This is a genomic window from Deinococcus sonorensis KR-87, assembly GCF_040256395.1.
Lineage (GTDB): Bacteria > Deinococcota > Deinococci > Deinococcales > Deinococcaceae > Deinococcus > Deinococcus sonorensis.
This window is the reverse complement of the sequence record NZ_CP158299.1, coordinates 2759308-2813442: the sequence shown is the minus strand read 5'-3', so window position 1 is coordinate 2813442 and position 54135 is coordinate 2759308. Positions and strand designations below refer to the sequence as shown.

Below are 54135 nucleotides of genomic sequence, written 5' to 3'. Positions count from 1 at the left end.
AGGAGGGTGATGGTGCTCAGGTCGTCGAGGAACTGCTCTTTGTTGAAAGCCATGATGGTACTCCTTAGTCAGGTGAATTGAGGGGTGAGGGAGGGGCGCGCAACGGCTCAGGCCGCAGCGTCGCCGCCTTCCATCTTGGTGCGCAGCGCTTCGAGGAGGCCCACGAAGTTGCTCTGGTGGGCGCCCAGCACGCCGACGAGCTCGGCGTACAGCTGGTCGCGGCTGCCCAGGTTGGCGATGCGGGCCACGGTGGCGAGGTCCACGCGCTTGCCTTCCAGGTACCCGGCCTTCATGGTCGGGATGCCCTTGTCGTTGCCCTTGGCGGCGTCAGAGAGCGCCTTGGCCACGCCGGCCGGGTCGTCCTGCGCCACCACGATGGCGCTGGGACCCTTCAGGGCGTCACCGAAGTCGCGGCTCTCGCCGAGCGCAAGGTTGATCAGGGTGTTCTTGGCGACGATCAGTCGCCCACCCTTGTCCACCACCTGCTGACGCAGGGCGCTCAGCTGACCCGCGGTCAGACCCTGGTAGTCGACGACGTAGAACGTCTCGATGTTTTCCAGGCTCTTCTGCAGGGCCGCGAGGGTGTTTTGGTTCCGCTGGTTCGCCATGCGAACCTCCTTTGTGCTGCTCTGTCCAGAATCACGTCGATGCGCATTTTGCTGGATAACTCGGCGGGATGGGGGGGTTTAAACCCGCTTGGGTTCCCGCTGTCTCGGATGCCGGATACTGCTCGCCAGTTGGTGAGGTGCAAAAGCGCACCGGGGTGCCGATGGGAAGGCCGGGAACTCAGGTTCCCGGCCAGGAACTTACTGGGCGGCGCTGGCCAGGGTCAGCGGAATGCTGGGCCCCATGGTGCTGCTCAGGAAGGCGCTGCGCAGGTAGATGCCCTTGGCACTGCCCGGCTTGGCGGCTTCCAGCGCCGACACCAGCGCGCGGTAGTTCTCGGAGAGGTTGGCCGGGTCGAAGCTGGCCTTGCCGATGGGCGCGTGCACCACACCGGTCTTGTCGTTGCGGAACTCGATGCGGCCGGCCTTCAGCCCGCGCACCATGCCGGTCACGTCCGGGCCCACCGTCCCGCTCTTGGGGTTGGGCAGCAGGCCGCGCGGCCCGAGCAGACGCGCCAGACGCTGACCCACCTGGGCCATCATGTCGGGGGTCGCCACCACGGCGTCGAAGTCCATGAAGCCGCCGGCGATGCGCTCGATCAGCTCCTCGGCGCCCACCACGTCGGCGCCGGCGTCCTGCGCGTCCTGCAGCTTCTCACCCTTGGTGATGACGGCCACGCGCACGGTGCGGCCGGTGCCGTGCGGCAGCGCCACGGTGCCGCGCACGTTCTGGTCGCTCTTGCGCGGGTCAATGCCCAGGCGGAAGTGCACTTCCACCGTCTCGTCGAACTTGGCGGTGGCGATGTCGCGCACCAGCGCGGCGGCCTCGTCGATGGTGTACTGCTTGTCGCGGTCCACCCGGCCGATCAGCGCCTTGTACCGCTTACCGTGCTTAGGCATGGGGAGCTCCTTCGACGGTCACGCCCATGCTGCGGGCGGTGCCGGCCACGGTGTTGGCGGCGGCCTCAAGGCTGCCGGCGTTCAGGTCGGGCATCTTGGTCTTGGCGATTTCCAGCACCTGATCCCAGTTCAGCTTGCCGACCTTGCTCTTGTTGGGGGTCGGGCTGCCCTTGGCGATGCCGCTGGCCTTGCGGATCAGGTAGCTCATCGGGGGGGTCTTGGTGATGAAGGTGAAGCTGCGGTCGGCGTAGATGGTGATCTCCACAGGGATGATCGCGTCACCCTTGTCGGCGGTCTGGGCGTTGAACGCCTTGGTGAACTCCATGATGTTGGCGCCGTACTGACCGAGCGCCGGGCCGACCGGCGGGGCCGGGGTGGCCTTGCCTGCCGGTAGCTGCAGCTTGACGATTCCGTTGACCTTCTTCATTTGTCCTCCTTAGCTCCCCCACGCAGTCTGGCTGGTGGGGTGCTCGCGCTAAGCGGCTGTCCTGAGACAGCAACTTTTTCATTTTAGGGCCTGCGGCTCCGTTTGCCTAGAGCCGCGAAACTCAGCCCTTCTGGACCTGCGAGAAGTCCAGCTCCACTGGCGTCTCACGGCCGAAGATGCTGACTAGCACCTTGACCTTGGACTGCGGAATGTTCACTTCGCTGACCACGCCGCTGAAATCGGCGAAGGGACCGGCGGTGACGCGCACCATGTCGCCTTCCTTGAAGTTGATCTTGGTGCGGGGGGCCGGAGCCTCCTCCTGCACCTGCATCACGCCCACTGACCTCAGCAGGCGGTCCACTTCTTCAAATGACAGCGGCACCGGGCGGGTGGAGGTGCCCACGAAGCCGGTCACGCCGGGCGTGCCGCGCACCGCTTCCCACGACTCGCCAAGTTCGCCGGGCGCGTCGTCGTCCTCCACGTCCATCTGCACGAAGACGTAGCCGGGAAACAGCAGACGCTCGACCGTTTCCTTCTTGCCGCCCTCACGCAGTTCCACGGCTGTCTCGCTGGGCTGCAGCACCTGGAAGATCTTGGTGTACCACATGCCCATCTTGGAGGCGCGCTCCTTGAGGTTCTTCTCGACCATCTTTTCCTGGCCGACGTAGGTGTGCACGGCGTACCACTCGATGCTCATGGCAACACCAGCCGGATCAGCGCCTGAAAGGCCAGGTCCAGCAGATACACGGTCAGGGTCAGCGCGATCACGAACACCAGCACCGCCTGGGTGCCCTCGAGCACCTGCGGACGCGTGGGCCAGCTGACCCGGCCCAGTTCGGCGCGTGCGTCTCTAAAATATTGAATCAGGGCGTTCATGGCTGCCTTTCGGTGAGAGGAAGGCTGAGCGCGGGTGCAGGCCACAAAGGCCGCCCCGCGCTGGCGGGCCGGGCGCCCGAATGGCGCCCCGGCCGCAATCAGACCTTCTTCTCCTTGAAGGCCACGTGCTTCTTGGCCACCGGGTCGTACTTGCGCAGCTCCAGCTTGGCCTGGGTGTTGCGGCGGTTCTTGGTGGTGGTGTAGTAGAAGCCCGTGCCGGCGGTGCTTTCCATCTTCACAATGATGCGAGGTCCGTCTTTCGCCATGGTCCTGTCTCCTTTCGTCCAGACCCTGTGCGGGCCCGAACTCCCAGCCCGGCCTCTGATGGCGCCGGAACAGCTGGTGAAAAGCCCACCTTGCGGCGGGCAACCTCGTTATTATGTCAGCGCAGCTGCCCCGGGTCAACCTCCGGAGGTGTGGGAACAAAAAAAGGGGAGGCCACTGGCCTCCCCTTCGTGCGGTGCAGTGGAGTTACTGGTTCACCTTGGTGACGACGCCGGCGCCGACGGTGCGGCCACCTTCGCGGATGGCGAAGCGCAGGCCCTCTTCCATGGCGATCGGCTTGATCAGCTCCACGGTGAAGCTGATGTTGTCACCGGGCATCACCATTTCGACGCCTTCGGGCAGTTCCACCACACCGGTCACGTCGGTGGTGCGGAAGTAGAACTGCGGGCGGTAGCCACCGAAGAACGCGCTGTGGCGGCCCCCCTCGTCCTTGCTGAGGATGTACACGCTCGCTTCGAACTTGGTGTGCGGCTTGATGCTGCCCGGCTTGGCCAGCACCTGACCGCGCTCCACGTCGTCACGCGCCACGCCACGCAGCAGCACGCCCACGTTGTCGCCGGCCATGCCCTGATCCAGCAGCTTGCGGTGCATTTCGATGCCGGTGACGGTGGTCTTGCGGGTGTCGCGCAGGCCCACGATCTCCACTTCGTCCTGCACCTTGACGATGCCGCGCTCCACACGACCGGTGGCCACGGTGCCACGGCCGGTGATGGTGAACACGTCTTCGACCGGCATCAGGAAGGTCTTGTCGGTGTCGCGCTCGGGGGTGGGGATGTAGCTGTCCACCGCGTCGAGCAGTTCCCAGATGTTGTCGACCCACTTGTTGGTGCCGCGCGCCATCTTGGGATCGGCGACCAGCGCCTCGAGCGCCTGCAGGGCGCTGCCCTTGACCACCGGCAGGTCATCGCCGGGGAACTCGTAGCGGCTGAGCAGCTCGCGCACTTCCATCTCCACGAGCTCCAGCAACTCTTCGTCGTCGACCATGTCGACCTTGTTCATGAACACCACGATGTACGGCACGCCCACCTGACGGGCGAGCAGGATGTGCTCGCGGGTCTGCGGCATCGGGCCGTCGGCGCTGCTGACCACCAGGATCGCGCCGTCCATCTGCGCGGCGCCGGTGATCATGTTCTTGACGTAGTCGGCGTGGCCCGGGCAGTCCACGTGGCTGTAGTGGCGCGAGGTGGTGTTGTATTCCACGTGCGCGGTGTTGATGGTGATGCCGCGCGCCTTCTCTTCCGGCGCCTTGTCGATCTGGTCGTAGCGCTGCGTCTCGATGCTCGGGTCCGCGCTCGCCGCCGTGAAGGTGATCGCTGCCGTCAGCGTCGTCTTCCCGTGGTCCACGTGCCCGATCGTCCCCACGTTCACGTGGGGCTTCGTCCGCTCAAACGTCCCTTTCGCCATGTTCGTTCCTCCTTGGTGGCCCCGCCATCCGGCGAAGACCAGTGCCTGTAGAGCTTAGCGCCTGTGGACAGGTCCTGCGGCGCCTGAGAGGTATATGTGCCGTCTGACAGGACAGACAGGGCCGGCACATAGGAATGTGGCCCGCTGAAGGGCGGGCCAACATTCCTTTCGTTGGAGCTTGTGGTCAGGATTGAACTGACGACCTCTCCCTTACCAAGGGAGTGCTCTACCACTGAGCTACACAAGCGTAAGCGTGGAGCGGGAAACGAGACTCGAACTCGCGACATTCAGCTTGGGAAGCTGACGCTCTACCAACTGAGCTATTCCCGCGGTGGTGGGCAGGGGCGGATTCGAACCGCCGTACTCGAAAGAGAACAGATTTACAGTCTGTCGCCTTTAACCACTCGGCCACCTACCCGTCCAGCTTCGGCCCACTACAGTTGTTTCTGGAGCCACCCAGGAGAATCGAACTCCCAACCTTCCGATTACAAGTCGGGTGCTCTACCAGTTGAGCTAGGGTGGCGGCCTTTCCCGAAATCAGATGTGGTGTGCTCGTCCTGAGCGCGGATTTGGCGCGGCCCAGAGGGCTTAACCGCTTCCGAAGAAGGATAGTAGCACCCACCCTGAAAGCAGTCAAGCAACCACAACGTGACGGGACAGAGCGGCCCGGAACCGCCGGATCAATCTGGCCTTGAGCGTGTCTGCATGCGGCGCGGCGAATGCGTCAAATGGCGTATCTGCCGGCTGACCAGGAGGCGTATGCTGGCCGGGCATTGTCCGGCCGCCACCGGTGGATTCCGGGCTGAGTCGCAGGCTGTCCGTCTCTCTTCTGCCGTTCCAGAGGTTACTTTGAACAATTTCAGAACCCTGCTGCCTTACCTGAGGCTGCATCGGAACCAGTACATCGTCGGCACGCTGGCGGTGTTCGCCTCAAACGCGGCCGTGCTGCTGCCGGCCTACTTCCTGGGCCGGATCATTGACGGTCTGAGCCGGTACGTGCGGGGTGCTGGCACCTTCACCCTGACGCAGCTGCTGCTGCTCGTGGGCGGCATGGTGCTGGCCACCCTGCTGTCCGGCGCCCTGATGATGGTGGTGCGCCGCAGCATCGTGTACGCCAGCCGCCAGACCGAGTACGAGATCCGCCGCGACCTGTTCGCACACCTCGCCACGCTGGACAAGCACTACTTCGACCGCGCCCGCACCGGGGACCTGATGAACCGCCTGACCGGTGACCTCTCGGCCGTGCGCGAGATGATCGGCTTCGGGAGCTGGCAGGTGGGCACGGTGGTGGCGGCCTTCGTGGTGAGCTTCGCGTGGTTCTTCAGCATCAGCTGGCGGCTGACCCTGACGGTGCTGGTGGTGTTTCCGGTGATCGTGCTGATCCTGAGCTACCTGTCGCGCCAGATCGCCAAACGCTACGTGCCGCTGCAGGAGCAGAACAGCGCCATTGCCGCCAAGGCTCAGGAGAACTTCAGTGGGGCGCGGGTGGTCAAGGGGTACGCCATCGAGGATCAGGAAATCAACGAGTACAAGCGCATGAACGACGAGCTGATCCGCCGGGCGCTGCGGCTCACGCGGGTTGAGGGGCCGCTGCAGGCGTCCATGAGCCTGTTGATGGGCGTCGCGTTCGTGATCGTGCTGGTGTACGGCGGCCGGATGATCCTGGGGCTGGTGCCGGGCAGCCCGCTGACGCTGGGGCAGTTCACCCAGTTCGCCCAGACGCTGGAGCGGCTGGCTTGGCCGATGCTCAGCATCGGCATGATCGCCAATATGCTGCAGCGCGGCATGGCCAGCTGGGGCCGCCTGCAGGAGATCTTCGAGGCGCGGCCCCGGGTCCACGACGACAAACGCACCGACACCAGCATCCGCCGGCTGAACGGCGACATTCGGTTCGAACACGTCAGCCTGACCTTCGACGGTCGCCGGGTGCTGTCGGACATCACGCTGCACATTCCCGAAGGGCAGACGCTCGGCATCACTGGCCCCACCGGCAGCGGCAAGACGGTGCTCTCCCAGCTGATCACCCGCCTGACCGACGTGACCGAGGGACAGGTGCTGGTGGACGGCCACGACGTGCGCCGCGTGCCGCTCAAGGTGCTGCGTGAGCACATTGCGGTGGTGCCGCAGGAACCGTTCCTGTTCAGCGAGAGCATCGCCAGCAACGTGGCGTTCGGGCTGAACGGGGCGCAGGGCCAGTATCCGCCGATTCCGGTGCGTCAGTCGGTGCGCCACACCAAAGTGCCGGCGGCCGAGGACGTGGCCCCGGACATGGATCGGGTGCGCCGGGCCGCCGAGATCGCCGGGCTGGCCAGCGAGATCGACCGCTTCCCGGCCGGGTACGACACCATGCTGGGCGAGCGCGGGGTGACCCTTTCGGGCGGTCAGCGGCAGCGCACCGCGCTGGCCCGCGCCATCGCGCGGGAGCCGCGCATCCTGGTGCTGGACGACAGCATGAGCGCCGTGGACACCGAGACCGAGAGCCGCATCCTGCAGGGCCTGCGGCAGGTGCAGGAAGGGCGAACGGTGCTGCTGATCGGCCACCGGGTAAGCACCCTGCGCCACGCCGACCACATCATCGTGATGGAAGAGGGCCGCATCGTGGAGCAGGGGAGCCACGAGGCGCTGCTGGCGATGGACGGCCACTACGCCGACCTGGAGCGCAAGCAGCGGCTGGAGGGCGACCTGAGCGAGCTGGACGAGGTGCGGCTGGCCGCCGACGCGACGGCAGGAGTGCGCCGATGATCCCCGAAGCCGATTCAAATTTGAGGGCCGGGCTGGCCCGATGCTGGAGTGAGCTGTGACTCAACCGGACGAAGCATTTCAAAAGGAATTCGATCCGCAGCTGACCCGCCGGGTGCTGCGGTACCTGCGACCCTACCTGCGGCTGGTGCTTGGGGTGCTGGTCCTGAGCCTGCTGATCGCCCTGACGCAGCCGACCTTCGGCCTGATTCAGCGCTACGCCATTGACCATTCGTTCGGCCCCAACGCGCTCTCGGGCACGGTGGACCTGGCCGGGCGGCAGCGGCTGTTTCAGATCCTGCTGACCGCCGCCATCGTGTACCTGTGCCTGAAGGGGGTGGAGTTCGTGCTGCGGTATGCCGCCACGCTCACCATCAACATCGTGGGCCAGCGGGTGCTGTACGACATCCGCTCCGACATCTTCACCAAGCTGCAGCGGCTGCAACTGAGCTTCTTCGACAAGACCCCGGTGGGCCGGCTGATCACCCGCGTCACCAGCGACGTGGACGCGATCAACCAGTTCATCACCGCCGGGCTGGTGTCGCTGCTGCAGTCCACCTTCCTGATCCTGGCCTACGTGATCATCATGCTGGTGGTCAGCTGGCGGCTGGCGCTGATCAGCTTCATCGTGATGCCGGTGCTGTACTGGGCCACCAACTACTTCCGGGCCCGGCTGCGCGACGCGTTTCGCAACAACAGCATCCAGCAGTCCATCGTGAACAGCAAGCTGAACGAGAACATCACCGGCATGCTGACCATTCAGCTGTTCGGGCGCGAGAACCGCAACGCCGTGGAGTTCGACCGTGCCAACCGCCGGCTGCTGAATGCCCGCCTGGAGAGCGTGCGCTGGTTCGCGCTGTTCCAGCCGACCGTGAGCATTCTGGGGTCGGTGGCGAGCGGGCTGGTGCTGTGGTACGCCGGCGACGCCATCCTGGGCGCGGACCGGCTGGCCGGGGCCGGCATCACCCTCGGCACCCTGATCGCCTTCAACCAGTGGGTGGGCCAGCTGTTCCAGCCGATTCAGGACCTTTCGGACGTGTTCAACAACCTGCAGGCGGCGATGGCCAGCAGCGAGCGCATCTTCGGGGTGCTGGACACGCCGGTCACCATTCAAGACAAACCGGACGCCCGGCGGCTGAATCAGTTCGAGGGCGACGTGCATCTGGACCACGTCTGGTTTGCCTACGACGAATCGGTGGATGCCCACACCCCCGACGACGATCCGCGCTGGACGCTGCGCGGCATCGACCTGCACATCCGCCCCGGCGAGAGCGTGGCGCTGGTGGGCGCGACCGGGGCGGGCAAGACCAGCATCACCAGTCTGGTGAGCCGCTTCTACGACGTGCAGCGCGGTGCGGTGCGGGTGGACGGTGTGGACGTGCGCGATCTGGAGCAGTACGACCTGCGCCGCCACATCGGCGTGGTGCTGCAGGACGTGTTCCTCTTCGCCGGCACCATCGAGAGCAACCTGACGCTCAGCAACCCCGACATTCCGCACGAGCGGGTAGTGCAGGCCTGCAAGTACGTGGGGGTGCACGAGTTCATCATGGCCCTGGAGGACGGCTACGACACCGAGGTGCGCGAGCGCGGCGCCACGCTCAGCACCGGCCAGAAGCAGCTGCTGGCGTTCGCCCGCGCGCTGATCCAGAACCCGGACATCCTGCTGGTGCTGGACGAGGCCACCGCCAGCGTGGACACCGAGACTGAGCTGCGGATTCAGGAGGCGCTGGAGAAGGTGATGCAGGGCCGCACCAGCATCATCATCGCGCACCGCCTGAGCACCATCGAGCACTGCAACCGCATCGTGGTGATGCGCCGGGGTGTGGTGGTGGAGGAGGGCAGCCACCGCGAGCTGCTGGCCCAGAACGGCTATTACGCTCAGCTGCACCGCCTGCAGTACGCCCAGGGCGACGCCGCCGACTGAGGCCACAGGCAGCGGGGCCGCCAGATGCTCTGGCGGCCCCGCGTTCATTCCTCAGTCAATCTGAGGCCTGCTCCGAAGCCCCCATGCCCGGCCTGGACAGCAGGTAGGCCTCCACCCGCTCGGCCACGTTGACGAGGTGGTCGCCCAGCCGCTCCAGGCTGCGGGCCATCCGGTTGGCCTTCAGGGCCGAGTGCAGGTCGCGGGGGTTTTCCAGGATGCGGGTCAGCGAGGCGCGCTGCATCTGCTCGTACAGCGCGTCCACCTCCTCGTAGTCCATCCGCATCACCTCGTGGGCCGCCGCGATGTCACGCTCGGCAAAGGCGTAGGCGAGGCGCTCGATCATGGTGCTCAGCAGGGTGGTCAGCGGCAGCACGTCGTGGATCGGGCCGCTGTGCAGGGTGGCCCCGATGTCCTCCAGGTCGCGGCCCACGTGGCGGCCATAGTCGCCGGCCCGCTCCATGTCGGTGAGGCACTTGAACACCATCAGAAAAAAGCGCAGGTCGGTGGCCAGCGGCTGATAACGGGCCAGGGCGTTCAGGCAGGCATCCTCCACCTCGCGCTCCAGCTCGTCCAGTTCGTGTTCCAGCTCATGGGTGCGCGCCGACAGGCCGGCGTACTGCTGGCCCTGGATGGCGCTGCGGATCAGGCCCACCTGTTCCAGCGAGATGCTGAGCATCCGCAGGAAGCGGGCCGTCACGTCCTGCTGACTGGCATCTATGGCTTCTCGCATACGTTATTGTGGCCGCTTCGTGTTCCCGACGTGTCAGATGAACAGTGAGTGGAGGGCGGCCCCGCTCAGCCGAAGCGGCCGGTGACGTACGCCTCGGTGCGTTCGTCCCGGGGGCTGGTGAAGATCTGGTCGGTGACGCCGTGCTCCACCAGGTCACCGTTCAGGAAGAAGCTGGTGGTGTCCGAAACGCGGGCCGCCTGGTGCATGTTGTGCGTCACGATCACGATGGTCGCCACCTGCTTGAGGTCGCTCATCAGGTCCTCGATGCGGGCGGTGCTGGCCGGGTCCAGGGCGCTGGTCGGCTCGTCCATCAGCAGGATCTCCGGCTCCACCGCCAGCGCGCGCGCGATGCACAGCCGCTGCTGCTGCCCGCCCGACAGGCCGGTGGCCGGGGTACGCAGCCGGTCCTTGACCTCGTCCCACAGCGCCGCCTGACGCAGCGAGCGCTCAGTGACCTCGTTCAGGGTGGCGGCGTCCCGGATGCCGGCCAGCTTCAACCCGCTCACCACGTTGTCGAAGATGCTCATGGTGGGGAACGGATTGGGCTTCTGGAACACCATGCCCACCCGGCGGCGCACCTGCACCGGGTCCACGCCGCTGGCATAGATGTCCTCGCCGTCCAGCAGGATCTGGCCCTCCACCCGCGCGCCGGGCGTCAGGTCGTGCATGCGGTTCAGGGCGCGCAGGAAGGTGGTCTTGCCGCAGCCGCTCGGCCCGATCAGGGCGTTGACGCTGCCGCGTTCCACCTGCAGGTTCACCTGCCGGACCGCCTGCTTGCTGCCGTAGTAGATGTTGACGTCCTGGGTGGTGAGCAACTGGGTCATGGAACAGTCCTTTGAAGACAGGCTCAGCGGCGCCGCGAGGCGGCCCGGGCCAGCAGGGAGGCGATCAGGATCAGCAGGATCAGCAGCAGCGACCCGGCCTTGGCGAGCCGCTGGTTCTCGTCGTAGCTGCTGGTGGCGCCGATGTAGATCTGCAGCGGCAGGGCGCTCATGGCCTTGCCAGGATTGAAGTTCAGCAGGTTGTTGCCGAAGGCCGTGAACAGCAGCGGCGCGGCCTCGCCGGCCACGCGGGCCAGCGCCAGCATCACGCCGGTGATGATGCCGCTGGTGGCGGCCGGCAGCACGATGCTGACGATCACGCGCCACTGCGGCAAGCCCAGCGCCATGCCGGCCTCGCGCACCGCCAGCGGCACCAGCTTCAGCACCTCCTCGGTGGTGCGCACCACGATGGGAATCATCAGCAGGCCCAGCGCCAGTCCACCGGCAAAGCCGCTGAAGCCGGTGTGCAGCACCACCAGGCTGTAGATCACCAGGCCCACCACGATGGCCGGGATGCCCGCCAGCACGTCGCTGACCATCCGCACGGTCGGCATCAGGCGGTGGCGCGGAAACTCGGCCAGAAACACGCCGCCCGCCACGCCCACCGTGACGCCCACCGCCGCCGCGATCGCCAGCATGATCAGGCTGCCCACGATGGCGTTGAGCCAGCCGCCGCCCGTCTCGCCTTCCGGGGCGGGCGTCCGGGTAAAGAAGTCCAGGTTCAGCGAGCTGATGCCCTGCGTGACGAGATAGATGATGATCCACAGCAGCGGTGCGATCACCAGCAGGGTGCCGAGCGTGATGATCACCGCCATGCCGGCGTTGACGCCCCGGCGCCCGGCGCTCAGGCTGCGCTCACCGCTGCGGGTGGCCTGCATCGGCCGGGCGGTCACTGGATGCCCTTGGGGGTCAGCCGGGCGATCAGCAGCCGGGCCCCGTAGTTCACGATGACGCTCACCACGAACAGCAGCAGGCCCAGCGTGATGATGCTGCTGCGGTGCAGGGTGGCCTGCGCGTCCCCGAACTGCAGCGCGATCATGCTGGACATGGTGGCGGTGTTGCCCCAGATGGTCTTGGCAAACTCCGGCACGTTGCCGATCACCATCGCCACGGCCAGCGTCTCGCCCAGCGCCCGGCCCAGCGCCAGGATCACGCCGCCGGTGATGCCCGCCCGCGCGTACGGCAGGATGGCCAGCCGGATCACTTCCCACTTGGTGGCGCCCAGCGCGTACATCGCCTCGCGCTGGTCGCCCGGCACCAGCCGGATCACGTCTCTCGCCACGCTGGCGGTGTACGGCAGGATCATGATGGTCAGGATGATGATGGCCAGCGCCAGCCCCAGACCGACCGGTGCTTCCGGGAAGAAGAAGCAGGAGAAGCTGTTCTGGTTGTTGGCATGCAGCTCACTGCAGCGGGTGGCCAGATCCGGAAAGCGGGTGTACAGGCTCAGCTGAAACGCCTGGATGAGCGGCTTCAGGGCAAACAGCGCCCACAGGCCGTATACCACGCTCGGCACGGCGGCCAGCAACTCCACGAGGTAGCTGACCGGGCCGGCGAGCCACTTCGGGGCGTACTCGGCCACGAAGATTGCGCTGGCCAGCGCCAGCGGCACGCTGATGATCAGAGCGGCAAAGCTGGTCACCAGCGTCCCGGCGATCATCGGGGCCGCTCCGAAGTTGCCGGTCACCGGGTTCCAGGCGGTGCGGGTCAGGAAGCCCAGCCCGAAGTGCTGCAGGGCCGGAACGCTGTCGCGGGCCAGGAGCAGCACGCTCAGCACGAACACCAAAATGATGACGACCGACAGCCCGATCACGATGGCGCGGAAAGTTCCGTCGCCGCGCGAGGAGGGAAGCCGGCGGGGGGAGGACAGGGGTTTGGTCATGACACACTCCGCTTCAGCATGAAGCTCATACCCACAGTTCACCCGAGTCGTGTCAGGGCTTGGTCAGGTGGCGGTGGACGGCAGGTGCGGTCAACGAGCAGGGGTGACCGGATTCAGCCCGGTCACCCCTGCAGGTCAGAACGTTCAGGTCAGAACTTGGCGCCGCCGTACGTCATGGTGCTGATGATGGCGCGGGCGCGGGTCTGCGCCGAGGCGGGCAGCGGCGCGTAATACAGGCCCTCGTTGTAGGTCTGGCCGGTGGTCACGACCCAGTTCAGCATCTTCTTCAGGGCGGCGGCCTGCGCCTGGGTGCGGTTGCCGTACTTCTGGTCCTGGTAGAAGATGGCGTAGGTGTAGGTGCTGATCGGGTAGCTGTTGGCGCCCGTGGCGTTGGTGATGCTCACGATGCCGCTGGTGGGCATCACGACGCTGGCGGCGGCCGCCTGCACGCCGGCGATGGTGGCCTTCACGAAGTTGCCGGCGCGGTTCTGCACGGTGCCGTAATCGATCTTGTTGTTCAGCGCGTAGGTCAGCTCGATGTAGCCGATAGCGCCAGGGGTGCTCTTGACCACGCCCGACACGCCGTCGGTGCCCTTCGCGCCGATGCCGGTGGGCCACTCTACGCTGGTGGCGCTGCCGACCTTGCTCTTCCACTCGCTGCTGACCTTGCTCAGGTACTCGGTGAACACGCCGGTGGTGCCGCTGCCGTCGCTGCGGTGCGCCACGGTGATCGGCAGGGCCGGCAGCTTGACGCCCGGGTTCAGCTTGGCGATGGCCGGGTCGTTCCACAGCCGGGTCTTGCCCAGGTAGATGTTGGCCAGCACCGGACCGCTGAACTTCAGGGTGGTGTCCACGCCCGGCACGTTGTAGCTGATCACCACGGCGCCCAGCGCGTCCGGAATGGTCAGCACCTTGCCGGGGTAGCTGGCGATGTCCGCGTCCGGCACCGGCACGTCGGTGCCGGCGAAGTCCACGATGCGGTCCTTGAGCTGCTTCTGGCCCGCGCCGGAGCCGACCGACTGATAGTTGACGGTGTCATTGGTGGCCTTGGCGTACTCGCTGAACATCTTGGTGAACAGCGGATACACAAAGGAGGAACCAGAACCAGTCAGGCTGGCGGCGGAGGCGGCGGAGATCACGAGGGCAGCGCCCAGCGAGAAGAGCTTCTTCATGAGCTGCATCTTGTCGCCCGCGTGTCAGGCGGGCGTCACCCGAATGTCAGCGAAGTGTCAGGGCCACCGGGCCAGGGCCAGCCTGACCGGCTCTATCCTGCGGCCATGTGCGCCGCCCCTCTCCATCACCTGACCGGCAGCCTCTACACCGTGCAGGTGCCGATTCCCTACCCGATGCGGACCGTCACGGTGCTGATTGACGCCGCCTCGCCCGTCACGCTGGTGGACACGTCATTGAATACGCCGGAGGCCATCGCCACCCTGGAAGACGCGCTGGCACAGCTGGGCCTGCACTGGGAGAGCATCGAGCGGGTGGTCCTGACCCACCAGCACCCGGACCACGCCGGGCTGAGCGGCCTGATCGAGGAGCGCAGCGGGGCCTCAGTACACCTGCTGGACGAGAACCTGCAGGGCGGGGGCCTGCCCTGGCAGCACTTCGAAGCTTGGCAGGGGCAGGAACGCCAGCATCTGCTGGCCCACGGCCTGCCGCCCGCGCTGCTGGAGGGCGTGGAGGCCGAGGCGCGCCGGACCCGGGACCGGGTGACGCTGGCCACCCGCCTGACCCCATTGACAGCGGGCGATCAGCTGACACTCGGCGGACACCGCTGGACCGTGTTGTGGCTGCCGGGTCATGCCGATGGGCACCTGGGCCTGTGGCAGCCGCAGCTGGACCTGCTGATCGCCGGAGACGCCATCCTGCCGCGCATCAGCCCCAATGTGGGCCTGGGCGCGCAGGGCCGTTCCGACCCACTGGGCGACTACCTGCAGACGCTGGAGCGGCTGCGGCAGCTGAACCCCGCTACGGCGGTGGTTGGCCACTACGGGCCGACCATGAGCGGCGTGGCGGAGCGGGCGGCCGAACTGAGCGCCCACCACCACGAGCGGCTGGCGCTGGTGGAGGAGACGCTGCGGGTCACGCCCATGCACGCCCACCAGCTCTCGGCCGTGATGTTTCCGCGGGAACTGGATGCCCGGGTGCGCCGGTTCGCGCTGACCGAAGCGCTGGCGCATGCCGAGCACCTGCGCCTGAAAGGCCTGCTGGACCGGCGCTGGACCGGCGACACCTGGCTGTACTTCGGGGAGTGAGACGCAGAGAGCGAACCTCGGTCGTGCAAGGCCCCACGGACCGGCGCGGGCCAGTTCGGCTCTGGAGATGGGCAAGCCCGTGCCCTGGCCTACCGAGGTTCAGCCGCGGGCTGGCCGTCAGCGGTATCCTGACCTGCACAAGGAGTGAACCCATGACCAACACCACAGACCGCGCCTCCGATCTGGTCGAGCAGCTCAGCCGGTGGCGCCGCCACCTGCACCAGCACCCGGAAGTCAGCTTTCAGGAGCACCAGACGGCCGCCTACATCGCCGCCGAGCTGGGCCGCATGCCGAACCTGGAGGTGAGCCACCCGACCGCCACCAGCGTGCTGGCGGTGCTGCGCGGGTCGCGGCCCGGGCGCACGGTGCTGCTGCGCGCCGACATCGACGCGCTGCCGATGCAGGAGGAGAACACCTTCGAGTTCCGATCGGCCCATGACGGGGCCATGCACGCCTGCGGTCACGATGGCCACACCGCCATCCTGCTTGGCACCGCTCAGCTGCTCAGCCAGCAGGCGGACCTGCCCGGCGAGATCCGCATGATCTTCCAGCACGCCGAGGAGCAGAGCCCCGGTGGCGCCGAGGAACTGGTGCAGGGCACCCCGCTGATGGAGGGCGTGGACGTGGCCACCGGCCTGCACCTCAACTCGCAGCTGCCGACCGGCGTGGTGGCGGTCAAGCCCGGCGCCTTCATGGCCGCGCCGGACAACATCTACATCACCATTCACGGCCGGGGCGGGCACGCCGCCCACCCGGAGGAGGCCATTGACCCGATCGCCATCGGGGCACAGGTGGTCAGCAATCTGCAGCAGGTGGTCAGCCGGGGCGTCAGCGCCCTGGACGCGCTGGTGGTGAGCGTCACCTATTTCCACGCGGGCACCACCACCAACGTGATTCCGGACCGCGCCGAGCTGAAAGGCACCGTGCGGACCTTCGACAAGGGGCTGCGGGAGCGGGCGCCGCAGCTGATCGAGCGGGTGGTGAAGGGGGTCACGGAGGCGCACGGCGCCAGCTACGACTTCCAGTACGAGCAGGGCTACCGCCCGCTGATCAACACCGACTGGGTGGCCGAGGAACTGCGGCAGGTGGCGCTGGAGGTGGTGGGGGAGGAGCGGACCCGGCTGGCGCAGCCCACCATGGGCGGCGAGGACTTCAGCGCCTACCTGGAGCGGGTGCCGGGCGCGTACTTCAATGTCGGGAGCGGCAGCCCGGAGCAGGACTCCACCTTCCCGCACCACCACCCGCGCTTCACCCTGGATGAGGAGAGCCTGCTGACCGGCGTGCAGATGATGCACCGCGCGGCGCTGCGGCTGGCCGAGGGCTGAGGCCGGGACCGTCATGACGCCGGAGCTCAGTTTCCAGACCCAACTGTGCATCTCACTGGCCGGTCGTCCCGGAAGTTTCGGCACCCGCTTCCACAACCACCTGTTTCAGGCGCTGGAGCTGGACTACCTCTACAAGGCCTTTACCACCACGGACCTGCCGGCCGCGATCGGTGGGGTCCGGGCGCTGGGCATCCGGGGCTGCGCCGTCTCGATGCCGTTCAAGGAGGCGTGCGTGCCGCTGGTGGATGAGCTGGACCCCTCGGCCGCCGCCATCGGGTCGGTCAACACCATCGTCAACACCCGGGGCCGGCTGTGCGCCTACAACACCGATTATCTGGCGGTGGCCGCGCTGATCCGTTCCCATGGTGTGCCCGCCGATGTCCCGGTGCTGCTGCGCGGCAGCGGGGGCATGGCGCGGGCGGTGGCGGCAGCGCTGAGGGACGCCGGATTCCGGGAGGGTGTGATCGTGGCCCGCAACCGGGAACGCGGCGAGGCGCTGGCGCAGGAGATCGGCTGGCGCTGGCAGCTGGAGCCGCCGTCCACCGCGGGGGCGCTGCTGGTCAACGTGACGCCCATCGGGATGGCCGACGGTCCGGAGCAGGATCGGCTGGCCTTTCAGCCCGACCTCATCGCCGGGGTCAGCACCGTGTTCGACGTGGTGGCCCGGCCGGCCGAGACGCCGCTAATCCGGGCGGCGCGGGCCGCGGGCCGCCCGGTCATTACCGGCGCAGAGGTCATCACGCTGCAGGCGCTGGAGCAGTTCGTGCTGTACACCGGGGTCCGGCCCGATCCGGGGCTGGTACAGCAGGCGGCGGCGCTGGCGTTAGCGCCCTGATTCCAGCAGCCGGGTCAGGTCGGCCGGCTGCCAGCCGGCCGGCTTGAGCTGCTTGCCGTCGGCGCGGCGCGGGCCGCTGCTCTTGAGCATGTTGGCGCGGTGCACCTCCTCGAAGGCCTGATCCGGGTCCACGCCCAGGCTCAGCAGGGCGCCGTAGGTCACGTACAGCAGGTCCACCAGCTCGTGCGCCAGGGGAGCCAGGTCGCGCACGGCCGGGCTGTTCAGGCGGGTGAGCTGCGCGGCGGCTTCCTCCACCTCCGCCATCTCCTCGCGCAGCAGGGTCAGGCGCAGCTGAAGATCTGCCGGGCCGGGCGGGGTGGGGGAGGCGGGCATCGTCTTGCCGATGGCGGTGTGAAAGTCCAGCACGCGGGTGGCGTTGCTCATGGCCGGCATTCTGGCATGGAGGAACCGGTCGGTGCGGCAGAGAAAAGCAGCCGAGCCGCATGCATGCGGCTCGGCTGCTGTGGGTGCGGGTGACTGGGCTCGAACCAGCCGGCTGCCTGCTCTTCCCGCTCGCACGCCCGTTGTTCGGAAGGTGGGCGACACCCTTCTGGCCACCGCCCGTGAGGGGGGTCCATCTGGCCGGGTCTGAGTATGCCGCAGCCGTGTCAGCCGTTGATGCGCTGTTTGGCAAAGGAGCATTAAGCCATCTGGCTCAGGAGGAGGCCGGGTCCAGCCGGGCCAGCTGCCGGTACACCTGCCCGCCCAGCAGCGCCACGATCAGCAGGCTGACCGTGACCACGCCCAGCCCCCAGCGCAGGTTCAGCTCGTGCGCCACGAAACCGATCAGCGGCGGCCCCGCCAGGAAGCCCGCATAACCGAGCGTGGCGACCCGCGCGATGCCGTGGCCGCTGAAGGCGCGCCCCGCCGCGCCGTACAGCACCGGCACAATGTTCGCCACACCCAGCCCGGTCAGCAGGAAGCCCAGGGTGCTCAGCCACAGCGACGGGCTCAGCACCGCCAGCAGCATGCCCAGGCCGCTCAGTAGCGCGCCGCTGGTCACCACCAGCTGGTCACCGAAGCGGTGCCGCCAGCGGTCGCCAAAGATGCGGCCCACCAGCATCGCGAGTGTGAAGGCCGAGTAGCCCAGCCCCAGGGCCGCGCCGGTGGCCTTCAGCACGTCCGAGAAGTACAGCCCGCTCCAGTCGCCGGTGGCGCCCTCACCCATCATGCCCAGGAAGCACAGCGCGCCCAGCAGCAGCACCATCGGGGTGCGGGGCAGCGGCCGGGCGGCATCCTCGGTCTGGGTCTGCCGGTCGCGGATGTCGAGGTTTGCGGGCAGCAGCCGCCCGGCACCCAGCGCCACCAGCAGCAGACACAGCACGCTGACTGCCAGCGCGTGCGGCCACAGGCTCACCCCCAGCCCGATCAGCAGCGACCCCAGCAGCGCCCCGCTCAGGTTCCCGAAGCTGAACCACGCGTGGAAGCTGGACATCACCGGCCGCTCCAGTCGCTGTTCCACCGCCAGCCCCTGCGCGTTCATCGCCACGTCCATCGCGCCGCTGGTCAGCCCGATCACCAGCAGGGCCACGCACAGCAGCGTCAGGTTGGAAGCCAGGAAGGGGAGCACCAGCGAGGCGCTGAACAGCAGCGCGGCGAGGCGCGTCACCGCTGCACTGCCAAACCGGGCAATCCACCCGCCGGTCAGCGGCATGCTCAGCATGCTCCCCACCGCGATGGCCAGCAGCGCCGAGCCCACCGTGGCCGACGACAGGCCCAGCCGGTCACGGACATCCGGGATGTGCAGCACCCAGGTGGCGAACACGGCGCCGTTCACCCAGAACATCGCCGAGGTGGCCACCCGGGCCTGGACGGCAGAGGCAGTACGGGGCAGCAGGGCCTGTGACATGGGCGTCCCTTCCGGCGCCGACGTCAGCAGCGCTCACGCTCTGAATCGATTCAGAGCAGACATTCCAGATGCTACCATCTGCACATGGCCAACGCCAGTCCTGCCGACGTCTCTCCCTCCCTGGCCCGGGTCCGACGTCACCCTCAAAGATATCGCCCGTCAGCTGGGCGTGTCGCCCGCCACCGTCAGCAACGCCTACAACCGGCCGGATCAGCTGTCGGCGGAGCTGAGGGCGCGCATCCTGCACACCGCCCAGCAGCTCGGCTACAGCGGCCCGGACCCCCTGGCGAGCAACCTGCGGCGTGGCCGGGCCCGCGCGATGGGCGTGCTCTACGACGCCCCGCTCAGCTACGCCTTTGCCGATCCGGCGGCCTCGCTGTTTCTTGGCGGCGTGGCGGCGGCCCTGCAGCAGGAGGGGCTGAACCTGCTGCTGATTCCCGGCACCCGGGATGTGGCGCCCTCGGTGGCCAGCGCCAGCGTGGACGGCTTCATCGTCTACTGCGCCCAGGACGGCAGCGAGCTGCTGACCTCCGCGCTGGGCCGGGGGCTGCCGCTGGTGATGGTGGATCAGGCGCAGGTGCCGGGCATTGCGCACGTGGGCATTGACGACTACGGCGGCGCACATGCGGCGGCAGCCCACCTGCTGGAACTGGGTCACCGGTCCATCGGGGTGGTGTCGCTGGGCCTGAGTGAGCGTCCCCAGCAGGGCCCGGTGTCGCTGAAGCGCGAGCGCCAGGCCGGGTATTACACCACCCGCGAGCGTCTGCGGGGCTACCGCGATGCCCTGGGCCGCCGGCGAGCGCGACTCCACGTCTACGAGGCCCTACAGAACACGCCGGCCGAAGGCGAGGCGCAGGCCCGCGCCCTGCTCAGCGCCCACCCGGAGATCACGGCGCTGCTGTGCATGAGCGACGTGCTGGCGATGGGCGCGTGGCGCGCCGCCCAGCAGCTGGGGTACGCCGTGCCGCAGCGGCTCAGCCTGCTCGGCTACGACGACCTGCCGGTGGCCGCCACCCTGGGCCTGACCAGCGTGTACCAGCCGACCGAGGACAAGGGGCGGCTGGCCGGGGAGCTGCTGCTGGAACAGCTGGCCGGGGCCCCGGAGCGGCAGGTGCGCCTGCCGACCGAGCTGCGGGTGCGGGCCAGCACCGCCGCGCCGGAGGCTCAGTCCAGTGGGTAACGCGCCGGGTCGGCCAGGCCGGTGTAGTCGGGCGCCACGAACACTCCGCCCTGCCGCTGCTCAGTCAGGGCGGCCGGATCGCCGTGCACCTGTTCCAGTTCGGCGGCGTACTGCTCGGCGTTGTCCTGCGGCCGGTAGCCCAGCCGGTCCCAGCCCTCGTCGGTCATCCAGCGCCGGGAGTTGCCGCTGATGCCCGCCACCGTCAGGTAGCCCACCTCCGGCACCGTCGCGGCCAGCCGGAACAACTGCACCGCGTCCCTGGGGCTCAGCCAGGTGCTCAGCTGCCGGGCGTCCTTCGGCACCGGCTGGAACGAGCAGATGCGCACCGCCACGAACTCCAGGCCGTACCGCTCGAAGTACATCCGGCCCAGCGCCTCTCCGAAGACCTTGCTGACCCCGTAGTAGCTGTCCGGGCGCACCGGCACGTCCGGCCCGATCGGCTCGCCGCGCGGGTAGTACCCCACCGCGTGAATGCTGGACGCGAACACCACCCGGCGCACGCCCACCTGCCGCGCGGCCTCCAGCACATGAAAGGTGCCGTCCATGTTGACGGCCCGGATGGCCGGGTAGCTCGCCTCGTTGGGAATGCCGCCCAGATGAATCACCGCGTCGGCCCCCTGCACCGCGGCCAGCACCTCGTCCAGCCGGGTCAGGTCGGCCGGGCGCAGCGTCTCGCCCGGGCCGGCCGGGTCCATCTCACGCACATCGCTGAGCAGCAGTTCGGCCTGGCCACGCAGACCATCCCTGAGGGTGCGTCCGATCTCGCCTGCGGCCCCGGTGATCAGGAGATTCATGCGGCCCAGTGTAGCCGCTGCCTGACAGCGCCGCGCCGCTATACTCGCGCTATGTCTGATGATGCCCTGACCCCCGCCGTCTCGCCGGCCGCCGCGCCGGAGCGCGAGCTGCACGAGCAGACCATCGCGCGCCTGAACAACCAGGCGGCCCAGACCGAGGCGGGTTTCGCCCCGTTTCCCTACAACTACCCGGTGACGCACCGGGCCGCCGCTGTGCTGCAGGCGCACCCCGGCGGCGAACCGGAGCAGCGCTGGGACGAGCAGACCTACGCGCTGGCCGGCCGCATCATGCAGCTGCGCCACATGGGTGGGGCCGCCTTCGCCGACCTGCAGGACAGCAGCGGCACCGTGCAGCTGTATTTCGGCAAGAAGGTCACGGAGGCGTTCGCGGCCACCAAGAAGATTGACCTGGGTGACATCATCGGGGTGCGCGGCGTGCCCTTCACCACCCGCACCGGCCAGACCACCCTGGAGGTGCAGTCGTGGCAGCCGCTGGTCAAGAGCCTGCACCCGCTGCCCAGCAAGTTCCACGGCCTGCAGGACGAGGAGCTGCGCGCCCGCCGCCGCTACGTGGACCTGATGGTCAACCCCGAAAGCCGCGAGGTGTACCGCACCCGCTCGCGCATGCTGCGGTTCATCCGGCAGTTTCTGGACAGCCGCGACTTCATGGAGGTGGAGGGCCCCACCCTGCAGGTGGTGCCGGGCGGCACCGAGGCGCGGCCCTTCCGGACCCACCACAACGCCCTGGACCACGACTTCTCGCTGCGCATCAGCCTGGAGCTGTACCTCAAGCGGCTGCTGGTGGGCGGCTTTGAGCGCGTCTACGAGATCGGGCGCAACTACCGCAATGAGGGCATCGACCGCACCCACAACCCGGAATTCACCATGCTGGAGGCCTACTTCGCCTACGGTGACTACCAGGACATGATGCGGCTGGTCGAGACGCTGCTGCACGACCTGGTGGTGGAACTCAAGGGTGAGCCGCGCCTGACCTACCAGGGCCGCGAGCTGGACTTCTCGCTGCCGTTCAAGCGGCTGGACTTCGTGACCGCCCTGAAGGAGCAGGCGGGCCTGGATTTTGACCCGCTGGACCTGACCCGCCTGCGGCAGTGGAGCGACGAGCACCACCCGGAGCACCGCAAGACCCCGGACTACAAGCTGCTGGACAAGCTGGGCGGCGAGTACGTGGAGCCGCTGCTGCAGCAGCCGACCTTCCTGACCGACATGCCGCTGGCGATCAGCCCGCTGGTCAAGGTGCACCGTGAACGGGCCGGGCTGGCCGAACGCGCCGACCTGTATGTGGCCGGCGTGGAGCTGGCCCCGATCTACTCGGAGCTGAACGACGCCCTGGATCAGCGTGCCCGCTTCGAGGCGCAGAGCGCCCGCCGCGAGGCCGGCGACGACGAGGCGCACCAGCAGGACGAGGACTTCCTGCTGGCGCTGGAGTACGGCATGCCGCCCGCCGCCGGCATGGGCATGGGCATGGACCGGCTGGCCATGCTGCTCACCGACCGCGACAGCATCCGCGACGTGTTGTTGTTCCCCCTGCTGCGTCCAGAGGCGGGCCAGGAGCGCACGACCAGCGAAACCGACCTGTCCTGAGCACCGCGTCCACGTGGCCCCCGGAGCATCCGGGGGTCCTTCTTTTGACGGACTTGACTGGCCCCCCGACGACCCCCCCCGCTTCCCGGACGCGGTTGTGAAGTAGGGCATAGGGCGGCAGAAGGCCCTGGGACACACTGAAGACGCGCTGATGCCGCCTGACTGACGGTTCCGTCAGATTGATTTGTTCATTTGACAAACAAAAATTGTGACGCTACCTTAAGGCCACCACAAGCTTTTTCGGCTAAAAGTCTAATCTTCCCCTTCTCCCCTAGGAGCCCGATGAGGTACGACATCCTCGACATGGCTGCCGTTCGCGTGCAGCACAGCCTGGTGCTGCTCCGCCTGCTCTGGCGGGAAGACGCGCCGCGCATCGACCTGTCGCGTCAGGTCGGGCTGTCGAGGAGTGCCATCAGCAGCATTGTTCAGGAGCTGATGGAGGTCGGGCTGGTCAGCGAGGGCGAGCGCCGTGTCAGTGAACGGGTGGGGCGCCGCGCCACCATGCTGTCGCTGCACAGCCGGGCCGCCCACCTGCTGGCAGTGGACCTGGGCGCCAGCCACCTGAAGGTGGCCCTGCTGGACCTGCGCTGCACGGTGCTGGCTCAGCGCGAGTGCCCGCATGACGTGCGCCAGGGGCCGCAGGCTACTTACCCGCTGATCCGGCGGCTGGCCGAGGAGGTGCTGCAGGCCTCCGGCGTTCCGGAACAGGGCGTGGCAGCCCTGGGCGTGGGCGTGCCCGGCCCGGTGGACTTCCGCAGCGGTCAGGTAATTCGCCCGCCGAACATGCCCGGCTGGGACGGCGAGCACGTGGGCGCTGAGCTGGGCCGTCTGTTTGACTGTCCGGTGCTGGTGGACAACGACGCCAACCTGGGCGCCCTGGCCGAATGGAAATTCGGCGCGCACGCCGGCACGCCGGACCTGATCTACATCAAGGCGGCCACCGGCATCGGATCCGGCGTGCTGCTGGGCGGCCGGCTGCACCGGGGCGTCAGCGGCGGCGCCGGCGAGATCGGGCACATCAGCATCAATGAGCAGGGTCCGCTGGGTCGCAGCGGTAACCCCGGTTCGCTGGAGAGCTACGCGGCGGCCGGCGTGGTGCTGGCCAAGATGCGCAGCCGGGTCGGCAGCCATCCCGGGTCCTGCCTCACCGAAACCAGCGACATGGCCGACCTGACCCGGCTCAGCCGGCAGGACCCGCTGGCCCGGGAGCTGTGGGGCGAGGTGGGCCGCCACCTGGGCGTGGCCATCACCACCGGCCTGAACCTGTTCAATCCGTCGGTGGTCGTGATCGGCGGCCAGATGGCGGCGGCCGGTGAGCCGCTGATCACGGCGGTGCGCCAGGTGGTGCAGGAGCGCGCCATGCTGGTCAACCGCGACGCCGTGAAGATCACCCAGTCGAGCCTGGGGCCCAGCGTCGGCATCCTGGGCGCGGCCGTGATGGCGCTCGAAACGTTGCTGTCGCCGGATGGCCTGCCCCGGCTGCGCGAGGTGAGCCGGCGACAGCGCGCCGCCGGCTCGGGTTCGCGCGCGCCACCGGCGGCCCGGCCGCTGTCGACCATCCATTCCGCCCTCTCATCCCCCTTGTTGGAGGAACCCCTATGAAGGCACCCAAGCTCGTTACCCTGTCTGTTGCCGTGACCGCCGCTGCCCTGCTGGCCAGCGCCCAGGCCGCCGGCAAACTCGAAATCTTCAGCTGGTGGAGCGGCGACGAAGGCCCGGCCCTGGAAGCCCTGATCAAGCTGTACGGTCAGAAGTACCCGGGCGTGAACGTGGACAACGCGACCGTCACCGGTGGCGCCGGTACCAACGCCAAGGCCGTGCTCAAGACCCGCATGCTCGGTGGCGATCCGCCGGACAGCTTCCAGGCGCACGCCGGCCAGGAGCTCACCGGCACCTGGGTGGTGGCCGACCGCATGGAGGACCTGAGCAGCCTCTACAAGAGCGAAGGCTGGGCCAGCAAGTTCCCCAAGGCCGTGATTGACCTGATCACCTACAAGGGTGGCATCTACAGCGTGCCGGTCAACGTGCACCGCAGCAACGTGATGTGGTACGTCCCGGCCAACCTGAAGAAGTGGGGCGTCACCGCTCCCACCAACTGGACCCAGTTCCTGACCACCTGCCAGAAGCTCAAGGCCCAGGGCCTCGCCGCGCCGCTGGTGGTGGGCGAGAACTGGACCCAGCAGCACCTGTGGGAGTCGGTGGCGCTCGGCACCCTGGGCGCCCAGGGCTGGCGTGACCTGTGGGCCGGCAAGATCAAGTTCACCGACCCGCGCGCCGTGGCCGTGTGGACCATGTTCGGCAAGGTCATGGACTGCGCCAACAAGGACGCCAGCAGCCTCAGCTGGCAGCAGGCCACCGACCGCCTGCTGGCCGGTCAGGCCGCCTTCAACGTGATGGGTGACTGGGCCGCCGGCTACATGACCACCACCAAGAAGCTCAAGCCCGGCACCGGCTTTGCCTGGAGCGCCAGCCCCAGCACCAGCGGCAGCTTCATGATGCTGGCCGACAGCTTCGGGCTGCCCAAGGGCGCCAAGGACCGCGCCGAGGCGCTGAACTGGCTGAAGGTGCTCGGCTCCAAGGAAGGCCAGGACACCTTCAACCCGCTCAAGGGCAGCATCGCCGCCCGCACCGACAGTGACGTGAGCAAGTACAACGTCTACAGCCAGAGCGCGGCCAAGGACTGGCACAGCAAGCAGATCGTGGGCAGCATGTTCCACGGCGCGGTGGCCCCGGAGAGCTTCACCAGCAACTTCGGCACCATCGTGGATGCGTTCGTGAGCAGCCACGACGCCAAGGCGGCCGCCAACGCCGCGCAGCAGCTGGCCACCAAGGCTCGCATCGGCATGTAAGCCCGGGCCGGGGTGGCAAGTCACCCCGGCGTGGCCGCCGACGCGCGGCCGACAATCCAGAACGGGGAGTGGGCCGCGGTCTGCTCCCCCTTCCGGGTTCAGCACGAGGTGGCCGATGTACCCAACACCAGAAGTAATAATGGAGAGACGGCAATGAAAACTTCAGATCGCACCTGGTCTTTCGTGGTGCTGTTGCCGAGCGTCATCCTGCTGGCAATCTTTGTCTACGGCTTCATCATTCAGTCCGGCTGGTTCTCGCTGACCGACTGGGGTCAGGACCCGGTGCAGGCGCTCAGCGCCCACCCGGTGCTGCACTTCCAGGGGCTGGCCAACTACCGCGACCTGTTCACCGGCTTCCTGGACGCCCGTTTCCGTCAGGACCTGGTGAGCACCATCTTTTTCACGGTGTTCTTTATCGCCGGGTGCCTGATCCTGGGCCTGGGCATGGCGCTGCTGCTGGACCGCAACCCGCGCGGCGAGGCGGTCTGGCGCACCATTTTCCTGTTCCCGATGAGCCTGTCCTTTATCGTGACCGGCACCATCTGGCGCTGGATGCTGCAGCCGTCGGGCGGCCTGAATGTGCTGCCGCAGGCGGTGGGGCTGCCGAAGGGCAACTTCGAGTGGCTATCCAGTGGCGCGGCGGTGCTGAAGTTCGACTGGAACCGCCTGCCGCTGCTCACCGCCGCCCTGGTGGGCCTGATCATGGTGTACGTGGCGGTGCGCGCCCAGCGCGACGGTGCGCGCACCCGCACCCTGGTGGCCGGCATCTGCGCGGTGCTGCTGCTCGGCTGGGCGCTGCTGATCGGGCCGCGACTGAAGCTGCTGCCGGGCGTGGAGCTGCACGGTTTCAACCTGGCGCTGGTCGGCATCATTCTGGCGGCGGTGTGGCAGATGAGCGGCTACACCATGGCGCTGTATCTGGCGGGCCTGCGCGGCGTGCCGGATGAGCTGCGCGAGGCGGCCCGGGTGGACGGCGCGTCCGAGTGGGGCATGTACCGCAGCGTGATCTTCCCGCTGCTGACCCCCATCACCCTGTCGGCCACCATCATCCTGGGGCATATCAGCCTCAAGATCTTCGATCTGGTGTTTGCGATGGCCGGCCCCGACAATAGCGCCACCGACGTGCCGGCGCTGCTGATGTACGTGACCAGCTTCCGCGGCAACGAATTTGCCAAGGGCGCGGCCATCGGCATGGTGCTGCTGATTCTGGTGGCGGCCGTGATCATCCCGTACCTGGTCTCGCAGTTCCGGAGGGCCGAAGCATGACCGCCATTCCCACTCCCGTTACCCACACTGCCGCCCCCCGGCGCGGCCTGGGCCGCCCGCTGATGTACGTGGCGCTGGTGATCATCTCGCTGTTCTTCCTGATCCCGGTGTACCTGCTGATCGTCACGGCGCTCAAGACGCCGGACGCCATCGATCTGGCCACCACCTGGGCGCTGCCCGGCACCTGGAACTGGGCCAGCTTCTCCCAGGCCTGGGACAAGATCGGGCGCAACCTGGGCAACAGCCTGTTCCTGGCGGTGGTCGCCACCCTGCTGAGCGCCATGATCGGCAGTGTCAACGGCTACGCCCTGTCCAAGTGGAAGTTCCGGGGCGCCGATACGCTGTTCGCGCTGATGCTGTTCGGGATGTTCATTCCTTACCAGTCGGTGCTGATCCCGCTGTTCCAGTTCGTCAAGAGCATCGGGCTGTACGGCAGCATCTGGGCGCTGATCCTGGCGCACGTGGTGTACGGCATTCCTATCACCACCCTGATCTTCCGCAACTTCTACGCCGACGTGCCGGGCGCCCTCATCGAGGCGGCCACCATCGACGGCGCGGGCTTCTGGAGCATCTACGGCAAGGTGATCTTCCCGATCAGCATCCCCGGCTTCGTGGTGGTGATTATCTGGCAGTTCACACAGGTCTGGAACGAGTTCCTGTTCGCCGCCACCCTCACCAATACCAGCAGCCAGCCGGTCACCTACGCGCTGTCGCAGCTGGCGGGCGGTCAGGCGGTCAGCTGGAACCTCCCGATGGCCGGCGCCATCATGGCGGCCATTCCCACCCTGCTGGTCTACATCCTGCTGGGCCGCTACTTCGTGCGCGGCCTGCTGGCGGGCAGCGTCAAGGGCTGAACCAATAGGAGGCGCGGGCCAGACACCTTCCCGGTGTCTGGCCCGTCTTCTGTTACTCCACCCGCAGTTCCGGTCCGCCGCTGCCGCTGCGGTCCTGCAGGATCGCCTGCGCCACCTGTGTGGCCGCGATGGCGCCCCTGGGAGCGCGGCCCACCTGCTGCCACAGCGGCGTTTCCACCGCGGGCGGCAGCACCAGCGTCAGGGTGAGCTGCCGATGTTCCAGCCGGGTCACGCTCAGCAGGGTGGCCACCGCCGCCTTGCTGGCCGCGTACTGCCCGAAGCCGCGCGCCAGCACCAGCTCCGGCCGCGCCCCGATCACGTACACGCGCCCGCCTGGAGCCAGATGTGGCAGGCCGTACTTCAGCGTCCACAGCACCCCGAAGTAGTTGGCGTTCCAGATGCGCCGGGTGTGTTCAGCGCTGGTGCTGGCCAGCGGCTCGGGGTACGCGGCCCCCGCCGCGTACAGAATGGTGTCCAGCGGCAGCGTCAGGCCGGCGAACAGCTGGCGCACCTGACTCTCGTAGCCGAAGTCGGCGGTGAGGGGGGTGGCCTGCAGCGGCGCGGCCAGCTGGGTGACGCGCTCCTCGTCGCGGCCGCCCAGCCACAGCGCCTCCTGCGGCCAGCTGCGGGCCAGCGCCGAGCCGATGCCGCCGGTCGCTCCAAGAATCAGGGTTGCCATGCGGCCAGCAGACCACAGCCACAGCGCCAATTCCGTAGCAATGGCGCAGGTTACAGCTCGGTGTCCACCTGTAGCGCCGCTGTCAGCTGCTCCTGATAGGCCCGGGCGCTCACCTCGTAGGTACCGAAGCGGGCCAGATGCGGGTTCTGGATCTGGGCGTCCAGCAGCAGGTAGCCCTGCCCCCGCAGGTGCCGCGACAGCCCGATCAGGGCCGCGTTGCTGCCGTGCGTGAGGTGGTGAAACATGCTCTCGCCGATGAAGGCGCCGCCCAGGCTCAGGCCCAGCACCCCGCCCGCCAGCTCCCCGTCCTGCCAGCTCTCGAAGCTGTGGACCAGCCCGGTGCCGTGCAGGTGAAGGTACAGCTCGGCCAACTCGTCGCTGATCCAGGTTTCCTCACGGTTCCGGCAGCCGGCCAGCACCGCCTCGAACGCCACGTCCACGCTCAGCTGGAAACGTGGCAGCAAGCGCTCCAGCCGGCGCGGCACGTGCAGCCGTTCATCCAACGGCACCAGGGCGCGCCGCCGCACCGAGTACCACTGCAGGCCGTCGCCGTTGTCCATCAGGAAGGCGCCCTGGGCGTACTGCCGGGCCACCTCGCGGGTCAGCGGGTCCGGGTGCTGCAGAAAGTGCTGGGCGGCCGGCAGGGGTCAGCCGCCTCCGCCGCGTCCGTACAGCACCGCCTGGGTGCAGCGGAACAGGGCCATGCGCTTTCCAGCGTCGTTCCAGACCTCAGCGTCCCAGACCTGGGTGGTGCGCCCCAGATGCACCGGGCGCGCCTCGCAGCGGATGGTGCCGGACAGGGCGGTGCCCAGGAAGTTGCTCTTGAGTTCGATGGTGGTGAAGCCGGTGGCGCCTTTGGGCAGCAGCATCCGGCAGCCGTAGCCGCAGGCGGTGTCGGCCAGGGCCACCACGGTCGCGGCGTGCAGAAAGCCGTTGGGGGCCAGCAGGTCGGGGCGCAGCGGCAGCTCGGCGCGCACCACCTCGGGGCTCATCTCGGTGAACACGATGCCGATCAGTCCGGGCAGATGGCCCTCGCTGCGGGCATTCACGGTCTCCAGGGTTTCGGTGGACAGGGTCATGACGAGCAGCTTACGGCCACAGTTTGCCGAAGTACAGGGTGGGCCGGGTGCCCTCGCCGCGCACCCGCATCTCCAGATGCAGGTGCGGACCGTTGCTCAGGCCGGTGGTGCCCACCACCCCCACCACCTGCCCGCGCGTGACGTGCTGCCCCACCTTGACCATGATCTTGCTCTGGTGGAAGTACAGGCTGACCAGCCCGGCGCCGTGGTCGATGCCCACCAGCCACCCGCGCACCGGATACTTGCCGGCAATCACCACGGTGCCGTCGTTGACCGCGTGGACCGGGGTGCCGACCTTGCTGGGAAAGTCGATGCCGTAGTGGTACGCCACCGGCCCGCCCGCCATGTAGGTGCGCGGCTGCCCAAAGCTGCTGCTGATGGCGCTGCTGCTGAGTGGCGGGCTGAAGGGCCGGGACCACGCTTGGGGGGTACGCCGGGCGTAGGCCTTCTCGACCGCCGCCTCCTCGCTCTGGCGGTACGGGTCCTTGAGCTTGTCGGTGAGGCTCGCCGGCAAATTCAGGTGCTGAATCTTCTGGTCCAGGCCCGTGACGGGAATGCTTCCGCGCATCAGCTCCGAGCCGACCTGCACCTCGTACACCAGCGGCGTGGTCTTGCCCAGCACCACCCGTCCCAGCACCAGGTACTCGCCTGCCGCGCCAATGGGGGTGAGCGTCTCGGCCGGTTTATGGACATCCTCGCCCACCTCGCTGGGAAAGCGGACCCGCGCCTGCCCCGCCCGGTTGCCCGACAGCCGCACCACGAACGCGTCGCCCATCGAGAGGCGGGCCGGCACCCGGATGCTCACCCCGGCCAGCTGGGTGTCCGAGATGGCCGGGACGGTGCTGGGGGCTGGGGAGGGGCTGGACGGAGTGCGGGCCGGTGCCGGCGTGCTGGGCGTGGACGGGGTGGCGCTGCCGGAGGGCAGCCGCAGCGTCTGGCCCACGCTCAGCTCGTCGCTGCTCAGCTGGTTGACCCGGCGCAGTTCCTCGATGTCCAGGCCGCGCGTGGTGGCGATGTGATAGAGCGTGTCGCCCGGCTGCACCACATAGACCAGGGCGGCCTTCCCGGACCCGGACTGGGCCTGGACGGCAGGCGTGCCTAGCAGGGCGGCGATCAGGAGCAAACGTGAAACGTGCAGCATTGCATCAGCATAGGGGGAATGGGTGAGGACGCGCCCCCGCGGCCCCGAAGCGTTCACGTCGCCCCCTCGGTGTCCAGCAGCAGCGTGACCGGACCGTCGTTGGTCAGGCTGATCTGCATGTCGGCCCCGAAGACGCCCCGCTGCACGTCCAGCCCCAGCTGCTCCAGGGCAGCGTTGAACACGCCGTACAGCTCGCGGGCCAGCTCGGGCGCTCCGGCGCCGCTGAAGCCGGGCCGGTTGCCGCGCCGGGTGTCCGCGTACAGCGTGAACTGGCTGATGCTCAGCACGCTGCCGCCCACCTCCTGCACCGAGCGGTTCATGCGGCCGGCATCGTCGGAAAACAGCCGCAGCCGCACCATCCGGGCCGCCAGCTGCCGGGCCGTGTCGGCGGTGTCGTTCGGCCCCACGCCCAGCAGCACCACCAGGCCCCGTCCGATCTGGCCGGTCACCTGCCCGTCCACCTCACAGCGGCCCTGTGTGACGCGCTGAATGACTGCGCGCACCGCTAGTTGGCGAGCCGCTCGCGCAGCTGGGCGATGGCGCCGCCGAGCAGCTCGGCCTCGGTGAGGTCCAGGTTGCCGCGGGTCTTCTCGGCCAGCATGGTCAACAGGCGCAGGCTGCGCTCGGCGGTCTGCCGGGCGCGGTCCGGGGTCTGGTCCAGGCCGTCGCGGCGGGCCAGGGCAGACGAGGCGTTCAGGTCGCCCAGCGCAGCTTCGGCGGTCGCCTGGAGGGAGTTGATGAGCCCCACGAGATCCTGATTCGGCATGCCGGGAGTATAGGGCTCAGCGCAGCAGGTCCACGGTGCCGCCGTCACTGCCCTGGTAGCGCACCACGCCCAGCCCCGGCACGAAATAGCTGTACTGCACGTTGCCCGCACCGCTGCTGGTCCGCAGTTCGCTGCGGATCACCAGGGTGTTGTAGCTGCCCGCCTGGGTGCGGATCGCCTGGGTGCCCATCACCCGGCCGCTCAGCTGCAGCGCCGCTGTGCCGGAGGTCCAGGTCTGCCCGGGGCTGAGCGGCGCGGCCGGGTATACCTGCAGCGGCGGGCTGTACCAGCTCACTCTGGTCCCCACCTGCACGCCGTGCAGGTACACCCCGTCCGGGCGGTAGGCCATCAGGTCCTGCGAGACGGTCACGCCGCCCAGCACATGACTCAGCGGCGTGACCGTGACCCCGCGCACCACCCGCGCCGCTTCCAGCCGCTGCGTCTCGCCGTTGCTGTACCGCCAGCTGATCCCGGTCTGGGCCGGGTAGTAGCCGGGCGGAGGCGCCGCCAGCGTGGAAAACGGCAGTGCGGCCAGCGCCAGCAGGAACACCCGCCGCTTCACTCGGTCTGATCCTGCCCCAGCTCGTTGCCGCGCCGGGTGGCGGCCACCACCGCCTCGATCAGCCCGGCCCGCACGCCGGCATGTTCCAGCGCCTGCAGCCCGGCGATGGTGGTGCCGCCGGGGCTGGCCACCTCGTCCTTGAGCATGGCGGGGTGCGGCCGCTGCAGCAGCAGCTCACCGCTGGCCGACATCAGTCGGGCGGCCAGCTCCTGCGCCAGGGCGCGCGGCAGCCCCATCCGCACCGCGCCGTCGGCCAGGGCTTCCGCCACCACCGCCATGTAGGCCGGGCCGCTGGCGCTCATGCCGGTAAAGACATTGAACAGGTGCTCCTGCAGCTCGTACACCTGCCCCACCGAGCCGAACAGGCTGCGGGCAAAGTCCAGGTCGCCGGCATCCTGCGCCTCCCGGGGCGCGGTGATGGCCGTCTGGGCATGCCCGATGGTGGCGGCGAGGTTCGGCATCACCCGCACCACCCTCCGGGTGCCCAGCCGCCGGATCAGGGAGGTGGTGCTGACGCCCGCCATCGTGCTGATGTAGCCGGTGTTCGGCTGCGCCAGTCCCTCGCTGATCTCCGGGAAGATGCGCGGCTGCACGCTGATCAGCACCCGGCTGACCCGCGCCAGCTCGCCGGGCCGCAGGGTCCGCACCCCGAACTTCTCCGCCAGCTGCGCCACCCGCACCTCGTTGGCGTCCATCAGGCCGATGTCCTGGGCGCTCAGCACTCCACGTTTCAGGATGCCTTCCAGCAGCGACAGTCCCAGTTTGCCCACACCCACGATGGCCAGCTTCATGCGCGGCAGTCTAGCAAGCGGGCCGGGGATGCCGGGGGCCCCGGACTGCACAGGACGAATGCTCACAGGTGCCGCCGCCCGGCAGGGAGTACCGTGGAGCATGACCACTTACCGGGGCGAACTGGCCGATGGGGCCACCATCTACGTCGGAGAACATCAGGAGCAGACCAGCATCAACGTGCTGCGCGGCAGCGGGGAAAGCCACCAGGGCCAGATGAGCCGGGTCCAGAGCGGCGCCTGGACCCGGCCGCCCACCCTCTACGGCCAGCCGGACGGCGCGGTGCTGCAGCTGCATGGCAGTGGGGGAGAACAGCATTACCGGCTCACTTCGGGCGGGGTTCAGTCGCTCGGGGAGGCCCCCGACCTGGAGGGCGCCGCGCAGATCTCGCTGATGGAGGTGGATGAGGCCAGCGTGCCGCAGCTGAAGCCCATGACCCCGATGACGCCCATGCAGCCGCTGGACGACTGACCGCCCGCGCTGCACTACACTCGCTGCATGCTGGTCTACCGTCTGCAGGGAACACTCGACAACGAGGAGCTGGCCGCCCAGCTGTGGGAGGCCGGGGCCACCGGTCTGGAGGAGCGGGCCGGCCACGTGCGCGCCTATTTCGACGAACGCACCGAGCTGGACGCCGCGCTGGCGGGCGGCGAGTGGCTGGAGGAGGAGTCGCGCGACTGGCAGGCCGAGTGGAAGCGTGACCTGAAGCCGGTCACGGCCGGGCGCATCACGGTGGTGCCGTCGTGGCTGCTCTCGGTGGTGCCGCCGGGGCAGCTGCCGCTGATCATTGAGCCGGGCATGGCCTTCGGGACCGGGCATCACGCGACCACCCGGCTCGCCACCGAGGCGCTGGGCACGCTGCCGCTGGAGGGCCGGCGGGTGCTGGATGTGGGCACCGGCTCCGGCGTGCTGGCCATCGCCGCCAGCCTGCTGGGCGCCGCCGAAACGCTGGGGCTCGACATCGACCCGGTCACGATTCCGGTGGCGCGCGAGAACGCCGAGCTGAACGGGTTTGGAGACCGGGCAGGTGTGCAGCGCAATCCCCGGACCGGCGGCACCCTCACCTTTCAGGAGGGCACGCTGGACGGCGAGGAGGAGGCCGGGCGCTACGACGTGCTGGTGGCCAACCTGTACGCCGAACTCCACGACCTGCTGGCCGCCGATTACCGAGCGGTGCTGGCGCCGGGCGGCCCGCTGGTGCTGACCGGCATCCTGCTGGACAAGCTGCCGCTGGTGCGCGTCGCACTGGAGCGCGAGGGCTTTGTGGACGTGCAGGAGCAGCACGAGGGCGAGTGGGCGCTGGTGACGGCCCGCGCTCCGCAGGCCTGACGTGCACCGGGTGCGGGTGCCGAGGCTGGAAGGGCAGATGACGCTGCCGCCGGATGAGCTGCGCCACCTGCGGGTGCTGCGGCTGCGTCCCGGCGACCGACTGCGGGTGTTCGACGGGCGCGGGCAGGAGGCCGAGGCGGTGCTGGAGCGGCTGGATGAGGGCGGGGCGCTGCTGCGGCTGGGCGAGGCGGTGCAGGGGAACCGGGAGACGCCCCAGCCGGTCACGCTGGCGGTGGCCCTGCTGAAGGGCGACAAACTCAGCGACGTGGTGCGGGCGGCCACCGAGCTGGGCGTGGCCCGCGTGCAGCTGCTTCAGACGCGCTTCTCGGACGTGCCGGACATCGGAGAACAGAAGCTGATCCGCCTGCGCCGCATCGCCGCCGAGGCCAGCAAGCAGTCGCGCCGCGCCGTGGTGCCGGAGGTGCTGGCCCCGGTGCCGCTGCTGCAGCTGCCGCTGGGTGGCCAGCAGGCGTTCGTGGCGCATCCCGGCTCGGCGGAGCGGCTCAGCGAGCGGCTGGACTGGTCGCTGCCGGTGCTGCTCGTCAGTGGGCCGGAGGGCGGCTTCTCGGACGCGGAGGTGGCGGCCCTGACGGCAGGTGGCTGTGTGGGCGTCACGCTGGGGCCGCGCATCCTGCGCGCCGAGACAGCACCACTGGCGCTGCTGGGGGCCATCGCGGCCCTGGGCGTCTGAGGGGACCGGGCCACCGCGTGGCATCTCAGCGTCGGAGCGGGTAGGCTGCCTCCATGAAGGTCCGCGTGCTGCCGCTGCTGCTGCTCGTCCCCCTGCTGGGGGCCTGCCGCTACACGTTCATTCCGGTGATTCCGCCGAGGGTGCAGGTGGCGCTGCCGCCCCGCCTGACCCAGGCCACCCTGAAGCGGGCCGGCGACGAGCTGCAGCTGTCCGCCACGCTGACCGGCGAGGTGCAGCCCGGTTACCTGACGGTGGTGTGGATGGATCAGGACCGGGAAGTGGGCCGCGACAACGTGTACCTGGATGCCCAGCAGCGGCAGGCGGCCTTCCGGCTGAACGCGCCGCAGAAGGGCAGCTACCGGGCCATGCTGTTCTTCGGCGGTACGCTGCTGCGGCAGCTGGACCTGCGCGAGACGGGTGACCTCTGACAGGGCAGCCGCCGGACTATCCGGCCCGGCTGCTGGGCGTGGTGGAATGGCGGCTCGGCGAGCGTCAGCGCTTCATCTGGCGAGGCGGGCAGCTGGAACCCTACCGTGTGGAGGCGCAGCCCGCGCCGGTCAACTACGGCTGCCTGCCCGGCACACTCAACCCGGCCGATGACGCCGAGGTGGACGCGGTGTGGCTGGGTCCGGCCCGGCCGGTGGGCCAGCGGGTGATGGCGGTTCCCAGTGGCCTGCTGCATCTCGCGGACGGGGACCACAAGGTCATCTTCGGGGTGCTGGACGACGTGGCCCCGCTGCTCGCCTGGTTTCCGGCGGAGCGCGGGGCTGAAGTGCAGGGCGTGCAGGCCGCCCTGGCGTGGTTGCGTGGCCTGAAGCCGGTCAGCTGAACAGCGGGAGGTGGCCCAGCGCCGTCACTTCCGGGCGCTCCTGACCCTCGGTGAACACGGCCACCACCGCCGCCACCGTGCCGCCCACCTCCTCAATGATCTGGGTCAGGCTGGCCAGGGTGCCGCCGCTGCTCACCACGTCGTCCACGATGGCCACCTGATGGCCGCGCACCTTGTCCACGTCCAGGCCGTCCAGCACCAGCAGCTGCGGCTTGCCGGTGGTGATGCTGACCACCTGGCGCACCACCGGCTGCACCATGTACGGCTTCTGGGTCTTGCGGATCACGATGTAGGGCTTGCCGCTCTCCCGGCTGATCACGTGCGCCAGCGACACGGCTTTAACTTCTGGCGTCACCAGCACGTCGATGTTCTCGGGTAGCAACGCCGCCAGGGCGCGGCCCGCCGCTTCGGTCACCTGGGTGTCGCCCAGCATGTTGAACAGCGCCACGGAAACGCCGGGGGCCACCTCCACCACCGGCAGTTCCCGCGTCACATCACCCACCTGCACCGTATAGGTTTTCACGGCTGTCCAGTATAGGTCAGGGGGCCGCTGTCGCCGCTATGCTGACGGCATGTGGACCGCCGACCCCGACGTGCTGATCACCGACCTGCAGGACGAACTGGTGCTGATGCACGCCCGCAGCGCCCAGATGTACCGGCTCAACGACGTGGCGCGCACCATCTGGCAGCACCTCCCGGCCTCTCAGGAGACGCTGCTGCAGGCGCTACTCACACAGTACGAGGTCTCGCCCGAGCAGGCTGGCGCGGACCTGGACCGGCTGCTGAACGAGCTGAGCCGGCTGGAGATGGTGCGGCGCACGTGAACTTCGCCAGCCTGGCAGTGCAGGTCCGGCTGGAGGGAGCGGCGGAGGGCCGGGCCAGCGCCCTCCAGACCGAGTGGCAGCGGCAGCCGGTGGCGTGGCCCACCGCGCTCACGCTGACCGTGATGCCGGGGCCGGTGGAGCCGGGCGACACTGGCGCCATTCAGCTGGCCCGCACCCTGCACGGCGATCTCCCGTTTGTGGTGTCGGGCGAGACGTACCGGCTGCAGGACGGCTCCCTGGAGCTTCAACTGAATGGACAACAGGGGCAGCTCGCCTTCACCCCTCAGGTGCCGCCGGCCGCGCTGCAGCTGGCGCACAGCGAGGCGCAACGGGCGGCGGGTCTGCTGCCACTGCACGCGGCGGTGCTCACCCGGGACGGACGGACCCTGGCCATCACCGGACCGAGCGGGGCCGGCAAGAGCACGGCGGCCCTGCGGCTGCTGGGCCGGGGCTGGGCGCTGGTGGCCGAGGACCACGCGTGGTACCACCCGGAGCGCGGGGAGGTGGTGGGCTGGGACCGGGGCCTCCGGCTGCGGCGCGAGAGCCTGGAACGGTTCGCTCCGGAGCCGCTGGCGGCCGGCCTGCCGCTGGACCCGATGGGCAAGTACGTGCTGGACCCGCCGCGCCACACCGGGGCGGTGCCGCTGACCCGGCTGATCGTGCTGGGCAGGCCACTGGACCGGCTGGGAGCGGTGGCGGCGGTGTGGGGCATGGTGGGCGCGCCGTTGACCCGGGCCGCCAGAGCCGCCAGCCAGCGCGGCGTGGAGCGGCTGCTGGCCCAGGTCCCGGTGGAGGGTGTGGACCGGGACCTGCTGGTGGAACGCTCGACCTAGGGCGCGGCCTCACCCGCCCGGTGCTCGAACAGGACGGTGTAGTGCTCGCGGTTGTGCGGCTCCAGATAGGCCCACAGCGGCCCGTCGGGGCCTTCCACCCAGGCATGGCCCTCGATGCGGCCGTCCGGATGGCGGCGGACTCCGCTGACGTATACGGCCGGGTAGCCGCGCCGCACCAGCGCCCGGTAGGTGGCCAGCGAACGCGGCACACAGCTGCCCGGCGAGCGGGGATACCACAGCCGCGTGACGCGCCGGATGCCCAGCACCAGCTCGTCGCGCAGGTGGTCGCTGAGGGGCGCGGCGCGGTTCAGCCGCCAGCGGGCCGGAAGGGTACGCGGATCGGCCGCGCGGCGCAGTTGTCGCTGGATCGCCAGGACGTCCGGCAGGCTGCGCAGCAGCCGCCACAGCAACCCCGGCGCACGGCGCACGCGGCTTTCCAGGGTGGGCAGCCACAGCAGCCGGCCGTCCAGCGTGGCGGCCACCTGCAGGCGGAGGGCGGCCCGGTTGTCTGCCAGCCGGAAGGTGCGGCGCCATGGGTTGCAGACCGTCAGGAAGGCTGCCCAGGTGTGGGCCGCGCCGCGCCGCTGGGCATGAGCACGCAGCTGGGCAGGGGTCAGCTGTGCCCGCTCCATCAGCGTCTGCAGGTCCGGATAGTCGGCCGGCTTGAGCTGGCCCGCGTCGTCGCCCCAGGCGCGGGCCAGCGCCAGATGCAGCGCCAGGTCCGGGATGGCCGGCATGCGCACCGGTACCCCGTCCAGCAGGACCTCCTGGCTGTCCGCCCACACTGCCTCGGTCAGCTGCTGCACCTTGCGGGCGCGGCCACCGTGCCAGTGCGTCAGGTAACGGTGCAGGTCCAGGCGCACCTGACCGTCCGGGCTGAGCGCGTGCGCCAGCTCGTGGGTCCACGCCTGCGGGGTGTGTTCCAGGCCGTCGGTGTGCCAGCCGAGCTGCCGGGCGGCGTGCAGCGCGGCGGGCAGGTCCGCCTTGCGGATCAGCACGTCCACGTCGCCATAGGGGCGCACCCCCGGCACCCGGTACACCCATTCCGACAGGGCGAAGCCCTTGAGCAGCACCGCCTGAATCCCCGCCTCATGCCAGGCCTGAAGGAGCGCCCGCATGGTCCGCCGCGTCATCATCTGGCGGCCCAGCAGGCTCAGCCGGGCCGGTTGCAGCAGGGGCTGGTCCGGATAGTCGGCGGGCAGCCGGGACGCCAGCAGGGCCGCCAGCCCGGCATGTTCCAGCAGCGCCAGGTCGCCCGGGCGCAGCCGGGCAGGGGGAGCGGTGACCAGTTCGGCAAGGCGGCGGGCCGACATGGCGACAGTCTAACGGCCCGCTCCCATAAGGAAACGGGCCGCTGGAACCACGAGCAGCGCTTACAGACTCGCCAGCGCCTCGCGCATGATCTGCAGGCCGACTTCGGCCTCCTCGCGGGTCAGGATCAGCGGCGGGCTGACCCGGATGACACTCTCGCCACAGTCCAGATTCAGCAGGCCCCGCTCGAACATCGCCTGCGAAGCGCGGTCGCGCAGCTTGCCGTCCGGCTGACCATCGGGCGTCACGAACTCCAGGCCGATGAACAGCCCCTCGCCGCGCACGTCGCCCAGGAAGGGGAAGTGCTGCTGCATGACCCGCAGCTCAGCCAGGATGTACCGGCCGACCTCGGCCGCGTTGTGCATCAGGCTCTCGCCGCAGCCGGGGTGGCGCACGGTGCCGTCCAGCAGGTCCAGGGTGGCGTGGGCGGCCGCGGCCGCCACCGGATTGCCGCCGAAGGTGCTGCCGTGGGAGCCGGGCGCCCAGGTCATCACGGACTCCTTCGCCAGCATCGCGCTGAGCGGCAGGCCCGAGGCGATGCCCTTGGCCATGGTGATGATGTCCGGCTGCACGTTGCCGTACTGCTCGAACTGCTGGAAGCTGAACATCCTGCCGGTGCGGCCCATGCCCGCCTGCACCTCGTCGAAGATCAGCAGGATGCCGTGCTGGTCGCACAGCGCGCGCAGCTTCGGCAGGAAGCTGGCCGGCGGCACGATGTACCCGCCCTCGCCCTGCATCGGCTCGATGATGAAGGCGGCCACTTCGTCCGGCGGCAGCACCGTCTTGAACAGCATCTCTACGTGCGCCAGCACCGCGTCGCCGCAGGTCTCCGGGGTGCTGCCCAGCGGCGGACGGAACGGGTTGGGGTACGGCACGTGCGACACGTTCGGCAGCAGCGGCCCGAAGCCGCGCTTGTACTTGGTCTTGCTGCCGGTCAGGGTGATGGCCCCGTAAGTGCGGCCGTGGAAGCTGCCGATGGTGCTGATGATGTGGGTGCGCCCGGTGTGGTTGCGGGCCAGCTTGACGGCCGCCTCCACCGCCTCCGCGCCGCTGTTCCCGAAGAACACGCGCCACTTCTCGCCGGGCTGCTCCACATACTTCACGAGCCGCTCGGCCAGCGAGGTGGTCACCTCCTGCGGGTAGTCGGTCAGGCAGACGTGCATGAACTTGGCGGCCTGCTCCTGAATGGCCTTCACCACGTGCGGGTGGTTGTAGCCGGTGGTGCTGACGGCGATGCCGGCAAAGAAGTCCAGCATGGTGTTGCCGTCCGGGTCGGTGAGCCACACACCCTCGCCGTGGTCCGGCACGAAGGGGTAGGGGCGCATGTAGCTGGTGCTCAACTGCTGGCCGTCGCGGGCCATGATGGCGGCACTCTTGGGGCCGGGAAGCGCAGTGTTCAGGACAGGACGGCGGGTGTCGGGGAGGGTGGTCATGGGTGCTCCTTCGGCGTGGTCTGTGATGTGCTGGGGTGCTGCGGGCGCTCAGTCGCCGCTGATCGGCTGGGGGGTCTGGTCCATGCCGTCAGGTGCGGTATCGGTGACTGCGCCGACTCCGTAGGCTGCCCACTTGTCCTCGCGGCTGTTCAGGCGGTGCTGCACGGCGCCGGGGCGAACCCGGCTCTCGGAGAAGCCGGCCGGCTCGATGCTGATGCGCTCGCCCTGCATCAGGCCGTAGATCCCGGTCTGGCCCGGCTCCTTGCGCTGCCAGTCGTCCGGCACGGCCATGTCGGGGCCGGTGTAGTCGGTCGGCTCGCTGTAGGCCGCGATGTAGCCCTCGAAGTTGCGCAGGATCAGCTTGTCAGCGCCCTGAGAGAGCACATAATTGGGAGCCACCGGAATCTTCCCGCCGCCGCCCGGCGCGTCCACCACGTAGGTGGGCACGCTGTAGCCGCTGGTGTGGCCGCGCAGGCTCTCCATGATCTCCAGCCCCTTGGCCACGGTGGTGCGCAGGTGGCCCGCGCCGTGCACCAGATCGCACTGGTAGATGTAGTAGGGCCGCACCCGGATCTTGACCAGCTCGCGCAGCAGCTTCTGCATGATGACCGCGTGGTCGTTGACGCCGCGCAGCAGCACGCTCTGGTTGCCCAGCGGCACGCCGGCCCGCGTGAGGCGGTCGCAGGCGTCGGCCACCTCCGGGGTGATCTCCTTGGGGTGGTTGACGTGGATGTTCATCCACAGCGGGTGGTGCGCCGCGAGCACTTCGCACAGCTCCTCGGTGACGCGCATCGGCATGAACACCGGCACCCGCGTGCCGATCCGGATGATCTCGATGTGCTCAATGGCGCGCAGCTCGCTGAGCAGGCGGCCCAGCACCTTGGGGGCCAGCGTCAGCGGGTCGCCGCCGGACAGCAGCACGTCGCGCACCTGGGGGTTCTTGCGCAGGTAGTTCAGCTGCGCCTCGTACTCGGCCGGGTTGAAGGTCTCGCTCGGGTCGCCCACGATGCGGCTTCTCGTGCAGTAGCGGCAGTAGCTGGCGCACTGGGTGGTGACCAGCATCAGCACCCGGTCCGGGTACCGGTGCACCAGGCCCGGCACCGGGCTGTGGCGGTCCTCGGCCAGCGAGTCCTCCATCATGCTGGTGAACGGCTCCAGCTCGTGGTGGGTAGGAATGACCTGCCGGCGCACCGGGCAGGTGGGGTCTTCCGGGTCCATCAGGGACGCGAAGTAGGGGGTGATGTCCAGCCGGAAGATGCCTTCGGCGCTGGCCCCGGCCCGCTCGCTGTCGGTGAGCCGGATGACCTCTTCAAGTTCCTGCACCGTGTTGATGCGGTTCTTGAGCTGCCACTTCCAGTCGTACCACTGGGCGTCCGGCACGTCCTGCCATTTGGGGGCGCGGTGGTTGCGCGGGAGCATCTGCTGGGCGCGGACGGTGGCTTGCGGATGAATGGTCATGTCAGGTCCCTTTCTGGCAATGGCCGCATCAACGCCCCCAGACCAGACCGGGGGCGTGTCAGACACCGCGACGCGGGTGCGGACAAACGCTGTTCTTCATCCAGCTTAATGCGAGCTGCCGCCCTTTTGAATGGCCGGGCTGGTGGCGGATGGTCGCCAAATGCCTGAAAATTCCTGCCAAATGCGCTGCTGAGGTTTACATATGAAAGGTAGGGCTGCTAGACTTTCCACATGAAGATGCATGGCGGTCCCCTGGACATGCTGGACCACCGGATTCTGCGGGAGCTGCAGCAGGACGCCCGGCTGAGCATGCGTGAGCTGGGCCGGCGGGTGGACCTCTCGGCGCCGGCCGTGACCGAACGGGTGCGCCGCCTGGAAGAGACCGGGGTCATTCAGGGCTACGGAGCGCGGGTGGCCAGCGGCCCGCTGGGGCGCAGCATCACCGCCTTCGTGGGCGTGCAGGACAGTGGCAAGCGCGACCCGGAACTGGTGCGCTGGGCGCAGCACCATGACGGGGTGCTGGAATGTCACAGCGTCACCGGCGACAACAGCTGCATTCTGAAGGTGGCGGTGGCCGACGTGCGGGCGCTGGAGGGCCTGCTGGGCGAACTGATCCAGATGGGCTTCACCTGCGACACCAGCATCGTGCTCAGCACGCCGCTGGAGGGCAAGCTGATGCTGCCGCCCGGCCGGGTTTAGGCACACAGCAGCGGGGCCGCCTGAGGGCGGCCCCGCTGCTGTGCTGATGTTGATTCAGGTGTTACTTGGAGGTGGAGGTCGTGCCGACCATCTCCTGCGCCATCTTCCAATGCTCCACCAGAATGGGCAGCGTCTTCTTCGCAAACTGCTTCAGCTGGGGGTTGGTGCCCTGGTCGGCATAGTTGCTGAAGAGGTTGACCGTCTGTTCGTGGCCGGTCAGCTGCGCGGTCATGTAGGCGCTGTCGAAGTTCTTGCCCTGCTGCGCCTTCATGTTGGCCACCTGCTGCGCCTTGGCGGGGTCCAGGCTGGTGGGTGGTTTGTGGCCCAGGCTGGTGGCGAGCGTCTTGAGCTCGGTGTTGGCCTTGGTGTGGTCCGCAACCATCCGGCGAGCAAAGGCCTTGACCTGCGCGTCACTGGCCTGATTCAGCGCGACGCTCGACGACTGCACCTCAAAGAGCCCGCTGAGGCCCGCCTGATCAATGAAGCAGCGGTCGGTCTCGTTCAGGGCCGACTTGCTGCCGGACGCGGCGTTGCCCGACCCGGCAGCGGTGCTGGGCGTGGAGGCCGTCGTGCTCGGCGTGGAGGTCGTGGTGCTGCCCGGGGTGCTGGTGGTGCCGGCGGCGGTGCTGCCGGATGATGCAGTACCGGTCGTGCTGCCCGACCCGGACCCTGCAGTGCCTGCGCTCCCGCCCGCCGAACCGGCGCTGCCGGCACCGGTGGAGCCGCTGTTCGACCCACTGCCAGCGCTGCCCGCCGCACTGTTACCAGTGGTCGTCCCGGTGCTGCCCGATCCAGAAGTAGATCCGCCAGTCGACCCTGCAGCCGAGCCGCTGTTCCCGGACCCGGCCGTGTTGCCCGCCGAGCCTGCAGCGCTGTTGCCCGCGCCCATCGTGCCCGAGTTCATGCTGGAGTTGCTCCCCGGCACGGTGCCGGTGGTGGGGTTGCCGGCCAGATTACACAGGACGGTGGGCGAATTGACCGGGGCACCCTTCGGCGTGGAGGGCGTGGACGACTGACCGACGCCGCCCTGGTTCACCTGATTGCCGGGGGTACTGGGGCTGCCAGCACCGTTCTGAGAGCCATTCTGGTTGGAGTTGCCGCCGGAATTTCCGGAGGGCGGCGGGGTCTGGTTCTGAGGGTTCTGCTGCGCCACGGCGGCGCTCAGCAGCAGGGCGCTGACGGTCAGGGTGATCAGGGCGGGACGGTTGGACTGCTTCATGGGTTCTCCTCGTCTGGGTCAAGCGACAGGTAAGACAGGCGGCAGGCAGATGAACGCACACCCAGCAGCACTGGGCGCGATTCGAACGGACTGTCGTCATGGTGGCCCAAACGCCCACCGTTCTGTTGGCAATGGGGCCAAGGCCGCTTTGCCTGTTTCTCCTGCCAGCAACGGGTTCAATGAACGCCCGTTTTTTGCGCCGCTCACCGGCTCCGCGAGCTGTAGGCCGCACTACAACTGGTCACATGGTGCTCACGGTACCGTGGGTTCCCCGATGCCTCCTCTGGGCAGTCCTCCCAACTACAGCACCCGCCGGACGCTGGGCTTTGCGCTGCTCAGCATGCTCGCCGGGGTGGTGCACGGCAGTCTGGGCGCGGCCGATTATCCGGCCGCGCGGTACCTGGGGCTGGCGTACATGCTGCTCGCGGGCCTGCTGCTGGTGTACGGCATCATCCTGTTGATCCGCTATCTGGAGGCCCTGGACGCCATGACCGATCCGGTGCCGCGCGCGCCAATGTACCGTACTCCGCACGAACGCAGCGGCCATGTGGTTGGGCTGGGCCTGCATGTGGTCGCGGTCGCGGTCGCGCTGGCCTGGGCCGTTGACCGGCAGGTGCCGCTGTGGCATCTGGTTGGCGTGGCGATCAGTCTGTATGCCATCCGGCTGGCCCTCCAGAGCCGGCCGGCCCCGGACGAGTAGCACGCCGGAAGCCGGCTCAGGGCTGCACGGTCACCAGTCCATCAGCTGCCCGGTGTAATCCATGAAAATCGGTCCGTCCAGCAGGTGCTCGCGGAACGTCTGCTGCAGCAGGCCGTCGGCGGCCACCTCCGGTTCAATGTGCGCCTCGGTGTTGAGGTGACCCAGCATGTAGGTTTTCATGTAGCCGGGGTGGAAGGCCAGCACCTTGACGCCTTCCGGGCGCAGCCGGTTCTGCAGCAGCACGGCCAGCATGTTCAGGGCCGCCTTGGACATGGCGTATCCGTACTCGCGGGTGCGTTGCTGCCCGTGTAGCTGCCCAGCCTCCGAGGAGATGAAGACGAGCCGACGGTCCGTGCCTCTGGTCAGCAGGTCCACCACCGACTCGGTCACGAACAGCGGCCCCAGCGTGTTGGTGCGGTGCAGCCGCAGCAGATCGTCCTCCACCTGCTCCTGGAAGATGTCGCCGGAACGGTCGGTGAGGATGGCGGCGTTGTTGATCAGCAGATCCAGGTGGCCGTGCTGCTCCCGGATGCGGGCCGCAGCCTCCTGGACAGAGGCCCGGTTGCTCACGTCCAGCGGCAGGATGGTGAGGTGCTGCGGATGCTGAGCGGCCAGGGCCGGCAGCTCCGGCCACCCCGGACGGTGGCTCCCGGCGTACACGTGATACCCCCGGTCCAGCAGCGCCTGGGTCAGTGCCCGGCCCAGTCCCCGGTCGGCTCCGGTGACGTATGCGACTCGTTCCATGCGCCTCCTCAGGCGGGGAGCAGCACGTCAGGGCAGCTTGTTGCCGGCCGCCCGCGTGATGCGGTACCACTCCTCGCGGCTGAGCTGCACCTCGGCGGCCTTGCAGCAGTCCTGCAGGCGGCCGATGTTCATGGTGCCGGTCACCGGCTGCATGTGGGCCGGGTGCCGCAGCAGCCACGCGATGGCAATGGTGGTGGAGTTGACGCCGTGATTTGCCGCCACCTCGTCCAGCGTGGCATTCAGCTCCGGGAACTTCTCGTTGCCGATGAACACGCCCTCGAAAAAGCCGAACTGGAAGGGGGACCACGGCTGCACCGTGATGTCATGCAGGCGGCAGTAGTCCAGCACGTCGCCGTCGCGGTCCACGGCCGTCTCGTTCTCCATGTTCACATTGAAGCCGCGCGTGATCATGGTGGCGTTGGTGATGCTCAGCTGCAGCTGGTTGGCCACGATCGGCTGCTTCACGTGCTTCTTCAGCAGCGCCATCTGGTGCGGCGTCTGGTTGGAGACCCCGAAGTGGCGCACCTTGCCCGCCTGCTCCAGCTCGTCGAAGGCCGCCGCGACCTCCTCCGGCTCCACCAGGGCGTCCGGGCGGTGCAGCAGCAGGATGTCCAGGTAATCGGTGCGCAGGCGCTTCAGGATGCCGTCCACCGACGACAGGATGTGCTCGCGCGAGAAGTCGAACATGCCCTGCCGGATGCCACACTTGCTCTGCAGGATCATCTGTTCGCGCACCGAACTGCTCATGTGCACCGCGTCCGCGAAGATCTCCTCGCAGGTGCCGCCGCCGTAGATGTCGGCGTGGTCGAAGAAGTTGGCGCCCTGCTCCATGGCAGCGCCCACGAAGCGTTCGGCCTGGGCCTTGTCGAGCGTGTTGATCCGCATGCAGCCGACGGCCAGAACGGGAACTTCGAGGGAGCTGGTGCCGAGTTTCTGGGTTCGCATAGCAGGTGGACTCCTTGAGGGTGGGGAAGAAGGCGGGCTGAGAGCGCATTCAAACACGGCAGGTGGGCTTTGGCAACCGGAGGAACGAGGTTCAGGAGAGGGTAAAGGCCGAACGACCGCCGGTGGACAAGGCACGGTGTTCATCGGGACGCACAGGAAAGCGCCCAGGCCGGAAAGGGCCTGGGCGCTCTGACGTCTCTCCTTACTCGGCGAACTCGAAGTCGGCGTACTCCTCGATCGGGGGGCAGCTGCACACGAAGTTCCGGTCACCGTACACGTTGTCCACGCGGTTCACGGCGGGCCAGTACTTCCAGGACCGCTGCGCCCGGCTGGGGTAGGCGGCGGAGGCGCGGCTGTAGGCGCGGTTCCACTCGTCGGCCATCAGGTCGTCCTGGGTGTGTGGCGCGTGCCGCAGCGGGCTCTCCTCGGCCTTCAGCAGGCCGTCCTGCACCTCCTGAATCTCGCGCCGGATGCTCAGCATCGCCTCCACGAAGCGGTCCAGCTCCTCCTTCGGCTCGCTCTCGGTCGGCTCAATCATCAGGGTGCCGGGCACCGGGAAGCTCATGGTGGGCGCGTGGAAGCCGTAGTCCATCAGCCGCTTGGCGATGTCCTCCTCGGTGATGCCGCTCGCCTGCTTCAGTGGCCGGATGTCCAGGATGCACTCGTGCGCCACGTGGCCACCGCGTCCGGTGTACAGCACCGGGTACGCGCCCTTCAGGTGGTGCGCGAGGTAGTTGGCGCTCAGGATCGCCACCTGGGTCGCGCGGCGCAGGCCCGCCGGGCCGAGCAGCCGGATATACAGGTAGCTGATCGGCAGGATGCTGGCGCTGCCGTAGGGGGCCGCGCTCACCGCGCCGGTCTGGCTCTCGGAGGTGGGGGCCACCGCGTGGTTCGGCAGGTACGGCGTCAGGTGCGCCTTCACCCCGATGGGGCCCATGCCTGGGCCGCCGCCACCGTGCGGGATGGCAAACGTCTTGTGCAGGTTCAGGTGCGACACGTCCGACCCGATCAGGCCCGGCTTGGTCAGGCCCACCTGGGCGTTCATGTTCGCGCCGTCCAGGTACACCTGCCCGCCGTGCTGGTGGATCAGGTCGCAGGCGGCCTTCACGCCCTCCTCGAACACGCCGTGGGTGCTGGGGTAGGTGATCATCAGGGCGGCCAGCCGGTCACTGTACTGCTCCACGCGCGCCTTCAGGTCGTCCAGGTCAATGTTGCCCGCGTCGTCGGTCTTGACCACTACCACGTTCAGGCCCATCATGGCGGCGCTGGCGGGGTTGGTGCCGTGGGCGCTGGCCGGAATCAGACACACGTCGCGGTGCTGCTCACCCCGCGCCTCGAAGTACTTGCGGATCACCAGCAGGCCGGCATACTCGCCCTGCGCGCCGCTGTTCGGCTGCATGCTCACGGCGTCGTAGCCGGTGATGTCGGCCAGCCACGCTTCCAGCTCCGCGATCATGGCGCGGTAGCCTTCCGTCTGCTCTTGCGGGGCGAACGGGTGAATCGCGCCGAACTCCGGCCACGTGACCGGGGCCATCTCGGTGCTGGCGTTGAGCTTCATGGTGCAGCTGCCCAGCGGGATCATGCCGTGCGTCAGGCTGTAGTCGCGGTTCTCCAGCAGCTTCAGGTAACGCAGCATGGCGTGTTCGCTGTGGTGCGTGTTGAAGACCGGGTGCGTCAGGTAGGTGCTGGTGCGCTGGAGCGGCTCGGGGATGAGCGCCTCAGCCTGGGTGTCCAGTGCCAGCACGTCCACTTCCTGTCCGGTGATGGCCCAGATGATGTCTCCCAGGTCGGCCGGGGTCACGGTCTCGTCCAGGCCCACGCTCACACGGTCGCCGTCATAACGGAAGTTGATCTGCCGCTCGGCGGCCCGCGCCCGGATGGCGGCGCTGTCCGCCTCGAAGGTCAGGGTATCGAAGCTGCTGGCGTTCGGCTTCAGGCCCGCCTCGCCCAGCGCCCGCGCCAGGATGCCGGTCAGCCGCTGTACCCGCTCCGCGATGGTCCGGATACCGGCCGCTCCGTGGTACACGGCGTAGGCGGCGGCCATGTTGGCCAGCAGCGCCTGCGCGGTGCAGATGTTGCTAGTGGCCTTTTCGCGGCGGATGTGCTGCTCGCGGGTCTGCATGGCCATCCGCAGGGCGGTCTTGCCCTTCACGTCCTTGCTGACCCCGATCACGCGGCCGGGCATGCTGCGCTTGTACTCGTCGCGGCAGGCCAGGAAGGCGGCGTGCGGCCCACCGAAGCCCATCGGCACGCCGAAGCGCTGGCTGTTGCCCACCACGATGTCGGCCCCCTGCTCGCCGGGCGGCGTCACCAGAGCGCAGGCCAGCAGGTCGGTGGCCACGATCAGCAGGGCGCCGGCCGCATGGACCGCATCGGCCACGGCCGTCAGGTCGTGCAGGTCGCCCCAGGTGCCGGGCGTCTGCACCAGCACCCCGAAGGCGCCGTCCGGGACGGTGCCGGTCAGCTCTGCCACCGAGCCTGTCTGGATGTTGTATCCAAAATATTCCGCGCGCGTGCGAATCACGTCCAGGGTCTGCGGATGCACGTCGTCGGCCACCCAGAAGGTGCTGCCCTTGCTTTTTGCGCTGCGCTTGGCCAGCGTCATGGCCTCGGCGGCGGCGGTCGCCTCATCGAGCAGGCTGGCGTTGGCCACCGGCATGCCGGTCAGGTCCATCACCATCTGCTGAAAGTTCAGCAGCATCTCCAGGCGGCCCTGCGAGATTTCGGCCTGGTAAGGAGTGTAGGCGGTGTACCAGCCGGGGTTCTCCAGAATGTTGCGCTGGATGACGGCCGGCGTGTGGGTGCCGCTGTACCCCATCCCGATGTAGCTGCGCCACACCTGGTTGCGCCCGGCCAGGGCCTTCAGGTCCTGGAGCGCCTGCGCCTCGGTGACCGGGCCACCCACGTTCAGCGCGCCGTCGAAGCGGATGCTTTCCGGGACGGTGGCGTCCGTCAGTTCGTCCAGGCTGGTGTGGCCAAGTTCGGCCAGCATGCCCTGAATGTCGGCGGGGCCGGGGCCGATGTGTCGGTCCGTGAAGTTGTCGGTCTGGAGCAGTTCAGTCAGTGGTTTCATGCGTCTGTCCTTCAGGCGAGGGGCTCCGGGCCAGGTGCTGCCGCCCGGAGCCCACGGCGGGATGACTCAGTGGGCGCTGGCTTCGTACTCGCTGGCGTCCAGCAGCTCGTCGCTGAGGCTGTCCACCCGCACCCGGAACAGCCAGCCGCCCTCCAGGGCGCCCTCGTTGATCAGTTCCGGGCTGCTGCTCAGCGCGTCGTTCACTTCCACGATCTCGCCGGTGGCCGGGCTGTAGATGTCGCTGGCGGTCTTGACGCTCTCCACCACGGCCACCGCCTCACCCGCCGTGACCATGCGGCCCACTTCCGGCAGTTCGACGTACACCACGTCGCCCAGCTGGTCCTGCGCGAAATCGGTGATGCCCACCGTGCCGATGTCTCCGTCTACCTTGATCCACTCGTGGCTCTGTGCGTACTGGCGATCTGTGGGGGTCGTCATGTCGGGCTCCATTCTGTCAAACCTTGGGCTGTGAGTTTGTGGGGATGAGGGCGGTATCGGTGGTGCCCGGTTGCGCGCGCTGGTAGAACGGCAGCCGCACCCGCGTGGCGGGGTGGTCCTTGCCGCGCACCTCCACCTCGTACTGATCGGCATTCGCGTCGGGCGCGTCGATCAATGCGATGGCGATCGGGTAGCCGAGCGTGGGGCTGCTGGTGCCGCTGGTGACGTCGGCCCACCACCCGGCCATTCAGCTTGACCGGATAGCCTTCACGCGGGGGCACCTTGTCCAGCCGCAGGCCCACCAGTTTGTGGGCGGCGGCGGCGTCCAGGTAGGCCCGGCCCAGGTACGGCTTGTCCTTGACCACCCAGCCGTAATCGCTGCTGAGCGGGTGCAGCTCCTCCGAGAACTCGTGGCCGTACAGCGGAAAGCCCGCTTCCAGCCGCAGGGTGTCGCGGGCGCCCAGGCCCGCCGGGGTGATGCCCAGCCCCAGCAGGTGTTCCCAGACCGCTTCGGCCTGCGCCGCGTCCACGAACACCTCGAAGCCGTCCTCGCCGGTGTAGCCGGTGCGGGCCAGCCATACCGGCACCCCGAACAGGGTGGTCTGGAAGTAGCTGTTCTTGGTTTTGCGGCCCAGGTCCGTGTCGGCGTGCGGCTGCAGCAGCGCCTCGGCCTGCGGCCCCTGCACCGCCAGCAGCGCCCAGTGCGCCGACTCGTCGGTCAGCGTCACGTCGAAGGGGCCGGTCTGGGCCTGCAGGTGCGCGAGGTCCTTGGCGATGTTGCTGGCATTCACCACCAGCAGGTACTCCTGCTCGCCGGCCCGGTACACGTAGATGTCGTCCACCAGGCCGCCGGCCAGCCCCGGCAGCCAGTTGTACTGGGCGCGGCCCACCTTCAGCCGGCTCACGTCGTTGGTGGTCACGTACTGCAGGAAGGCTTCGGCGCCGGGGCCGGTCACCCGGAACTCGCCCATGTGCGACACGTCGAACACGCCGGCCCGCTCGCGCACCGCCGTATGTTCCGCCTTCACGCCGCTGTACGACACCGGCATGTCCCAGCCACCGAACGGCACCATGCGGGCGCCGGCCCGCAGGTGGGCGGCGTGCAGGGGGGTGCGCTGGAGCGGGAGGTCTGGTTGGTTGTCCATACGTGTGAATCTAACACCGTGGCGGCCCCAGGTCAGCGGGCGTCCACCCCCACCGCCTCCGAGATGTGGGTGTACCCGTCCCGGCGCAGCAGCGCGATCAGCTCGCCGTTGATCCGCGCCGGCAGTCCCGGGCCCTCGTAGATCAGGGCGGTGTACAGCTCAACGAGGCTGGCCCCAGCCCTGATCCGCTCGTAGGCGTCCTGCGCGGTGAAGATGCCGCCCACGCCCACCAGCGGCAGCTGGCCGCCCGTCAGCCGGTAAGCGTCCCGGATCAGGGCGGTGGCGCGCTCGCGCAGGGGCCGCCCGCTCAGGCCGCCGGTCTCCTGGCGGTGCGGGTGCTGCAGGCCCTCCCGGCTCAGGGTGGTGTTGCTGACGATCAGGCCGGAGACGCCCACCTGCTGCATCGCCTGAACGCTGGCCGCGAAGTCGTGCTCGTCCATGTCCGGCGACAGCTTGACCAGAACAGGCAGACCGGGCCGCCGCCGGCCAGCAGCCTCCAGCACCGCCTCCACCAGCCGCGACAGCTCACCCGCCGCCTGCAGCGAGCGCAGCCCCGGCGTGTTGGGGCTGCTGACGTTCACCACGAAGCCGTCGGCGTGCGGGGCCAGCGCCTCGACACAGCGCACGTAATCCTGAGCAGCGGCCTCGTTGGGCGTGTCCTTGTTCTTGCCGATGTTCACCCAGACCGGGGCGTGGCGCGGGCCGCCCAGATGCCGCGCCATCAACCCGGTGCCGGCATTGTTGAAGCCCATCCGGTTGATCAGCGCCTCGTCCTGGGGCAACCGAAACAGGCGCGGCCGCGGGTTGCCCGGCTGGGCCAGCGGCGTCACGGTGCCCACCTCCACGAAGCCGAACCCCAGCGCCGTGAACACCGGCACGGCCTCGGCATTCTTGTCCAGCCCTGCGGCCAGGCCGAGCGGGCTGCTGTAGCGGTGCCCCCACAGGTGCTGGCCGAGCTGCGGGTGCGGCCGGGCCAGCTGTCCCGCCAGCTGACCGCTCAGGCCGGGCAGCCGTCCGGCCAGCGCCGCGCCCTGCATGGTCAGGTGGTGGGCCTGCTCCGGGTCCAGGCGGAACAGCAGCGGCTTGGCGAGCGTGCGGTAGAGGTGCGGGCGCGTCATGCCCGGCAGCATAGCGAAGGCGGCATGAAAAAGCGGGAACCCACTTCCGGGGTTCCCGCTGCGGCTCGCTGGCCTTCAGGCGAAGCTGGGTGCGCTCTCCAGCTGCACCAGGGTCGGGCCTTCCAGCGCCTCGTTCTCGCGGATCAGGTCGGCCAGGGTGGTGTTGCCCAGCACGTCGCGGATGGCGCTGTCCACCCGGCGCCACAACCCTTCGGTGGCACAGCCGCCCACCCGGTCGCAGGTGTGATGGTCCTCGACACATGCGACCGGCGCGAGGCTGCCTTCCATGGCCGTCACCACGTGGTAGGCGTTGATCTCCTCCGCGGGGCGGGCCAGCCGGTAGCCGCCGTGGGCTCCGCGCACGCTGCGGATGAACCCGGCGCGGCGCAGATTGCTGGCAATCTGCTCCAGATAGGCCTGACTGATGGCCTGCCGCTCGGCCACCTCCTTGAGCGGAACGGCGTCCCCGGGATGCCGACCGATGTCGACGAGCGCCCGGAGCCCGTATTGAGCCTTGGTGGAGATCCACATGAAATCACTATATCCCGGCACCCTGTAGGGAATTGAGAGATGGAGCAGCGGTGAAGGGCCAGCTCAGCCCTTCTTGGGGGTCCACTTCTTGCGGCCGGTCTCGGGAGACGGCTGGTCGGGCTCGGTGGGCGCCTCTGCTGCTGCTGCCTCAGGGGCGGGCGCAGTTTCCGCCGGGCTGGCGGCGCGGGCAGCGGGGGTCCACTTCGGCCGGGGGGGCGTGGCCGTCTCAGCCGGCTCTGCTTCAGTGATGGGTGAGGCAGGGGAGACCGCAGGGGTTGCGGCCGCCGTTGCAGTCTTGGGCGCCCACTTGCGACGCTCGCCGGAGGGGGCCGGCTCCGGGGCCACAGGGCTGGGTTCCGGCTCGGCGGGGGCCGGCGCGGCAGGCGCGGCCGCTTTCGGCGTCCAGGCCTTGCGCTGAACCGGGGCGATGGGTGTGGAGCTGGGGGCCTCGGCGGAGGCGTCCGGCACCGTGGCGGGTGGGGTGGCCTCTGCCGCCGCCGGGGCGGCTTTGGGGGTCCAGGCTTTGCGCGGCGCCGGGGCCGGTTCTTCTGTCGCCGGGGTCGGCACTACGTCATCTCCAGTCCCCTTGGGGTTCCAGGCCTTACGGGCCGCCGGAGCGGGAGCAGGAATATCGGCCTCGGCAGGTGGCTCACTCACCACGTCGTCCTGGCTCTTCGGCTTCCAGGCCTTGCGCGGCGCGGCCGGAGCGGGCGGCTGGTCGTTGGCCACCTCCGCCGTGGTCTCGCCCACCACCGTGCCGGGCAGGTCCGCATTGACCTCGCCCCGGCCCTGGGCCACCGGCAGCTCGGCATTCGGCACCGCAATGCCTTCCGTGTGCGGCCCCGACCCCTCGCCCACCGGGTCCGGCACCGGGCTGGTCGGCACCGGTTCGCCCTGACGGCGCTGCACGCCCTCCAGCAGCAGTTCGGCCACGTCCTTGATCACGATGTCGTCGCGGCTCTGCTTGCCGGGGCTGCTGTTGAGCATGCTCTTGCAGAAGGGGCAGCCCACCGCCACCACCTTGCCCGCCTTCGCGTTCTCGGTGGCGGCGTCCAGCCGGGCCTGGATCTCGTTGAAGCGGTTGTCGGAGATGCGGCCGTCGCCCTCCTCCTCTTCCTTCCAGAACTGCGCGCCGCCGGCCCCGCAGCAGAAGCTGCCCTCGCGGCTGCGCTCCAGCTCCAGAATCTGGTTGCCCATGCTCTGAATGACGCTGCGCGGCGCGTCATACACGCCGTTGTGGCGGCCCAGGTAACAGGGGTCGTGGTAGGTAACGTTGGCTTCAAGCGGGTCGGCCTGCAGCTGCCCACCCTGCACCAGCATCTCCAGGTACTGGGTGTGATGCATCGTCTGGTAGTGGCCGCCCAGCTGCGGGTACTCGTTGCCGATCATGTTCATGCAGTGCGGGCAGGTGGCCACGATGAGTTTGGGGCGCACCTCGTTCAGCGTGGCCACGTTCTCCTCAGCCAGCTGCTGATACAGGAACTCGTTGCCGGCCCGCCTCGCGCTATCGCCCGTGCAGGCTTCCTTCTTGCCCAGCACCGCGTAGTTCACGCCGGCCCGGTCCAGCAGCTGCACGAAGCTGCGCGCCACCTTCTGCGCGCCGGGGTCGTAGCTGGCCGCGCAGCCTACCCAGTACAGCACGTCGGGGGTGGGGTTCTCGTCGATGGTGGGCACCTTCAGGCCCTCGGCCCACTCCATGCGCTTGTCACGCGAGATGCCCCACGGATTGCTGGCGCGCTCCATGCCGCGGAAGGCCGTCTGCAGCTGCGCCGGGAACTCGCCCGCCACCATCACCTGCTGGCGCCGGATGTCGATGATGTCGAGCATCTGCTCGTCCTGTACCGGGCACACCTGCATGCACGCGCCGCAGGTGGTGCAGGCCCACACCGCCTCCTCGCTGATGGCGAACTCCAGCAGTGGTTGGGCGGTGGCCGCGCCGCCCTCGAAGGCGGCGGTCTGCAGCTTGAACGGGCTGGCGTGGCTGGCCAGCATGTTCAGCTCCATGCGCTTGTTGATCTCCAGCGCGGCCGGGCTGAGCGACTTGCCGGTGGCGCTGCCGGGGCAGACATCCTGGCAGCGGTTGCACTGGATGCAGGCGTAGGCGTCCAGCAGTCGGGGCCAGCTCAGGTCTTCCAGCTGTGAGGCGCCCAGCTGCGGCTCCTCCTGCTCCATCGCCTCGGCCAGCCCCTTCATGGGCGGCAGGGTGCCGCTGTTGACCGGGCGGCGCAGGAAGTAGTTCACCGGAGCCATGAAGATGTGGATGTGCTTGGTGTACGGGAAGTACGCCAGGAACGCCAGCACGCTGCCCAGCGCGCCCCAGTATCCGAAGACCCGCCAGCCGTGAACGGCGGCGTCGCTGGCCCCCGAGAACAGCCAGCCGGACACGGTGCTGGT

General features: G+C 68.7%; 56 protein-coding genes, 4 tRNA genes and 1 pseudogene (2 of these 61 cut by a window edge). 20 read left to right on the top strand and 41 right to left on the bottom strand.

The features are described from left to right. From rplL to ABOD76_RS19050, 12 genes are all read right to left on the bottom strand, one after another. Positions 1-53 carry the 5' end (the start) of a 50S ribosomal protein L7/L12 gene (rplL, locus tag ABOD76_RS19105; RefSeq protein ID WP_350243539.1) on the bottom strand. 313 nt of this gene lie to the left of the window's left edge, so 53 of the gene's 366 nt are visible here — the first part of the coding sequence; its start codon is at positions 51-53; its stop codon lies off the left edge, out of view. Positions 54-107: 54 nt separating this feature from the next. Beyond that, positions 108-608, bottom strand: coding sequence for a 50S ribosomal protein L10 (gene rplJ / locus ABOD76_RS19100; RefSeq protein ID WP_350243538.1), 501 nt, complete (start codon positions 606-608; stop codon positions 108-110). 198 nt (positions 609-806) lie between these two features. Continuing rightward, a complete protein-coding gene (gene rplA / locus ABOD76_RS19095) occupies positions 807-1505 on the bottom strand; it encodes a 50S ribosomal protein L1 (protein ID WP_350243537.1) in 699 nt (232 codons plus the stop codon). Next, positions 1498-1932 (bottom strand): 50S ribosomal protein L11, encoded by a 435-nt coding sequence (gene rplK / locus ABOD76_RS19090; RefSeq protein WP_350243536.1) that lies wholly within the window; start codon positions 1930-1932, stop codon positions 1498-1500. Before rplK ends, rplA begins: the two co-directional genes overlap by 8 nt. Positions 1933-2053: 121 nt before the next feature. Continuing rightward, the gene (gene nusG / locus ABOD76_RS19085; protein WP_350243535.1) at positions 2054-2629 is read right to left on the bottom strand and encodes a transcription termination/antitermination protein NusG; all 576 of its coding nucleotides are present in this window, start codon (positions 2627-2629) and stop codon (positions 2054-2056) included. Continuing rightward, positions 2626-2808: a preprotein translocase subunit SecE gene (gene secE, locus ABOD76_RS19080; protein ID WP_350243534.1), complete on the bottom strand. Its 183-nt coding sequence runs from the start codon at positions 2806-2808 to the stop codon at positions 2626-2628. Before secE ends, nusG begins: the two co-directional genes overlap by 4 nt. Positions 2809-2906: 98 nt before the next feature. After that, positions 2907-3074: a 50S ribosomal protein L33 gene (rpmG, locus tag ABOD76_RS19075; protein WP_350243533.1), complete on the bottom strand. Its 168-nt coding sequence runs from the start codon at positions 3072-3074 to the stop codon at positions 2907-2909. A gap of 205 nt (positions 3075-3279) precedes the next feature. Then, positions 3280-4497, bottom strand: a complete 1218-nt coding sequence (gene tuf, locus ABOD76_RS19070; protein WP_350243532.1) for an elongation factor Tu — start codon at positions 4495-4497, stop codon at positions 3280-3282. A 172-nt stretch (positions 4498-4669) separates the two neighbouring features. Continuing rightward, positions 4670-4744, bottom strand: a tRNA-Thr gene (locus tag ABOD76_RS19065). A gap of 7 nt (positions 4745-4751) precedes the next feature. After that, a tRNA-Gly gene (locus tag ABOD76_RS19060) sits at positions 4752-4827 on the bottom strand. 2 nt (positions 4828-4829) lie between these two features. Continuing rightward, positions 4830-4915, bottom strand: a tRNA-Tyr gene (locus ABOD76_RS19055). Positions 4916-4944: 29 nt separating this feature from the next. Then, positions 4945-5020 (bottom strand) — tRNA-Thr (locus ABOD76_RS19050). A gap of 326 nt (positions 5021-5346) precedes the next feature. Between ABOD76_RS19050 and ABOD76_RS19045 the strand changes: the two genes are divergently transcribed. Beyond that, positions 5347-7239 carry an ABC transporter ATP-binding protein gene (locus ABOD76_RS19045; RefSeq protein ID WP_350243531.1) on the top strand — a complete coding sequence of 631 codons (1893 nt, stop codon included), beginning with the start codon at positions 5347-5349 and terminating at the stop codon, positions 7237-7239. A gap of 55 nt (positions 7240-7294) precedes the next feature. Further along, the gene (locus ABOD76_RS19040) at positions 7295-9160 is read left to right on the top strand and encodes an ABC transporter ATP-binding protein (RefSeq protein WP_350243530.1); all 1866 of its coding nucleotides are present in this window, start codon (positions 7295-7297) and stop codon (positions 9158-9160) included. 55 nt (positions 9161-9215) lie between these two features. On the opposite strand, the gene phoU is transcribed toward ABOD76_RS19040, so the two are convergent. The 5 genes from phoU to pstS form a co-directional block, all read right to left on the bottom strand. Beyond that, positions 9216-9890 (bottom strand): phosphate signaling complex protein PhoU, encoded by a 675-nt coding sequence (gene phoU / locus ABOD76_RS19035; RefSeq protein WP_350243529.1) that lies wholly within the window; start codon positions 9888-9890, stop codon positions 9216-9218. A 65-nt stretch (positions 9891-9955) separates the two neighbouring features. Then, entirely contained in the window at positions 9956-10714 is a 759-nt protein-coding gene (pstB, locus tag ABOD76_RS19030; RefSeq protein ID WP_350243528.1) for a phosphate ABC transporter ATP-binding protein PstB, read from the bottom strand. Between the two features lie 23 nt (positions 10715-10737). Continuing rightward, a complete protein-coding gene (gene pstA, locus ABOD76_RS19025; RefSeq protein ID WP_380130080.1) occupies positions 10738-11589 on the bottom strand; it encodes a phosphate ABC transporter permease PstA in 852 nt (283 codons plus the stop codon). 11 nt (positions 11590-11600) lie between these two features. Further along, positions 11601-12593: a phosphate ABC transporter permease subunit PstC gene (pstC, locus tag ABOD76_RS19020; RefSeq protein ID WP_350243527.1), complete on the bottom strand. Its 993-nt coding sequence runs from the start codon at positions 12591-12593 to the stop codon at positions 11601-11603. A 149-nt stretch (positions 12594-12742) separates the two neighbouring features. Further along, on the bottom strand, positions 12743-13765 hold the full coding sequence (gene pstS, locus ABOD76_RS19015; RefSeq protein ID WP_350243526.1) for a phosphate ABC transporter substrate-binding protein PstS: 1023 nt from the start codon (positions 13763-13765) through the stop codon (positions 12743-12745). A gap of 105 nt (positions 13766-13870) precedes the next feature. Here pstS and ABOD76_RS19010 point away from each other — a divergent pair, with 105 nt between their 5' ends. From ABOD76_RS19010 to ABOD76_RS19000, 3 genes are all read left to right on the top strand, one after another. Next, on the top strand, positions 13871-14851 hold the full coding sequence (locus tag ABOD76_RS19010) for an MBL fold metallo-hydrolase (protein WP_350243525.1): 981 nt from the start codon (positions 13871-13873) through the stop codon (positions 14849-14851). 152 nt (positions 14852-15003) lie between these two features. Next, positions 15004-16176, top strand: coding sequence for an amidohydrolase (locus ABOD76_RS19005; protein ID WP_350243524.1), 1173 nt, complete (start codon positions 15004-15006; stop codon positions 16174-16176). Between the two features lie 13 nt (positions 16177-16189). Next, complete coding sequence (locus ABOD76_RS19000) at positions 16190-17011, top strand: shikimate 5-dehydrogenase (protein WP_350243523.1); 822 nt, start codon at positions 16190-16192, stop codon at positions 17009-17011. Here the strand turns inward: ABOD76_RS19000 and ABOD76_RS18995 are convergent. Further along, positions 17000-17395 carry a hypothetical protein gene (locus ABOD76_RS18995; protein WP_350243522.1) on the bottom strand — a complete coding sequence of 132 codons (396 nt, stop codon included), beginning with the start codon at positions 17393-17395 and terminating at the stop codon, positions 17000-17002. The genes ABOD76_RS19000 and ABOD76_RS18995 overlap by 12 nt on opposite strands. Before the next feature lie 271 nt (positions 17396-17666). Then, the gene (locus ABOD76_RS18990) at positions 17667-18860 is read right to left on the bottom strand and encodes an MFS transporter (RefSeq protein ID WP_350243521.1); all 1194 of its coding nucleotides are present in this window, start codon (positions 18858-18860) and stop codon (positions 17667-17669) included. A 169-nt stretch (positions 18861-19029) separates the two neighbouring features. Here ABOD76_RS18990 and ABOD76_RS18985 point away from each other — a divergent pair, with 169 nt between their 5' ends. Then, positions 19030-20040: a LacI family DNA-binding transcriptional regulator gene (locus tag ABOD76_RS18985; protein ID WP_350243520.1), complete on the top strand. Its 1011-nt coding sequence runs from the start codon at positions 19030-19032 to the stop codon at positions 20038-20040. Here the strand turns inward: ABOD76_RS18985 and ABOD76_RS18980 are convergent. Next, a complete protein-coding gene (locus ABOD76_RS18980) occupies positions 20025-20834 on the bottom strand; it encodes an NAD-dependent epimerase/dehydratase family protein (protein ID WP_350243519.1) in 810 nt (269 codons plus the stop codon). The genes ABOD76_RS18985 and ABOD76_RS18980 overlap by 16 nt on opposite strands. 51 nt (positions 20835-20885) lie before the next feature. Here ABOD76_RS18980 and lysS point away from each other — a divergent pair, with 51 nt between their 5' ends. From lysS to ABOD76_RS18955, 5 genes are all read left to right on the top strand, one after another. Continuing rightward, entirely contained in the window at positions 20886-22436 is a 1551-nt protein-coding gene (gene lysS, locus ABOD76_RS18975) for a lysine--tRNA ligase (protein ID WP_350243518.1), read from the top strand. Between the two features lie 282 nt (positions 22437-22718). Next, positions 22719-24038 (top strand): ROK family transcriptional regulator, encoded by a 1320-nt coding sequence (locus ABOD76_RS18970; RefSeq protein WP_350243517.1) that lies wholly within the window; start codon positions 22719-22721, stop codon positions 24036-24038. Beyond that, positions 24035-25285 carry an ABC transporter substrate-binding protein gene (locus ABOD76_RS18965; RefSeq protein ID WP_350243516.1) on the top strand — a complete coding sequence of 417 codons (1251 nt, stop codon included), beginning with the start codon at positions 24035-24037 and terminating at the stop codon, positions 25283-25285. Before ABOD76_RS18970 ends, ABOD76_RS18965 begins: the two co-directional genes overlap by 4 nt. A 153-nt stretch (positions 25286-25438) precedes the next feature. Continuing rightward, positions 25439-26551 carry a carbohydrate ABC transporter permease gene (locus ABOD76_RS18960; RefSeq protein ID WP_350243515.1) on the top strand — a complete coding sequence of 371 codons (1113 nt, stop codon included), beginning with the start codon at positions 25439-25441 and terminating at the stop codon, positions 26549-26551. Beyond that, the gene (locus ABOD76_RS18955; RefSeq protein ID WP_350243514.1) at positions 26548-27405 is read left to right on the top strand and encodes a carbohydrate ABC transporter permease; all 858 of its coding nucleotides are present in this window, start codon (positions 26548-26550) and stop codon (positions 27403-27405) included. The genes ABOD76_RS18960 and ABOD76_RS18955 overlap by 4 nt, the downstream gene beginning before the upstream one ends. A gap of 52 nt (positions 27406-27457) precedes the next feature. On the opposite strand, the gene ABOD76_RS18950 is transcribed toward ABOD76_RS18955, so the two are convergent. From ABOD76_RS18950 to proC, 8 genes are read right to left on the bottom strand one after another with little or no spacing between them, the layout of a single operon-like run. Continuing rightward, complete coding sequence (locus tag ABOD76_RS18950) at positions 27458-28084, bottom strand: SDR family NAD(P)-dependent oxidoreductase (RefSeq protein WP_350243513.1); 627 nt, start codon at positions 28082-28084, stop codon at positions 27458-27460. A 50-nt stretch (positions 28085-28134) separates the two neighbouring features. Further along, the gene (gene aat / locus ABOD76_RS18945) at positions 28135-28728 is read right to left on the bottom strand and encodes a leucyl/phenylalanyl-tRNA--protein transferase (protein WP_350245307.1); all 594 of its coding nucleotides are present in this window, start codon (positions 28726-28728) and stop codon (positions 28135-28137) included. A 3-nt stretch (positions 28729-28731) separates the two neighbouring features. Continuing rightward, complete coding sequence (locus tag ABOD76_RS18940; RefSeq protein ID WP_350243512.1) at positions 28732-29163, bottom strand: PaaI family thioesterase; 432 nt, start codon at positions 29161-29163, stop codon at positions 28732-28734. Positions 29164-29173: 10 nt separating this feature from the next. Further along, positions 29174-30304: a LysM peptidoglycan-binding domain-containing M23 family metallopeptidase gene (locus ABOD76_RS18935; protein ID WP_350243511.1), complete on the bottom strand. Its 1131-nt coding sequence runs from the start codon at positions 30302-30304 to the stop codon at positions 29174-29176. Positions 30305-30357: 53 nt separating this feature from the next. Then, a complete protein-coding gene (dtd, locus tag ABOD76_RS18930) occupies positions 30358-30807 on the bottom strand; it encodes a D-aminoacyl-tRNA deacylase (protein WP_350243510.1) in 450 nt (149 codons plus the stop codon). Between the two features lie 2 nt (positions 30808-30809). After that, complete coding sequence (locus ABOD76_RS18925) at positions 30810-31070, bottom strand: DUF1844 domain-containing protein (RefSeq protein ID WP_350243509.1); 261 nt, start codon at positions 31068-31070, stop codon at positions 30810-30812. A 16-nt stretch (positions 31071-31086) separates the two neighbouring features. Then, a complete protein-coding gene (locus ABOD76_RS18920; RefSeq protein WP_350243508.1) occupies positions 31087-31632 on the bottom strand; it encodes a hypothetical protein in 546 nt (181 codons plus the stop codon). Next, entirely contained in the window at positions 31629-32423 is a 795-nt protein-coding gene (proC, locus tag ABOD76_RS18915) for a pyrroline-5-carboxylate reductase (RefSeq protein ID WP_350243507.1), read from the bottom strand. The genes ABOD76_RS18920 and proC overlap by 4 nt, the downstream gene beginning before the upstream one ends. A gap of 100 nt (positions 32424-32523) precedes the next feature. Between proC and ABOD76_RS18910 the strand changes: the two genes are divergently transcribed. Genes ABOD76_RS18910 through ABOD76_RS18890 form a run of 5 tightly spaced genes read left to right on the top strand, consistent with a single transcriptional unit; the run spans position 32524 to position 35270 of the window. Further along, positions 32524-32892, top strand: coding sequence for a hypothetical protein (locus ABOD76_RS18910; RefSeq protein ID WP_350243506.1), 369 nt, complete (start codon positions 32524-32526; stop codon positions 32890-32892). A gap of 27 nt (positions 32893-32919) precedes the next feature. Then, entirely contained in the window at positions 32920-33750 is an 831-nt protein-coding gene (locus ABOD76_RS18905; protein ID WP_350243505.1) for a 50S ribosomal protein L11 methyltransferase, read from the top strand. Between the two features lie 37 nt (positions 33751-33787). Further along, positions 33788-34441: a 16S rRNA (uracil(1498)-N(3))-methyltransferase gene (locus ABOD76_RS18900; protein WP_350243504.1), complete on the top strand. Its 654-nt coding sequence runs from the start codon at positions 33788-33790 to the stop codon at positions 34439-34441. Between the two features lie 53 nt (positions 34442-34494). Further along, complete coding sequence (locus ABOD76_RS18895; RefSeq protein WP_350243503.1) at positions 34495-34869, top strand: hypothetical protein; 375 nt, start codon at positions 34495-34497, stop codon at positions 34867-34869. Positions 34870-34910: 41 nt separating this feature from the next. After that, positions 34911-35270, top strand: coding sequence for an inorganic pyrophosphatase (locus ABOD76_RS18890; protein ID WP_350243502.1), 360 nt, complete (start codon positions 34911-34913; stop codon positions 35268-35270). On the opposite strand, the gene ABOD76_RS18885 is transcribed toward ABOD76_RS18890, so the two are convergent. Next, positions 35263-35793 (bottom strand): phosphoribosyltransferase family protein, encoded by a 531-nt coding sequence (locus tag ABOD76_RS18885; RefSeq protein WP_350243501.1) that lies wholly within the window; start codon positions 35791-35793, stop codon positions 35263-35265. The genes ABOD76_RS18890 and ABOD76_RS18885 overlap by 8 nt on opposite strands. A 49-nt stretch (positions 35794-35842) precedes the next feature. On the opposite strand from ABOD76_RS18885, the gene ABOD76_RS18880 reads away from it, so the two are divergent. Continuing rightward, a complete protein-coding gene (locus ABOD76_RS18880; protein WP_350243500.1) occupies positions 35843-36094 on the top strand; it encodes a PqqD family protein in 252 nt (83 codons plus the stop codon). Beyond that, positions 36091-36927 (top strand): hypothetical protein, encoded by an 837-nt coding sequence (locus ABOD76_RS18875; RefSeq protein ID WP_350243499.1) that lies wholly within the window; start codon positions 36091-36093, stop codon positions 36925-36927. The genes ABOD76_RS18880 and ABOD76_RS18875 overlap by 4 nt, the downstream gene beginning before the upstream one ends. Here the strand turns inward: ABOD76_RS18875 and ABOD76_RS18870 are convergent. Genes ABOD76_RS18870 through ablA form a run of 3 tightly spaced genes read right to left on the bottom strand, consistent with a single transcriptional unit; the run spans position 36924 to position 41129 of the window. Next, positions 36924-38240: a lasso peptide biosynthesis B2 protein gene (locus ABOD76_RS18870; protein ID WP_350243498.1), complete on the bottom strand. Its 1317-nt coding sequence runs from the start codon at positions 38238-38240 to the stop codon at positions 36924-36926. The genes ABOD76_RS18875 and ABOD76_RS18870 overlap by 4 nt on opposite strands. A gap of 60 nt (positions 38241-38300) precedes the next feature. Continuing rightward, positions 38301-39671, bottom strand: a complete 1371-nt coding sequence (locus ABOD76_RS18865) for an acetyl ornithine aminotransferase family protein (RefSeq protein ID WP_350243497.1) — start codon at positions 39669-39671, stop codon at positions 38301-38303. A 48-nt stretch (positions 39672-39719) separates the two neighbouring features. Next, the gene (gene ablA / locus ABOD76_RS18860) at positions 39720-41129 is read right to left on the bottom strand and encodes a lysine 2,3-aminomutase (protein WP_350243496.1); all 1410 of its coding nucleotides are present in this window, start codon (positions 41127-41129) and stop codon (positions 39720-39722) included. 231 nt (positions 41130-41360) lie between these two features. Between ablA and ABOD76_RS18855 the strand changes: the two genes are divergently transcribed. Continuing rightward, positions 41361-41828 carry an Lrp/AsnC family transcriptional regulator gene (locus ABOD76_RS18855; protein ID WP_350243495.1) on the top strand — a complete coding sequence of 156 codons (468 nt, stop codon included), beginning with the start codon at positions 41361-41363 and terminating at the stop codon, positions 41826-41828. 61 nt (positions 41829-41889) lie between these two features. Here the strand turns inward: ABOD76_RS18855 and ABOD76_RS18850 are convergent, their stop codons facing one another. After that, positions 41890-43047, bottom strand: a complete 1158-nt coding sequence (locus ABOD76_RS18850) for a DUF4142 domain-containing protein (protein ID WP_350243494.1) — start codon at positions 43045-43047, stop codon at positions 41890-41892. 274 nt (positions 43048-43321) lie between these two features. On the opposite strand from ABOD76_RS18850, the gene ABOD76_RS18845 reads away from it, so the two are divergent. Then, a complete protein-coding gene (locus tag ABOD76_RS18845; RefSeq protein WP_350243493.1) occupies positions 43322-43747 on the top strand; it encodes a hypothetical protein in 426 nt (141 codons plus the stop codon). Positions 43748-43777: 30 nt separating this feature from the next. Here the strand turns inward: ABOD76_RS18845 and ABOD76_RS18840 are convergent, their stop codons facing one another. The 8 genes and pseudogenes from ABOD76_RS18840 to ABOD76_RS18805 form a co-directional block, all read right to left on the bottom strand. After that, positions 43778-44491 (bottom strand): SDR family oxidoreductase, encoded by a 714-nt coding sequence (locus ABOD76_RS18840; protein WP_350243492.1) that lies wholly within the window; start codon positions 44489-44491, stop codon positions 43778-43780. Between the two features lie 27 nt (positions 44492-44518). Continuing rightward, on the bottom strand, positions 44519-45436 hold the full coding sequence (locus tag ABOD76_RS18835; protein ID WP_350243491.1) for an aldo/keto reductase: 918 nt from the start codon (positions 45434-45436) through the stop codon (positions 44519-44521). Positions 45437-45638: 202 nt separating this feature from the next. Beyond that, entirely contained in the window at positions 45639-48509 is a 2871-nt protein-coding gene (gene gcvP / locus ABOD76_RS18830; RefSeq protein ID WP_350243490.1) for an aminomethyl-transferring glycine dehydrogenase, read from the bottom strand. A gap of 66 nt (positions 48510-48575) precedes the next feature. Then, positions 48576-48947, bottom strand: coding sequence for a glycine cleavage system protein GcvH (gene gcvH / locus ABOD76_RS18825; protein WP_350243489.1), 372 nt, complete (start codon positions 48945-48947; stop codon positions 48576-48578). Between the two features lie 16 nt (positions 48948-48963). Beyond that, positions 48964-50092 (bottom strand): annotated as a pseudogene (gcvT, locus tag ABOD76_RS18820) (glycine cleavage system aminomethyltransferase GcvT). 32 nt (positions 50093-50124) lie between these two features. Further along, positions 50125-51210 (bottom strand): quinone-dependent dihydroorotate dehydrogenase, encoded by a 1086-nt coding sequence (locus ABOD76_RS18815; RefSeq protein WP_350243488.1) that lies wholly within the window; start codon positions 51208-51210, stop codon positions 50125-50127. Positions 51211-51285: 75 nt separating this feature from the next. Further along, the gene (locus ABOD76_RS18810; protein WP_350243487.1) at positions 51286-51741 is read right to left on the bottom strand and encodes an RrF2 family transcriptional regulator; all 456 of its coding nucleotides are present in this window, start codon (positions 51739-51741) and stop codon (positions 51286-51288) included. A gap of 63 nt (positions 51742-51804) precedes the next feature. Further along, positions 51805-54135 carry the 3' portion of a (Fe-S)-binding protein gene (locus tag ABOD76_RS18805; protein ID WP_350243486.1) on the bottom strand. 588 nt of this gene lie beyond the right edge of the window, so 2331 of the gene's 2919 nt are visible here — the last part of the coding sequence; its start codon lies beyond the right edge, outside the window; the stop codon is at positions 51805-51807.

Excerpts from the sequence above, each read along its gene's own strand:
- phoU (WP_350243529.1), bottom strand. The coding sequence starts at position 9,890 with ATGCGAGAAGCCATAGATGCCAGTCAGCAGGACGTGACGGCCCGCTTC.
- pstC (WP_350243527.1), bottom strand. The coding sequence starts at position 12,593 with ATGACCAAACCCCTGTCCTCCCCCCGCCGGCTTCCCTCCTCGCGCGGC.
- ABOD76_RS18940 (WP_350243512.1), bottom strand. The coding sequence starts at position 29,163 with ATGACCCTGTCCACCGAAACCCTGGAGACCGTGAATGCCCGCAGCGAG.
- rplA (WP_350243537.1), bottom strand. The coding sequence starts at position 1,505 with ATGCCTAAGCACGGTAAGCGGTACAAGGCGCTGATCGGCCGGGTGGAC.
- pstA (WP_380130080.1), bottom strand. The coding sequence starts at position 11,589 with ATGCAGGCCACCCGCAGCGGTGAGCGCAGCCTGAGCGCCGGGCGCCGG.
- ABOD76_RS18840 (WP_350243492.1), bottom strand. The coding sequence starts at position 44,491 with ATGGAACGAGTCGCATACGTCACCGGAGCCGACCGGGGACTGGGCCGG.
- tuf (WP_350243532.1), bottom strand. The coding sequence starts at position 4,497 with ATGGCGAAAGGGACGTTTGAGCGGACGAAGCCCCACGTGAACGTGGGG.
- ABOD76_RS18855 (WP_350243495.1), top strand. The coding sequence starts at position 41,361 with ATGAAGATGCATGGCGGTCCCCTGGACATGCTGGACCACCGGATTCTG.
- pstS (WP_350243526.1), bottom strand. The coding sequence starts at position 13,765 with ATGAAGAAGCTCTTCTCGCTGGGCGCTGCCCTCGTGATCTCCGCCGCC.
- ABOD76_RS18845 (WP_350243493.1), top strand. The coding sequence starts at position 43,322 with ATGCCTCCTCTGGGCAGTCCTCCCAACTACAGCACCCGCCGGACGCTG.
- ABOD76_RS19000 (WP_350243523.1), top strand. The coding sequence starts at position 16,190 with ATGACGCCGGAGCTCAGTTTCCAGACCCAACTGTGCATCTCACTGGCC.
- lysS (WP_350243518.1), top strand. The coding sequence starts at position 20,886 with ATGTCTGATGATGCCCTGACCCCCGCCGTCTCGCCGGCCGCCGCGCCG.
- pstB (WP_350243528.1), bottom strand. The coding sequence starts at position 10,714 with ATGACCCAGTTGCTCACCACCCAGGACGTCAACATCTACTACGGCAGC.
- ABOD76_RS18980 (WP_350243519.1), bottom strand. The coding sequence starts at position 20,834 with ATGAATCTCCTGATCACCGGGGCCGCAGGCGAGATCGGACGCACCCTC.
- rplK (WP_350243536.1), bottom strand. The coding sequence starts at position 1,932 with ATGAAGAAGGTCAACGGAATCGTCAAGCTGCAGCTACCGGCAGGCAAG.
- ABOD76_RS18815 (WP_350243488.1), bottom strand. The coding sequence starts at position 51,210 with ATGACGCGCCCGCACCTCTACCGCACGCTCGCCAAGCCGCTGCTGTTC.
- gcvP (WP_350243490.1), bottom strand. The coding sequence starts at position 48,509 with ATGAAACCACTGACTGAACTGCTCCAGACCGACAACTTCACGGACCGA.
- ABOD76_RS18850 (WP_350243494.1), bottom strand. The coding sequence starts at position 43,047 with ATGAAGCAGTCCAACCGTCCCGCCCTGATCACCCTGACCGTCAGCGCC.
- ABOD76_RS18995 (WP_350243522.1), bottom strand. The coding sequence starts at position 17,395 with ATGAGCAACGCCACCCGCGTGCTGGACTTTCACACCGCCATCGGCAAG.
- ABOD76_RS18955 (WP_350243514.1), top strand. The coding sequence starts at position 26,548 with ATGACCGCCATTCCCACTCCCGTTACCCACACTGCCGCCCCCCGGCGC.
- ABOD76_RS18910 (WP_350243506.1), top strand. The coding sequence starts at position 32,524 with ATGACCACTTACCGGGGCGAACTGGCCGATGGGGCCACCATCTACGTC.
- ABOD76_RS18835 (WP_350243491.1), bottom strand. The coding sequence starts at position 45,436 with ATGCGAACCCAGAAACTCGGCACCAGCTCCCTCGAAGTTCCCGTTCTG.
- ABOD76_RS18865 (WP_350243497.1), bottom strand. The coding sequence starts at position 39,671 with ATGACCACCCTCCCCGACACCCGCCGTCCTGTCCTGAACACTGCGCTT.
- ABOD76_RS18900 (WP_350243504.1), top strand. The coding sequence starts at position 33,788 with ATGACGCTGCCGCCGGATGAGCTGCGCCACCTGCGGGTGCTGCGGCTG.
- ABOD76_RS18925 (WP_350243509.1), bottom strand. The coding sequence starts at position 31,070 with ATGCCGAATCAGGATCTCGTGGGGCTCATCAACTCCCTCCAGGCGACC.
- ABOD76_RS18960 (WP_350243515.1), top strand. The coding sequence starts at position 25,439 with ATGAAAACTTCAGATCGCACCTGGTCTTTCGTGGTGCTGTTGCCGAGC.
- ABOD76_RS18810 (WP_350243487.1), bottom strand. The coding sequence starts at position 51,741 with ATGTGGATCTCCACCAAGGCTCAATACGGGCTCCGGGCGCTCGTCGAC.
- ABOD76_RS18895 (WP_350243503.1), top strand. The coding sequence starts at position 34,495 with ATGAAGGTCCGCGTGCTGCCGCTGCTGCTGCTCGTCCCCCTGCTGGGG.
- ABOD76_RS19005 (WP_350243524.1), top strand. The coding sequence starts at position 15,004 with ATGACCAACACCACAGACCGCGCCTCCGATCTGGTCGAGCAGCTCAGC.
- ABOD76_RS18905 (WP_350243505.1), top strand. The coding sequence starts at position 32,920 with ATGCTGGTCTACCGTCTGCAGGGAACACTCGACAACGAGGAGCTGGCC.
- ABOD76_RS18880 (WP_350243500.1), top strand. The coding sequence starts at position 35,843 with ATGTGGACCGCCGACCCCGACGTGCTGATCACCGACCTGCAGGACGAA.
- ABOD76_RS18935 (WP_350243511.1), bottom strand. The coding sequence starts at position 30,304 with ATGCTGCACGTTTCACGTTTGCTCCTGATCGCCGCCCTGCTAGGCACG.
- nusG (WP_350243535.1), bottom strand. The coding sequence starts at position 2,629 with ATGAGCATCGAGTGGTACGCCGTGCACACCTACGTCGGCCAGGAAAAG.
- ABOD76_RS18990 (WP_350243521.1), bottom strand. The coding sequence starts at position 18,860 with ATGTCACAGGCCCTGCTGCCCCGTACTGCCTCTGCCGTCCAGGCCCGG.
- ABOD76_RS19010 (WP_350243525.1), top strand. The coding sequence starts at position 13,871 with ATGTGCGCCGCCCCTCTCCATCACCTGACCGGCAGCCTCTACACCGTG.
- ablA (WP_350243496.1), bottom strand. The coding sequence starts at position 41,129 with ATGACCATTCATCCGCAAGCCACCGTCCGCGCCCAGCAGATGCTCCCG.
- secE (WP_350243534.1), bottom strand. The coding sequence starts at position 2,808 with ATGAACGCCCTGATTCAATATTTTAGAGACGCACGCGCCGAACTGGGC.
- proC (WP_350243507.1), bottom strand. The coding sequence starts at position 32,423 with ATGAAGCTGGCCATCGTGGGTGTGGGCAAACTGGGACTGTCGCTGCTG.
- ABOD76_RS18950 (WP_350243513.1), bottom strand. The coding sequence starts at position 28,084 with ATGGCAACCCTGATTCTTGGAGCGACCGGCGGCATCGGCTCGGCGCTG.
- gcvH (WP_350243489.1), bottom strand. The coding sequence starts at position 48,947 with ATGACGACCCCCACAGATCGCCAGTACGCACAGAGCCACGAGTGGATC.
- ABOD76_RS18970 (WP_350243517.1), top strand. The coding sequence starts at position 22,719 with ATGAGGTACGACATCCTCGACATGGCTGCCGTTCGCGTGCAGCACAGC.
- rpmG (WP_350243533.1), bottom strand. The coding sequence starts at position 3,074 with ATGGCGAAAGACGGACCTCGCATCATTGTGAAGATGGAAAGCACCGCC.
- rplJ (WP_350243538.1), bottom strand. The coding sequence starts at position 608 with ATGGCGAACCAGCGGAACCAAAACACCCTCGCGGCCCTGCAGAAGAGC.
- ABOD76_RS18965 (WP_350243516.1), top strand. The coding sequence starts at position 24,035 with ATGAAGGCACCCAAGCTCGTTACCCTGTCTGTTGCCGTGACCGCCGCT.
- ABOD76_RS18870 (WP_350243498.1), bottom strand. The coding sequence starts at position 38,240 with ATGTCGGCCCGCCGCCTTGCCGAACTGGTCACCGCTCCCCCTGCCCGG.